This window comes from Pseudomonadales bacterium, from assembly GCA_041395665.1.
Taxonomy (GTDB): Bacteria; Pseudomonadota; Gammaproteobacteria; order Pseudomonadales; family UBA7239; genus UBA7239.
This window is the reverse complement of sequence record JAWLAB010000002.1, coordinates 169,267-225,599: the sequence shown is the minus strand read 5'-3', so window position 1 is coordinate 225,599 and position 56,333 is coordinate 169,267. Positions and strand designations below refer to the sequence as shown.

General features: G+C 50.1%; 55 protein-coding genes, 2 tRNA genes, 5 pseudogenes and 1 riboswitch (2 of these 63 only partly in view). Of the genes and pseudogenes, 42 read left to right on the top strand and 20 right to left on the bottom strand.

All coding sequences use genetic code 11. The annotated features are described in order from the left end of the window. From rlmE to R3E63_03600, 7 genes are all read left to right on the top strand, one after another. Window positions 1-657, top strand: the 3' portion of a protein-coding gene (gene rlmE / locus R3E63_03630; protein ID MEZ5539046.1) for a 23S rRNA (uridine(2552)-2'-O)-methyltransferase RlmE. The gene continues 6 nt to the left of window position 1, outside the view; the window shows 657 of its 663 coding nt (coding positions 7-663); its start codon lies beyond the left edge, outside the window; the stop codon is at window positions 655-657. Between the two features lie 64 nt (window positions 658-721). Continuing rightward, window positions 722-2,674 carry an ATP-dependent zinc metalloprotease FtsH gene (gene ftsH, locus R3E63_03625; GenBank protein MEZ5539045.1) on the top strand — a complete coding sequence of 651 codons (1,953 nt, stop codon included), beginning with the start codon at window positions 722-724 and terminating at the stop codon, window positions 2,672-2,674. 30 nt (window positions 2,675-2,704) lie between these two features. Continuing rightward, a complete protein-coding gene (folP, locus tag R3E63_03620; GenBank protein MEZ5539044.1) occupies window positions 2,705-3,550 on the top strand; it encodes a dihydropteroate synthase in 846 nt (281 codons plus the stop codon). Between the two features lie 17 nt (window positions 3,551-3,567). Next, window positions 3,568-4,911 carry a phosphoglucosamine mutase gene (glmM, locus tag R3E63_03615; GenBank protein ID MEZ5539043.1) on the top strand — a complete coding sequence of 448 codons (1,344 nt, stop codon included), beginning with the start codon at window positions 3,568-3,570 and terminating at the stop codon, window positions 4,909-4,911. Window positions 4,912-4,920: 9 nt separating this feature from the next. After that, window positions 4,921-5,700 carry a triose-phosphate isomerase gene (gene tpiA / locus R3E63_03610; protein ID MEZ5539042.1) on the top strand — a complete coding sequence of 260 codons (780 nt, stop codon included), beginning with the start codon at window positions 4,921-4,923 and terminating at the stop codon, window positions 5,698-5,700. Continuing rightward, complete coding sequence (gene secG / locus R3E63_03605) at window positions 5,688-6,101, top strand: preprotein translocase subunit SecG (protein MEZ5539041.1); 414 nt, start codon at window positions 5,688-5,690, stop codon at window positions 6,099-6,101. Before tpiA ends, secG begins: the two co-directional genes overlap by 13 nt. 6 nt (window positions 6,102-6,107) lie before the next feature. Then, window positions 6,108-6,192: transfer RNA gene (locus R3E63_03600), tRNA-Leu, on the top strand. Between the two features lie 103 nt (window positions 6,193-6,295). On the opposite strand, the gene R3E63_03595 is transcribed toward R3E63_03600, so the two are convergent. Beyond that, window positions 6,296-7,141, bottom strand: coding sequence for a methyltransferase domain-containing protein (locus tag R3E63_03595; protein MEZ5539040.1), 846 nt, complete (start codon window positions 7,139-7,141; stop codon window positions 6,296-6,298). 205 nt (window positions 7,142-7,346) lie between these two features. On the opposite strand from R3E63_03595, the pseudogene R3E63_03590 reads away from it, so the two are divergent. From R3E63_03590 to R3E63_03560, 7 genes and pseudogenes are all read left to right on the top strand, one after another. Beyond that, window positions 7,347-8,213 (top strand): annotated as a pseudogene (locus R3E63_03590) (pirin family protein). Between the two features lie 34 nt (window positions 8,214-8,247). Next, window positions 8,248-9,351 (top strand): SGNH/GDSL hydrolase family protein, encoded by a 1,104-nt coding sequence (locus R3E63_03585; GenBank protein ID MEZ5539039.1) that lies wholly within the window; start codon window positions 8,248-8,250, stop codon window positions 9,349-9,351. 218 nt (window positions 9,352-9,569) lie between these two features. Then, window positions 9,570-10,241 carry a thermostable hemolysin gene (locus R3E63_03580; GenBank protein ID MEZ5539038.1) on the top strand — a complete coding sequence of 224 codons (672 nt, stop codon included), beginning with the start codon at window positions 9,570-9,572 and terminating at the stop codon, window positions 10,239-10,241. Beyond that, window positions 10,216-10,506 (top strand): AMP-binding protein, encoded by a 291-nt coding sequence (locus R3E63_03575; GenBank protein ID MEZ5539037.1) that lies wholly within the window; start codon window positions 10,216-10,218, stop codon window positions 10,504-10,506. Before R3E63_03580 ends, R3E63_03575 begins: the two co-directional genes overlap by 26 nt. Window positions 10,507-10,614: 108 nt before the next feature. Continuing rightward, window positions 10,615-11,637, top strand: a complete 1,023-nt coding sequence (locus R3E63_03570) for an AMP-binding protein (GenBank protein ID MEZ5539036.1) — start codon at window positions 10,615-10,617, stop codon at window positions 11,635-11,637. Beyond that, complete coding sequence (locus tag R3E63_03565; protein MEZ5539035.1) at window positions 11,624-12,277, top strand: iron-containing redox enzyme family protein; 654 nt, start codon at window positions 11,624-11,626, stop codon at window positions 12,275-12,277. Before R3E63_03570 ends, R3E63_03565 begins: the two co-directional genes overlap by 14 nt. Window positions 12,278-12,291: 14 nt before the next feature. Then, on the top strand, window positions 12,292-13,095 hold the full coding sequence (locus R3E63_03560) for an SDR family oxidoreductase (protein MEZ5539034.1): 804 nt from the start codon (window positions 12,292-12,294) through the stop codon (window positions 13,093-13,095). Between the two features lies 1 nt (window position 13,096). Here the strand turns inward: R3E63_03560 and R3E63_03555 are convergent. The 5 genes from R3E63_03555 to mnmG form a co-directional block, all read right to left on the bottom strand. After that, window positions 13,097-13,173 (bottom strand) — tRNA-Arg (locus R3E63_03555). 60 nt (window positions 13,174-13,233) lie between these two features. After that, on the bottom strand, window positions 13,234-14,196 hold the full coding sequence (locus R3E63_03550; GenBank protein MEZ5539033.1) for a ParB/RepB/Spo0J family partition protein: 963 nt from the start codon (window positions 14,194-14,196) through the stop codon (window positions 13,234-13,236). Window positions 14,197-14,242: 46 nt separating this feature from the next. Further along, window positions 14,243-15,049: a ParA family protein gene (locus R3E63_03545; GenBank protein MEZ5539032.1), complete on the bottom strand. Its 807-nt coding sequence runs from the start codon at window positions 15,047-15,049 to the stop codon at window positions 14,243-14,245. Then, window positions 15,046-15,681, bottom strand: coding sequence for a 16S rRNA (guanine(527)-N(7))-methyltransferase RsmG (gene rsmG, locus R3E63_03540; GenBank protein ID MEZ5539031.1), 636 nt, complete (start codon window positions 15,679-15,681; stop codon window positions 15,046-15,048). The genes R3E63_03545 and rsmG overlap by 4 nt, the downstream gene beginning before the upstream one ends. Continuing rightward, complete coding sequence (gene mnmG, locus R3E63_03535) at window positions 15,662-17,566, bottom strand: tRNA uridine-5-carboxymethylaminomethyl(34) synthesis enzyme MnmG (protein ID MEZ5539030.1); 1,905 nt, start codon at window positions 17,564-17,566, stop codon at window positions 15,662-15,664. Before mnmG ends, rsmG begins: the two co-directional genes overlap by 20 nt. Before the next feature lie 255 nt (window positions 17,567-17,821). Between mnmG and R3E63_03530 the strand changes: the two genes are divergently transcribed. The 11 genes and pseudogenes from R3E63_03530 to glmS all read left to right on the top strand — a co-directional run bounded on the left by R3E63_03530 (window position 17,822) and on the right by glmS (window position 28,227). Beyond that, window positions 17,822-18,205, top strand: coding sequence for an ATP synthase subunit I (locus R3E63_03530; GenBank protein ID MEZ5539029.1), 384 nt, complete (start codon window positions 17,822-17,824; stop codon window positions 18,203-18,205). A 21-nt stretch (window positions 18,206-18,226) separates the two neighbouring features. Then, window positions 18,227-19,159, top strand: coding sequence for a F0F1 ATP synthase subunit A (atpB, locus tag R3E63_03525; protein ID MEZ5539028.1), 933 nt, complete (start codon window positions 18,227-18,229; stop codon window positions 19,157-19,159). 77 nt (window positions 19,160-19,236) lie between these two features. After that, window positions 19,237-19,488, top strand: a complete 252-nt coding sequence (gene atpE, locus R3E63_03520; GenBank protein MEZ5539027.1) for a F0F1 ATP synthase subunit C — start codon at window positions 19,237-19,239, stop codon at window positions 19,486-19,488. Window positions 19,489-19,558: 70 nt separating this feature from the next. Beyond that, complete coding sequence (locus tag R3E63_03515) at window positions 19,559-20,029, top strand: F0F1 ATP synthase subunit B (GenBank protein MEZ5539026.1); 471 nt, start codon at window positions 19,559-19,561, stop codon at window positions 20,027-20,029. Between the two features lie 3 nt (window positions 20,030-20,032). Next, the gene (locus tag R3E63_03510) at window positions 20,033-20,569 is read left to right on the top strand and encodes a F0F1 ATP synthase subunit delta (GenBank protein ID MEZ5539025.1); all 537 of its coding nucleotides are present in this window, start codon (window positions 20,033-20,035) and stop codon (window positions 20,567-20,569) included. An 82-nt stretch (window positions 20,570-20,651) separates the two neighbouring features. Beyond that, the gene (atpA, locus tag R3E63_03505; GenBank protein ID MEZ5539024.1) at window positions 20,652-22,196 is read left to right on the top strand and encodes a F0F1 ATP synthase subunit alpha; all 1,545 of its coding nucleotides are present in this window, start codon (window positions 20,652-20,654) and stop codon (window positions 22,194-22,196) included. A gap of 29 nt (window positions 22,197-22,225) precedes the next feature. Further along, window positions 22,226-23,086, top strand: coding sequence for a F0F1 ATP synthase subunit gamma (atpG, locus tag R3E63_03500; GenBank protein MEZ5539023.1), 861 nt, complete (start codon window positions 22,226-22,228; stop codon window positions 23,084-23,086). 38 nt (window positions 23,087-23,124) lie between these two features. Next, window positions 23,125-24,504, top strand: coding sequence for a F0F1 ATP synthase subunit beta (gene atpD / locus R3E63_03495; protein MEZ5539022.1), 1,380 nt, complete (start codon window positions 23,125-23,127; stop codon window positions 24,502-24,504). Window positions 24,505-24,522: 18 nt separating this feature from the next. After that, on the top strand, window positions 24,523-24,951 hold the full coding sequence (locus R3E63_03490; GenBank protein ID MEZ5539021.1) for a F0F1 ATP synthase subunit epsilon: 429 nt from the start codon (window positions 24,523-24,525) through the stop codon (window positions 24,949-24,951). A gap of 98 nt (window positions 24,952-25,049) precedes the next feature. After that, window positions 25,050-26,395 (top strand): annotated as a pseudogene (gene glmU, locus R3E63_03485) (bifunctional UDP-N-acetylglucosamine diphosphorylase/glucosamine-1-phosphate N-acetyltransferase GlmU). A 30-nt stretch (window positions 26,396-26,425) separates the two neighbouring features. Continuing rightward, window positions 26,426-28,227 (top strand): annotated as a pseudogene (gene glmS, locus R3E63_03480) (glutamine--fructose-6-phosphate transaminase (isomerizing)). 9 nt (window positions 28,228-28,236) lie between these two features. Here the strand turns inward: glmS and R3E63_03475 are convergent. From R3E63_03475 to R3E63_03425, 11 genes are all read right to left on the bottom strand, one after another. Then, a complete protein-coding gene (locus R3E63_03475; protein MEZ5539020.1) occupies window positions 28,237-28,596 on the bottom strand; it encodes a hypothetical protein in 360 nt (119 codons plus the stop codon). Window positions 28,597-28,656: 60 nt separating this feature from the next. Further along, a complete protein-coding gene (gene trmB / locus R3E63_03470; protein ID MEZ5539019.1) occupies window positions 28,657-29,361 on the bottom strand; it encodes a tRNA (guanosine(46)-N7)-methyltransferase TrmB in 705 nt (234 codons plus the stop codon). A gap of 32 nt (window positions 29,362-29,393) precedes the next feature. Next, a complete protein-coding gene (locus tag R3E63_03465) occupies window positions 29,394-30,185 on the bottom strand; it encodes a thiazole synthase (protein ID MEZ5539018.1) in 792 nt (263 codons plus the stop codon). A gap of 1 nt (window position 30,186) precedes the next feature. Next, window positions 30,187-30,387, bottom strand: coding sequence for a sulfur carrier protein ThiS (gene thiS / locus R3E63_03460; protein MEZ5539017.1), 201 nt, complete (start codon window positions 30,385-30,387; stop codon window positions 30,187-30,189). Window positions 30,388-30,392: 5 nt separating this feature from the next. Then, window positions 30,393-30,773 (bottom strand): DUF423 domain-containing protein, encoded by a 381-nt coding sequence (locus R3E63_03455; GenBank protein ID MEZ5539016.1) that lies wholly within the window; start codon window positions 30,771-30,773, stop codon window positions 30,393-30,395. 44 nt (window positions 30,774-30,817) lie between these two features. Further along, window positions 30,818-31,489, bottom strand: coding sequence for a 2'-5' RNA ligase family protein (locus R3E63_03450; protein MEZ5539015.1), 672 nt, complete (start codon window positions 31,487-31,489; stop codon window positions 30,818-30,820). 94 nt (window positions 31,490-31,583) lie between these two features. Beyond that, window positions 31,584-32,177, bottom strand: coding sequence for a hypothetical protein (locus R3E63_03445; protein ID MEZ5539014.1), 594 nt, complete (start codon window positions 32,175-32,177; stop codon window positions 31,584-31,586). 25 nt (window positions 32,178-32,202) lie between these two features. Then, complete coding sequence (locus R3E63_03440) at window positions 32,203-32,985, bottom strand: ABC transporter ATP-binding protein (protein ID MEZ5539013.1); 783 nt, start codon at window positions 32,983-32,985, stop codon at window positions 32,203-32,205. Between the two features lie 25 nt (window positions 32,986-33,010). Next, a complete protein-coding gene (locus R3E63_03435; GenBank protein MEZ5539012.1) occupies window positions 33,011-34,066 on the bottom strand; it encodes an iron ABC transporter permease in 1,056 nt (351 codons plus the stop codon). After that, window positions 34,063-35,073 (bottom strand): ABC transporter substrate-binding protein, encoded by a 1,011-nt coding sequence (locus R3E63_03430; GenBank protein ID MEZ5539011.1) that lies wholly within the window; start codon window positions 35,071-35,073, stop codon window positions 34,063-34,065. Before R3E63_03430 ends, R3E63_03435 begins: the two co-directional genes overlap by 4 nt. 2 nt (window positions 35,074-35,075) lie before the next feature. Beyond that, window positions 35,076-37,106, bottom strand: a complete 2,031-nt coding sequence (locus tag R3E63_03425; protein ID MEZ5539010.1) for a TonB-dependent receptor — start codon at window positions 37,104-37,106, stop codon at window positions 35,076-35,078. Window positions 37,107-37,293: 187 nt separating this feature from the next. Then, window positions 37,294-37,534: riboswitch (cobalamin riboswitch) on the bottom strand. 80 nt (window positions 37,535-37,614) lie between these two features. Between R3E63_03425 and R3E63_03420 the strand changes: the two genes are divergently transcribed. The 13 genes and pseudogenes from R3E63_03420 (at window position 37,615) to R3E63_03360 (ending at window position 51,509) form a co-directional block, all read left to right on the top strand. Continuing rightward, window positions 37,615-38,790 carry an acyl-CoA dehydrogenase family protein gene (locus R3E63_03420; protein MEZ5539009.1) on the top strand — a complete coding sequence of 392 codons (1,176 nt, stop codon included), beginning with the start codon at window positions 37,615-37,617 and terminating at the stop codon, window positions 38,788-38,790. A gap of 13 nt (window positions 38,791-38,803) precedes the next feature. After that, entirely contained in the window at window positions 38,804-39,685 is an 882-nt protein-coding gene (locus R3E63_03415) for an SDR family NAD(P)-dependent oxidoreductase (protein ID MEZ5539008.1), read from the top strand. A 4-nt stretch (window positions 39,686-39,689) separates the two neighbouring features. Beyond that, window positions 39,690-41,141: a zinc ribbon domain-containing protein gene (locus tag R3E63_03410; GenBank protein ID MEZ5539007.1), complete on the top strand. Its 1,452-nt coding sequence runs from the start codon at window positions 39,690-39,692 to the stop codon at window positions 41,139-41,141. Then, entirely contained in the window at window positions 41,138-42,301 is a 1,164-nt protein-coding gene (locus tag R3E63_03405) for an acetyl-CoA acetyltransferase (GenBank protein MEZ5539006.1), read from the top strand. The genes R3E63_03410 and R3E63_03405 overlap by 4 nt, the downstream gene beginning before the upstream one ends. A gap of 19 nt (window positions 42,302-42,320) precedes the next feature. Continuing rightward, window positions 42,321-42,866 carry a hypothetical protein gene (locus R3E63_03400; GenBank protein ID MEZ5539005.1) on the top strand — a complete coding sequence of 182 codons (546 nt, stop codon included), beginning with the start codon at window positions 42,321-42,323 and terminating at the stop codon, window positions 42,864-42,866. Between the two features lie 71 nt (window positions 42,867-42,937). Then, complete coding sequence (locus tag R3E63_03395; GenBank protein MEZ5539004.1) at window positions 42,938-43,753, top strand: enoyl-CoA hydratase-related protein; 816 nt, start codon at window positions 42,938-42,940, stop codon at window positions 43,751-43,753. A gap of 8 nt (window positions 43,754-43,761) precedes the next feature. Beyond that, window positions 43,762-44,106, top strand: coding sequence for a divalent-cation tolerance protein CutA (cutA, locus tag R3E63_03390; GenBank protein ID MEZ5539003.1), 345 nt, complete (start codon window positions 43,762-43,764; stop codon window positions 44,104-44,106). Window positions 44,107-44,115: 9 nt separating this feature from the next. Further along, entirely contained in the window at window positions 44,116-45,267 is a 1,152-nt protein-coding gene (locus R3E63_03385) for an FAD-dependent oxidoreductase (protein MEZ5539002.1), read from the top strand. 107 nt (window positions 45,268-45,374) lie between these two features. Then, window positions 45,375-47,543, top strand: a pseudogene (locus R3E63_03380) (Tex family protein). A 248-nt stretch (window positions 47,544-47,791) separates the two neighbouring features. Next, entirely contained in the window at window positions 47,792-48,808 is a 1,017-nt protein-coding gene (locus R3E63_03375) for a hypothetical protein (GenBank protein MEZ5539001.1), read from the top strand. A gap of 81 nt (window positions 48,809-48,889) precedes the next feature. Beyond that, window positions 48,890-50,794, top strand: a pseudogene (gene parE / locus R3E63_03370) (DNA topoisomerase IV subunit B). 5 nt (window positions 50,795-50,799) lie between these two features. Continuing rightward, a complete protein-coding gene (locus R3E63_03365) occupies window positions 50,800-51,327 on the top strand; it encodes a zeta toxin family protein (GenBank protein ID MEZ5539000.1) in 528 nt (175 codons plus the stop codon). Beyond that, a complete protein-coding gene (locus tag R3E63_03360) occupies window positions 51,324-51,509 on the top strand; it encodes a hypothetical protein (protein MEZ5538999.1) in 186 nt (61 codons plus the stop codon). Before R3E63_03365 ends, R3E63_03360 begins: the two co-directional genes overlap by 4 nt. 97 nt (window positions 51,510-51,606) lie before the next feature. Here R3E63_03360 and R3E63_03355 read toward each other — a convergent pair whose 3' ends face one another. The 3 genes from R3E63_03355 to R3E63_03345 all read right to left on the bottom strand — a co-directional run bounded on the left by R3E63_03355 (window position 51,607) and on the right by R3E63_03345 (window position 52,900). After that, window positions 51,607-51,987 (bottom strand): hypothetical protein, encoded by a 381-nt coding sequence (locus R3E63_03355; GenBank protein MEZ5538998.1) that lies wholly within the window; start codon window positions 51,985-51,987, stop codon window positions 51,607-51,609. A gap of 41 nt (window positions 51,988-52,028) precedes the next feature. After that, a complete protein-coding gene (locus R3E63_03350) occupies window positions 52,029-52,451 on the bottom strand; it encodes a hypothetical protein (GenBank protein ID MEZ5538997.1) in 423 nt (140 codons plus the stop codon). 131 nt (window positions 52,452-52,582) lie between these two features. Beyond that, window positions 52,583-52,900, bottom strand: coding sequence for a hypothetical protein (locus R3E63_03345; GenBank protein ID MEZ5538996.1), 318 nt, complete (start codon window positions 52,898-52,900; stop codon window positions 52,583-52,585). A gap of 107 nt (window positions 52,901-53,007) precedes the next feature. Here R3E63_03345 and R3E63_03340 point away from each other — a divergent pair, with 107 nt between their 5' ends. The 4 genes from R3E63_03340 to parC all read left to right on the top strand — a co-directional run. Next, window positions 53,008-53,379, top strand: coding sequence for a helix-turn-helix domain-containing protein (locus tag R3E63_03340; protein MEZ5538995.1), 372 nt, complete (start codon window positions 53,008-53,010; stop codon window positions 53,377-53,379). Between the two features lie 45 nt (window positions 53,380-53,424). Further along, a complete protein-coding gene (locus R3E63_03335; GenBank protein MEZ5538994.1) occupies window positions 53,425-54,486 on the top strand; it encodes a GSU2403 family nucleotidyltransferase fold protein in 1,062 nt (353 codons plus the stop codon). Between the two features lie 76 nt (window positions 54,487-54,562). Beyond that, window positions 54,563-54,826, top strand: a complete 264-nt coding sequence (locus R3E63_03330; protein MEZ5538993.1) for an AbrB/MazE/SpoVT family DNA-binding domain-containing protein — start codon at window positions 54,563-54,565, stop codon at window positions 54,824-54,826. Window positions 54,827-54,899: 73 nt separating this feature from the next. After that, on the top strand, window positions 54,900-56,333 hold the 5' portion of the coding sequence (gene parC / locus R3E63_03325; protein MEZ5538992.1) for a DNA topoisomerase IV subunit A. The gene runs 819 nt beyond the window's last position; only the first 1,434 of its 2,253 coding nucleotides appear in the window; the start codon lies at window positions 54,900-54,902; its stop codon lies beyond the right edge, outside the window.

Below are 56,333 nucleotides of genomic sequence, written 5' to 3'. Positions count from 1 at the left end.
TCCGATACCTCGGCTGGCAAACCGCCCGCCAAAAAATCCACGCGCTCGCGCAGCAGCGGCCGCTGGTTGAAAGAACATTTCGACGATCCGTATGTCAAAGAGGCACAAAAGCTCGGCTACCGTTCGCGTGCCAGTTTTAAGTTGTTAGAAATTCAGGAAAAAGACCGTTTGATTCGCACAGGCATGACGGTAGTCGATCTCGGCTCTGCGCCGGGCGGATGGTCGCAAGTGGCGGTGGATTTGGTGGGGCATCAGGGGCGTGTGGTCGCCAGTGATATTTTGCCGATGGATACGCTGGCCGGTGTCGAGTTTATCTGCGGTGATTTCACCGAGGAGAGCGTGCTAGCGGAGATTCTCGCGGTGCTGGGCGAACGCAAGGCGGATCTTGTGATTTCCGATATGGCCCCCAACATGAGCGGTATGGCGGGTGTCGATCAGCCGCGTGCCATGTATTTGGTGGAGTTGGCGGCGGAAATGGCCGCGCAAGTGTTGAAGCCGGGTGGCGCGTTTCTCACCAAGGTATTCCACGGCGAAGGTTTTGATGAATTGTTGAAGCAGTTAAAAACGCGTTTCAACAAAGTGAGTACGCGCAAGCCACAGGCATCGCGTGCGCGCTCACGAGAAACTTATCTGTTGGCACAAGGCTTTAAGGGCTGATTGCCGATAAATATTTGCAGTAACTTTGCAGTAATTAAAGAAAGAAGATTGAGAGGGCTGTATTTTGAACGACACAATCAAGACGCTACTGATTTGGGGTGCCATCGTTTTTGTGCTGATGTCTGCCTTTCGCAACCTCACGCCGGCGCAACCGACCGCCGCGCTGGAATACTCCAGCTTTATTCAAGAAGTGCAGCAACAGCGCGTTGCTTCTGTGGTGATCGACGGCTTAAAAATCAATGGCGAAATGAAAGATGGTTCCGCTTTTCAAACCGTGCGCCCCAATGTGCTCGATCAACATTTAATGGATGATCTGTTAAGCAACAATGTCAAAGTGGAAGGTCGCGAGCCAGAGCAGCCAGGATTCTTGCAACAATTATTTTTTGCCGTGTTGCCGGTATTGTTGATCATCGGCGTATTCATGTTTTTCACGCGCCAAATGCAGGGCGGCATGGGTGGCAAAGGCGGTCCTTTGAGTTTTGGTAAAAGCAAAGCGCGTTTGTTGTCGGAAGATCAAATCAAAACCACTTTTGCGGATGTTGCCGGTGTCGATGAGGCGAAAGAAGATGTCAGTGAATTAGTAGAGTTTTTACGCGATCCTTCGCGCTTTCAAAAACTGGGTGGAAAAATTCCGCGCGGTGTATTGATGGCGGGCCCGCCAGGCACGGGTAAAACTTTATTGGCTAAAGCGATTGCTGGCGAAGCAAAAGTACCGTTCTTTTCTATTTCTGGTTCTGATTTCGTGGAGATGTTTGTCGGTGTCGGCGCATCGCGTGTGCGCGATATGTTTGAGCAAGCGAAAAAACAAGCGCCGTGTATCGTGTTTATCGACGAGATCGACGCAGTGGGTCGTCATCGCGGCGGCGGTCACGGTGGTGGCAACGATGAACGCGAACAAACACTGAACCAATTGCTGGTTGAAATGGATGGTTTTGAAGGCAGTGAAGGTGTCATTGTGATCGCCGCCACTAACCGCCCTGATGTATTGGATCGCGCATTATTGCGCCCCGGTCGTTTTGATCGTCAAGTACATGTCGGTCTGCCGGATGTGCGTGGTCGTGAACAAATTTTGAAAGTGCATATGCGCAAAGTGCCTTTGGATGAAGCGGTAGATGCTTCGGTACTGGCGCGCGGCACGCCCGGTTTTTCTGGCGCGGATCTGGCTAACTTAGTGAATGAAGCTGCGCTGTTTGCTGCGCGCGCTAATCGTCGCTTGGTGACGACAGAAGAGTTTGAAAAAGCGCGCGATAAAATCATGATGGGTGCAGAGCGCAAATCCATGGTGATGTCGGAAAAAGAAAAAACCATGACGGCGTATCACGAAGCGGGTCACGCTATCGTCGGTTATTTAATGCCGGAGCACGACCCGATTCACAAAGTCACGATTATTCCGCGCGGCCGTGCATTGGGTATTACTTGGTTTTTGCCGGAAGCCGATCGCATCAGCACCAGTAAACGCAAACTGCTCAGTGATATCGCCACTGCTTACGGCGGTCGTATCGCGGAAGAAATGATTTACGGCGCAGACGGTGTTTCTACGGGTGCGTACAGCGATATTCAAATGGCAACCAGTGTGGCGCGCTCCATGGTGGTGAATTATGGCTTGTCAGAAAAATTGGGTGCGTTGGATTATGATGCACGCGACGGCGAAGGTTTCCGCGAGAAAAATATTTCTGCGCGCACTGCCGAACTGATCGATACTGAAATCAAAAATATTTTGGACGCCTGTTACGCGCAAGCAACAGAAATTTTGCAAACGAATGCAGATATTTTGGAGTCGATGAAAAATGCACTGATCGAATACGAAACTATCGACAGTGAGCAGGTGGAGGACTTGATGGCGCGTCGTGCAGTGCGCCCACCGCGCGATTGGCACAACAGTGCCAGCAACGATACTTCTGGTGGTAGCGGTCAAGCGGAAGTGGTGGCAGAAGCGACAACACCAAACAGTGATGTGCCCAGCAACACGCCTCCTAATAATGTCACGCCAATAGGTGGGCCGGCGGGCGAGCATTAATCGCCCGCTGCGCGTTTCTTTTTTTCACCCATGAAGATGCAATGCGGCAACAGAGCGCTGGATTTATCCAGCCCTGTTGTGATGGGGATTCTCAATATCACGCCCGATTCTTTTTCTGATGGCGGCGTTTTTTTTCAGCAAAATAAAAAGCAGATCGATCATTGCTTGCGCGCAGCAGAAAAAATGTTGGCGGATGGCGCGCGCATTATTGATGTGGGTGGTGAATCCACTAAGCCAGGGGCGCAGCCTGTTTCCACGCAAGAAGAACTGGATCGCGTATTGCCAGTAGTGGAAGCGATTGCTGGGCGAGTGGATATCGTGATTTCAGTCGACACCAGTAACCCAGAAGTGATGCAAGAAACGGCTGCACGCGGCGCGGGTATGATCAACGATGTGCGCGCTCTGCAGCGCGAAGGTGCATTGCAAGCAGCAGCAAAAACAGGTTTGCCTGTGTGTTTGATGCACATGCAGGGCGATCCGCGCACTATGCAAGAGAATCCGCAATACGGCGATGTGGTAAAAGAAGTTCGCGAGAGTTTGCTGGCGCGAGTGGCTGTGTGTGAGCGTGCGGGTATCGCACCGCACAATATTTTGCTCGACCCCGGTTTTGGTTTTGGCAAAACACTGGAACACAATCTTGTGTTGCTCAAACATCTGGACACGCTGACGCGATTGCCTTATCCGCTATTGGTGGGGCTGTCGCGCAAATCCATAGCCGGTAAACTGACGGGAAAAGCAATTGATGAACGCCTGCCTGCATCATTGGCGCTGGCGCAATCGGCATTGGATCGTGGTGCAAAAATTTTGCGTGTGCACGATGTGGCGGCAACGGTGGATATGTTAAAAGTATGGCGCGCTGTGCAAGCGCAGCCTTAAAAAATTAGGACGATAAAATGACAAAACAATTTTTTGGTACGGATGGTATTCGTGGTCGCGTGGGGGAATATCCCATCACACCAGATTTTATGTTGCGTTTGGGTTGGGCTGCAGGAAAAGTATTTGCGCGCCATGCAGAAGATAATCGCAAATTAATTTTGATCGGCAAAGACACGCGTATTTCTGGTTATATGTTTGAATCGGCATTAGAAGCGGGCTTAATCAGTGCAGGTGTTAATGTCGGTTTGTTGGGGCCGATGCCGACACCGGCGATTGCCTATCTTACGCGTACTTTTAACGCGCAAGCAGGTATTGTAATCAGTGCGTCACACAATCCACACGGCGATAACGGTATCAAGTTTTTTTCTGCAGATGGCAGAAAGCTGCCTGATGAAATCGAGTTGGAAATTGAAGCGCAATTAGAAGAAGCCATGCAGATTGTTGATCCGATGCTGCTCGGCAAAGCACGCCGTATTACGGATGCTGCAGGTCGTTATATTGAATTTTGTAAAAGCACTACACCGTTTGATTTTCATTTGCGCGGACAGCGCATTGTGGTGGATTGTGCTAACGGAGCAACTTATCACATCGCACCCAATGTGTTGCGTGAATTGGGCGCCGATGTCATCGAGTTGGCGGCAAAACCTGATGGATTAAACATCAATCAAAATTGTGGTTCTACGCATCCCGATGAACTGCAACGCGCTGTATTAGAACAAAACGCAGATCTTGGCATTGCGTTTGATGGTGATGGCGATCGTTTGTTATTCGTTGATCATCACGGCGAAGTGGTGGATGGCGATGAGTTGCTGTTCATTATTGCCTGCGATCAGTTTGAGCGCGGAAAATGCAAAGGTGTTGTCGGCACTTTGATGAGTAATTTTGGTTTTGAGTTGGCGTTGCAACAGCGCGGTATTCCGTTTGCGCGTGCAAAAGTTGGCGATCGTTATGTGATCGAGATGATGCAACAAAATGGTTGGGATCTCGGCGGTGAGAACTCAGGCCATATCGTTTGTAATCATGTCACCACAACGGGCGATGGAATTGTTTCAGCTTTACAGGTGTTGATGGCTTTACAGCGCGGTGGAAAAAAATTAGCCGAAGCAAAAAAAGCAATGCACAAATTCCCACAAGTGATGATCAATGTGCGCACTTGTCAAAAGTTTGATTTAGATGCTTTCCCCGTTATTGGTGAAGCAATTCAAAAAACAGAAACGCAATTGGCGGGGCAGGGGCGTGTGCTGTTGCGTCCTTCTGGAACAGAGCCTGTTGTGCGCGTGATGGTGGAAGGTGCAAATGCTGAAGTGGTTAAACCGCTCGCGATTGAATTAGCTGCTGTTGTTGAAGCAGCGCTTGCCTGAGGATTTTTTATGACACACCCATCGCGTCGTCCGTTAGTAATTGGTAATTGGAAAATGCACGGCACTCAAGCGTCATCAGTGGAGCTATTGCAGGCTATCCAACAAAGTACGCAATCTGCCACGCACACCAATGTAGCTGTGTGTGTTCCTTTCCCTTATTTGCAACTGTGTCGTGAGCAATTAGCCAATGGTCGTATCCAGTGGGGGGCGCAAAACTTGAGTGAGCACGCGCAGGGTGCGTACACCGGTGAAGTGTCTGCCACTATGTTGGCCGATTGGGGTTGTCGTTTCGTGTTAGTGGGTCACTCCGAGCGTCGCGCTTTGTATGGTGAGATGGATGACCATGTGGTTGCCAAAATTCGTCAAGCGCTCAGTGCTGGGATTACTCCCGTGTTGTGTGTGGGGGAGACCTTGGCTGAGCGCGAGCGCGGTGCGACAGAAATAGTGGTGTCTCGTCAGTTAAATGCGGCACTCGACCATTTGCAGCCAGCAGAGTTAGAGCAATTAGTCGTTGCGTATGAACCTGTGTGGGCTATCGGCACAGGACGCACTGCAACACCGGAGCAGGCACAGGCTGTTCATGCGCATATTCGTGCGCGCTGGGCGGAAAAGTTGCCAAGCCATGCGGACAAACTGCTCGTGCTTTACGGGGGCAGCGTGAAAGCGGATAATGCGCGACCTCTTTTTGCCCAGCCCGATGTCGATGGTGGCTTGGTGGGCGGCGCAGCACTCGACCCTGATCAGTTTTGCGCCATCATTAACGCAGCGGAACAAGCATGGAACCACTAATCATTGCATTACATATTTTGGTGAGCATCGCCATCGTCGCCCTCATTTTGCTACAACAGGGTAAAGGCGCAGAAGTTGGTGCTTCTTTCGGCAGCGGCGGTTCGCAAACACTGTTTGGTAGCACGGGCAGCGGTAATTTTCTTAGCCACACTACTGCTATTTTGGTGGTGATTTTTTTCGTCACTAGCTTTGGTTTGTCTATGTTGGCGAAAAATAAAGCCGGTGCGGGTTCGAGCGACGAAGGTATACCTTCAGCTGCTGCGATAGAGGAACACAGCCAAGCGAATGAGCAAAAGAAAGCTGAAGTGCCTGCGGCTGAAGCAGTTGCACCGGCCGGTGATGCGCCAGCTGCACCAGAAGCTCCTGCTCAAGACGCGCCAGCCGCGCCTAAGGAGAAGTAAGTTTTAGCCCAGGTGGTGAAATTGGTATACACGCTACCTTGAGGTGGTAGTGGCGCAAGTCGTGCCGGTTCGAGTCCGGCCCTGGGCACCAATTCAATGTTTTAGACAATCCAAGGAAGTCTCTAAGCCCGCAATTTTGCGGGCTTTTTTGTATCAAAAAATATAGTTAATAAGCAGATCAAAAATTATAAGGCTCAATGCTTATAAAAATTTTGCCGTGACTCATTACCTTGCTTTGTAATTGGTAATGTAAGTGGCGTAGATGTGTTGTCTGGTGACAGCGTGGTATCCAAAGCAATATCAGATTCTTTTTTTCCTGCCAAAACATAGTAATACAACGGCGTGCCATCAATGGATAAGCGATGTCGATACCGCTCCAAATGGTGAACTTCCAAGATATCTTTAAGCAGAAGTTGTTTTATCAGTTTTGAAAAACCAGAATCATCACTTTCTTGCATGAATGTTTCTTTTACATTAAAGACAATCCATCCTCCTTGCTTAACCAAATTGTAAGCATTGATAAACGCTTCAGTAGGGATATCGCCAAATCCAAGTGCTGCAACACACGACAAGCAGTCAACTTGCCATGTCAATAGTTCATCTTTTAAGTAAGCGTCTTGTTTGCACAAATCGGCAACATAGTAAGCGTCGTATATTCCGGGTCTATCTCTGAAGCAGGCTTCTTGTGCATTGGCGTTAATATCTATCCCAATTAAACGAGAAACCCCCATCTTGAAAAGACGTTCCCCAACCATGCCGTTGCCGGCACCTAGATCTAGGACTCGCAACTCGCTCATTTCTAGGTTATTTTGTTTTAGTACTTTGGCCAGAATTTCGCTTACCTTGTCGGGTGATGAGCATTTTAGTCGATCGTAAAATAGTTGTTCATAAAGCCCTGGGCGTTTATATAGTTCGCCATAATCGTGAAAGCGTAAATTTACGATTTGATTGTTTTCTTCAAGTAAAAACTGTACTTCATCCTGCCCAACTTTATGTGATTCTGTTACAGGGAAACGAATGTTGTAACGATGTTTTCTCATAATGCCTCCTAGCTTTTATGAATATATACACTTCAAGTTGATTCGTAAATAATTGGCAATAATGCAGATTGCTTGTGCTACGTATGCCAACTATTGGAGTATCTTTTACTAAACTTTCTGCGGCATGTCAAAAAATGTGTTGCAGTCATAATGTTTCTTAGAAAGCCAAGAGGTGTTTTTTATGAATTCAGCGAAGCACATGGAGTTGAAAAAAATAGCAGCAATTTATGATGCACCGGCGCAACATTGGGTGGGCGATGGTTTTCCTGTGCGCTCACTGTTTTCCTACAACACTTTTGGTGCGGAAATCAGCCCGTTTTTATTGTTGGATCGCGCAGGGCCTATGGATTTTTCTCCTACTAGTGCGCGCCGTGGTGTGGGGCAGCATCCGCATCGCGGTTTTGAAACAGTGACGATTGTTTATCACGGTGAAGTGGCGCATCGCGATTCCACCGGAGAAGGCGGTGTGATTGGTGCGGGTGATGTGCAGTGGATGACAGCAGCCGGTGGCATATTGCATGAGGAATATCACAGCGAAGTTTTTGCACGCACAGGTGGCCTGTTCAATATGGTGCAGTTGTGGGTGAACTTGCCAGCGGCAGACAAAATGAAAAAGCCGTGTTATCAAGCTATTACCAGTGCCGACATTCCTGTAGCAGCGTTACCTAATAATGCTGGTGTGTTGCGCGTTATTGCCGGAGACTATGAAAATTTGCGTGGTCCCGCACACACTTTTTCACCGCTGCAAGTTTGGGACATCAATTTGCAAGCGGGCGCAGAAGTCACACTGCCCGCGCAAGTGGGTTGGAATACAGTGTGGGAGGTTTAGCAAGGTGTGGTAATTATCGACGGGAAAACGTTGCGCGGCGAAGCACAGGTGGCCGTGCTGGATAAGGTCGGTAATAGCGTGCAAATCACCGTAGAATCCACTGCGCGCTTGTTGTGGTTGAGTGGAGAGCCGATCAAGGAATCGGTGGTCGGTTACGGCCCATTTGTGATGAATACCCGTGAAGAAATTGAACAAGCAATTACCGATTTTAACAGCGGCCATTTTGGCAAAATTCCCCATTGATAAACTTCCTGAATATTTTATAGAGTCCTATCACATGCGTTCATTTTTTTCCTGGATGACGAGAGTTGTTAGCAACATTATTGCCGTGTTCATTGGGTTGGTCTTGGCGTTGTTGCTTGCCGAGTTGTTGGTGCGAACTTTTGCGCCGCACCCTGATTATGGCGGCGGTATTCGACCTGCTTTTTATAGCAATCTGTTTGAGTATGACGATCTGTTGGGATGGAAAGGTGTAAAAAATCTATCAACGCCGTATTACAGTAAGGATTTTCATGTCACGGTTAAGCACGATGCAGAAGGGTATCGCAACATATATCCATCTTATGTCGAAGGTAAGAAAAATTATTTGTTGATTGGTGACTCTTATGCTTGGGGTTGGGGTGTCGAAGATGATGAGACCGCTGCCGCTGTTTTTACAAGAAAAAATCCAGAGAAAAATCTCTACAGTTTAGGAATAGCGGGTTACGGCACTGATCAAGAGTGGCTTAGCCTGCAGCAGTTTTTAGAGAGGCATCCCAAGCACCATTATCAAGGTGTTATCCTTGAGTTTTATTTCAACGATTTTGACGATAACGCCGCAACAGAACGGTATGCTTATCAAAAACCCGTGTTTGTTGATTCTGAAAATGGTTTGCAGTTGACGAATGTGCCTGTGCCATACAAAGCTGTGGAGCAGGGCATCCCTGTGACAGAAATTCCAGAGCCTAATGATTGGTCTAGTCAAGTACAGTTCCTGAATTTTATTGCACATAGTATTCCGCCAATCATTGCGTTAATTAACAGACATGGCCAGCCGGAAGTGTTGCCTGTGCTACAGCAAAGCATGAAAGCTAAGCTGATATTGTCTGCAAAACTGTTGGCAGAAATTCGTCGGTACTGCGAAGAGCGCGGTCTGTTTTTTCATGCGGTTATTTTGCAGACACAAGATACGCAAGGTGAAAATCTAGTAGCGATACGCGCTTTAGCAGATGAGTTAGGTAAACGTGGTGTGGCACACTCTGTTTTTAAAAGTCGCTACTTCCCCAGTACAGATCTTTGGTTAGACGCACACTTCACGCCCTACGGCCAGTCTTTGCTGGCCGACCATATTGCAGACATTACGGAGTCGGCTGAGAATAAAAATTCCAATATAAATCGATAGTGTCTAGATAAAAACCATCAAAGTCTGTCTATAAAAATCTATCAAGATAGGCGCGTTCGCTGCCGAAAATAATTATCTGTTTTCTTCAACTAGTCACCAATTGTCTGTTGCTGTTGAGTTTTATTCTCAATTAGGTGAAAGCGGTCACGTTCACATTTTTTTCACTGCACGAGAAGAATACTTAACGCATAGAAGTTAATAAGTGAGAGGTGGATCTTATGGGATCTGCACTGCGATTGGAGCGCAGAGGGCTAGCGGTTGATGCTCTCCCTGCGGTGGTGATAGCAGGCGCGCTGGGTGCTGAACGTTCGGCGATGGAACATTTTGTCGCCAGCGAATTTTTACAGCACTATGGTGCAAATGTAACGGTATTTATGCCGTGGTTGCTGGGGCTGTCTCAGGGCGCGGAGTTGATGGGGGTGGCGGGTTTGCGCCCTGCGGGCAGTGAAGCGTTGTTTGTCGAACATTATTTGGATAGCCCGATTGAGTTAGAAATTGCGCAGCATTCTGGTGTGCCAACACTGCGAGAAAAGGTGTTGGAGATCGGCAATTTGGCAGGGCAAGTGCCCGGCGTGACGCGCGCATTGTTTCCGTTGCTGACTGAGCTAATTTACAAACGTGGCTATGTGTGGAGTGTGTGCAACACCACATCGGCGGTGAGAAATACACTGTCGCGCTTGGATATTCCTTTTCTGCCTTTGGTGCGCGCAATGCCAGAGCGTTTAGGTGCTGCGCGCTTTGCTTGGGGCAGTTATTACACGCAAGAGACTGTCGTGATTGCTATTTCTCTGGTTGCCGCGCATGCGGCGCTGTTGCGTCGTCCAATGTTGGCGGCTGCTTGTGTACAAGCGCTGGCAGGTGTGTATGACAATTTGCCGGCAGTGGCTTGAGCCGCGCGGTGAGCAGGCTGCGCTGGTAAATGCCTTGCAGGAAGGCAGCGGCGCTGTGGCTTTGTGCGCTGAAAATAGCGTAGCGTGGTTAAGCGCGGATTTTTCTTGCCAAGAAAGTGGGCGCGTTTGTGTGCCGCTGCCACATTTTTTTACGCCGTCACAAATGCAATGGGCGTTTGAGAGTGCGGGAGTTGGCACGCTGCTGACAGATCAGCCCGATGCACCACTGTGGCGGCAATGCGGGTTTACGGTTTGTGCCGCCTGAGTCGACCGTGGGTTTGTGTCGTCTTGAGCGTCGTGCGCCTGTTGTGGCATTGCCGCAAGGAACGGCAAAAATTACGTTTACATCGGGTTCAACAGGGCAGCCTAGGGCGTGTGTTTGTCACAACAAGCGCAAGAAACTGTTGCGCAATCCATTGCAGGAGTATTGTTGGAGCTGGGCGTGCAGCGGCATTTGTGTGTGCTGCCGCTGCCGGTATTGTTGGAAAATATTGCCGGTGCTTATGCGGCAACGGCAGCAGAAATTGAGTGTGTGATTCCTCCGCTGTCTGTCGTCGGTTGGCGCGGTTCTAGTGAATGGGATGCGGCAGCCTTTTTGCGATATGCGGTTGAGCAACGCGCAGAAAGCTGCATCATTCTGCCGCAAATGTTGAAAGCTTTATTGCCGTTGCTGGCGCAGTACGATCTCAGTTTTTTTAAATTGATCGCCGTGGGTGGCGCGCGTGTTGCATCGGATTTATTGCGCGCTGCGCGCCAGCGAGGGCTGCCTGTGTACGAGGGTTACGGTTTGTCGGAGTGCGGTTCCGTAGTGTGTTTTAATCAACCTAAAGCAGATAAGTTGGATACAGTGGGTAAACCTTTGGCGCATGCGGCAGTGCGCGTGAATGATATGGGTGAATTGGAAGTGGCGGGTAGCCATTTTTTAGGCTATCTCAATCAAGCGGAAACGCAGAGCAGCGCTTGGTTGCCTACGGGTGATCTCGCTAGTATCGACAGCGATGGTTTTGTATCCATTGTTGGTCGCCGCAAAAATCTTATTGTCAGTAGCTATGGTAGAAATATCAGCCCTGAATGGGTGGAAAGTGAATTGTTAAGCCGAGAAGGTATTTTGCAGGCAGCGGTTTTTGGTGAGGCGAAACCATTTTTAGTCGCCGTAATGTATGCGCCGAATTTATCTGATGTAGCTTTGCAGCAAGCAGTTGATCAAACAAATCTGGCTTTGCCGGATTACGCGCAAGTTAAAAAACTATTGCGCACCCCAACAGCCTTTTCATCAAATAATGGTTTGGCGACGAGCAACGGAAGAAATAAGCGCGATGATATTGCGCTGCATTTCAAAACAGGTATTGACAGTTTTTATGCATCCACTGAGGGCATGGTGTATGAGTGCCACTAATTTTTATTTGCGCCTACAGCAAGAAACGGTGCTGGAGAGAGAGTATCTGCTCAGTTCGCCGCTCATTACTGCGGCATTGCAAGGTGAAATTACGCGTGAGGAATATGTCGCGTTTCTTGGGCAGGCGTATCACCATGTGAAGCACACGCTGCCCTTGTTGATGGCGGTGGGCGCTAAGTTGCCAGAGAGTAAGGAATGGTTGCGCGAAAAAATGGCGCATTACATCGAAGAAGAAGTGGGGCATCAAGAATGGATATTGAACGATATAACACAGTGCGGTGGTGATGCTGAAGTTGTGCGCCATGCTGTGCCGTCGCTACCCGTAGAGTTGATGATTGGTTTTATCTGGGATTTTGTGTCGCGGCGCAATCCTGTGGGTTTTTTGGGGATGGTTTTTGTGCTGGAGGGAACCAGCGTGAATGTAGCTACCCAAGCGGCAGATAAAATTCGGCTGGCGTTGCAACTTCCAAAACAAGCATTTAGCTATTTGTATTCTCACGGTTCCTTGGATGTTGAGCATATCGATTTTTTTGAAAGTGTCGTGAATAAAATTGATGACCAGAAAGATCAAGACGACATTGTTCATGTGGCAAAAATTATTTTTCGACTGTACGCCGACATGTTTCGCGCCATTAAATAAAGAGAGTGTTTTGTGTGAAAGCCTTACAAGGAAAAACAATTTTAGTTACAGGCGCTAGCGGTGGCATTGGTGGCTGTATTGCGGAAGAATTGGCGCGCAATGGCGCTAATGTTTTGCTAGTGGGGCGCGATGAAGTATCACTGGACAGTGTGCGAGCGCGCATTGTGGCTAATGGCGGTCATGCACAAGTAGTGGCAGCAGATTTATTGGTGCCGGAAGATAGACAGCGCATCATACAAATGTGTTTATCTCTGCCCAACGGTTTGTACGGGTTGATCAATAACGCCGGCATTAACCATTTTGCTTGGCTGGAAGATCAAACAGAAACTATGTTGCACGCACAAATACATTTGAACTTGGTAGCTCCCATTTTATTGACACGCGCACTATTGCCGGTGCTGAGTAAAGACACTAATGCGCGTATTTTGAACATAGGCTCTACCTTTGGCAGCATTGGCTACCCAGGTTATACCGCCTACTGTGCCAGCAAATTTGGTCTGCGTGGCTTTAGTGAAGCCCTGCGGCGTGAGCTGGCGCAGTCGGATATTCGTGTTTTGTATTTTGCACCGCGCGCCACTCGCACGGCGTTGAATTCGGATCCTGTTGTGGCGATGAATAATGCGCTGGGCAACGCTATGGATGCGCCAGAAATTGTCGCTAAAAAAGTGGTGGCCTTGTTTATCAAAGGCGCACCCAGCCAATATTTTTTTGGTTGGCCAGAGTCTTTATTTGTGCGCATCAATGCGCTGTTGCCGCGCGTGGTTGATCAGGCGTTAGGGAAGCAGTTGGCGATTATTAGAAAACATGCGGGGCGTTAGATGGCCCGCCCGAAGGGATTCGAACCCCAGACCTCTGCCTCCGGAGGGCAGCGCTCTATCCAGCTGAGCTACGGGCGGAAAGGCGGCAATTGTAGGGGCAATATGCCGCGATAGCTAACGCAAAAAATCAAAAAACATTCAGCGTATATGCGCGAGGATGCCGTCCAATTCATCCAAGCTGTTGTAGCGCAAAACCAATTTGCCGCTGCCTTTGCTGTTGTGTAGCACTTGCACCGGCACGCCAATTTTTTCAGACAGATCGGTTTGTAAACGACGAATGTCAGGATCAACAGCGGCAGTTTCTGGTGTTTTATTTTTTTCGTCGGCGGGCTTTTGTTGCAGGTTGCGCACCAGTGCTTCGGTCTGACGCACAGACAAGCCTTTATCGACCACATTTTTTGCCGCTGTGTGTTGTGCGTTGTTGTCCAGGCTTAGCAGCGCGCGCGCGTGGCCCATTTCTAAATCGCCGCGCTCTAACATGCGACGCACTTCGTCGGTCAAGGACATCAAACGCAATAAGTTGGTGACGGTGACGCGCGATTTGCCCACCGCATCAGCTACTTCTTGATGTGTTAATTCAAATTGATCTTTCAGGCGTTGCAGTGCAACGGCTTCTTCAATCGGATTTAAGTTTTCGCGTTGAATGTTTTCGATCAACGCCATCGCAATCGCGGCATCGTCACCGACATCGCGAATAACCGCAGGAATGGCATCTAAACCAGCCAGTTGCGTGGCGCGCCAGCGGCGTTCACCGGCGATGATTTCGTAGCGCACGCTGGGTTTTTCTGCGTTGCTGGTTGGGCGCACAACGATGGGCTGCATCACGCCCTGTGCTTTGATGGAGTTGGCAAGCTCGCTTAACGCCTCTTGATCCATTTCGCGGCGCGGTTGGTATTTGCCGCGCTGTAACCACTCCACCGGTAGTTTGACTAACTGACCGTCGCGCAGCGTATTTTTGTCTTCAACAGAAACAATAGGTGCTGCAGCAATCGCTGCCGCGATAGCTTCCGTTGTTGTGGGTTCTTCGATATGTGCTTTCTTTAACGCGCCGCCGAGCAGTGCGTCTAACCCTTTGCCCAATTTTTTCTTTTTTGCGTTCATGTTTTTTGTCGATTAATTTCAGTATTCAGGAAGAGGTAAAAAACGATTAAGCCGTGGCAGTAGCAACTTCTGGCACATTGCTGGTTGCGCCGTGTCGCCGCAAAATTTCACCAGTCAATGCCAAATAAGCCAACGCGCCTTTGGATTGACGATCGTAATGCAGTACAGGTAAGCCGTAGCTCGGCGCTTCCGCGAGTTTGATGTTGCGCGGGATCACGCTGCGATACAGCTTGTCGCCAAAATATTCCGCGAGTTGGTTGGAAACTTCCGTGGTCAAGCTGATGCGCGGGTCGTACATGGTGCGCAAAATGCCTTCCACTTCTAAGTGTGGATTGACGGCCGATTTAATTTGTTCGATCGAGGACAACAAATCCGACAAACCTTCCAGCGCGTAATACTCGCACTGCATAGTGATCAAAACACTGTCGGCGGCGGCGAGTGCGTTGACGGTCAAAATGTTCAACGCGGGTGGGCAGTCGATCAAAATGTAATCGTAATCGCTGCGCACTTTTTTGAGCTGATGTTTCAGGCGCTGTTCCTTCATCATCAGGCTGAGCATTTCGACTTTTGCCGCCGTCAAATCGCTGTTGGCAGGCAGAAGATCGCAGCCGGATGTTTCACTTTTTTGGATCGCGTTTTTAATATCAAAACTGTCATCGACCAACACATCGTGCGCGCTGTATTTCAGCTCGTGTTTGTCGATGCCCAAGCCCATGGTGGCATTGCCCTGCGGGTCGAGATCCACCAGCAGCACGCGGCGTTTGGTGGCAGCCAGCGACGCGGCGAGGTTCACAGAAGTGGTGGTCTTGCCGACCCCGCCTTTCTGATTGGCAATGGCAATAATTTTGCTCACGTTGTGGCTATTCCGTCAGAGAGTTCGCAGCGGATCAGGTGTCTTTCCGCATTGCAATTCGGCACCTGCAAGCGCAGGCAGGCGCTCACCTTAAAGGGTTTTGGCAGGGCGCTCAACTCGGCGGAATCGAGCTGCGCCTTCATCGCCCAGAAGCAGCCGCCCGCTGCCAGCAAGTGCTGGCTGGACTGCACGAAATCGGCGAGCGAGGCGTAGGCGCGGGATAGGATGCCATCAAACGGCAGCTCGCTCTGGTACTCCTCCACCCGCGACTGCACCACGCTGAAATTCTGCAAGCCCAGCTCGATGCGCGCCTGATCCATAAAGCGCGTCTTTTTGCCGTTGCTGTCCAAGGCCGTGAGTTGGCGCTCTGGCCACAAGATCGCCAGCGGGATAGAGGGAATGCCGGCACCGGCACCGACATCCAAGAGCCGCGTGCTGTGCATGTGTTTGGCGACAGCGAGGCTGTCCAGTAAGTGACGGCTCACCATCTCGCGCGGCTCGCGCACGGCCGTCAAGTTATAGGCCTGATTCCACTTGGCGAGCAGTTGCACATAGGCCAGCCACTGCGCACGCTGTTCGGCGCTGGCGCTGATTTCCAGCGCCGCCAGCCCCTTATCCAGCAAGGCTTGCATCGTCACGCGGGGCAGCAGAGGTGGATTTTTTCTTCAGATTGATGAGTAGCAGGGAAATCGCAGCGGGAGTGACGCCCGGCACGCGCGAAGCTTGGCCGATGGTGGCGGGCTGCGCTTGCGTGAGTTTGTGGGTGACTTCGTGCGACAGCCCTTTGACGGCGCTGTAGTCAAAACCTGTGGGAATGGCGACGGCCTCGGAGCGTTGTAGGCGCTCAATGTCCTCCTGCTGACGGTCGATGTAGCCCGCGTATTTGGCACTGATTTCCACCTGCTCGGCCACTTGCTCGTCCTGCACGGCTGCGCCTTTTAACGCGGCGATGTCGGCATAGCCAAACTCGGGGCGTTTCAGCAAATCCATCAAGCTGGCTTCGCGTAAAAGTGGGCTGCTGAGGCGGCCGACCAAGCTGTCAGCGGCAGGCGTGTTGGGGTGGATATAGGTGGTGCGTAAGCGTTCGCTCTCGCCGGCGATACCGTCTTGCTTGGCACAGAAGCGCGCCCAGCGTGCATCGTCCACCAAGCCCAGCTCGCGCCCTTTGGCGGTGAGGCGCAGATCGGCGTTGTCTTCGCGCAGCAGCAGGCGGTACTCGGCGCGGCTGGTGAACATGCGGTAGGGCTCGCGTGTGCCGAGGGTGATTAAGTCGTCGATCATCACGCCGATGTAGGCTTCGTCGCGGCGCGGATACCAACTCGGCTTGCCCTGCGCTTTCAAGCCGGCGTTGATACCGGCCAGCAAGCCCTGCGCGGCCGCCTCTTCGTAGCCGGTGGTGCCGTTGATCTGACCGGCAAAAAACAGGCCTTGGATAGGTTTGGTTTCCAAGGTGTGCTGCAAGTCGCGCGGATCAAAAAAGTCGTATTCGATGGCGTAGCCGGGACGGGTGATGTGCGCGTTTTCCATGCCGCGTATCGAGCGCACCAGAGCCAGTTGCACATCAAACGGCAGCGAGGTGGAAATGCCGTTGGGGTACAGCTCGTGCGTGGTCAGCCCTTCCGGTTCGATAAACACTTGATGCGACAGTTTGTCGGCAAAGCGGTGAATTTTGTCTTCAATCGATGGGCAGTAGCGCGGACCTATGCCTTCAATCACACCGGTGTACATGGGCGAGCGATCCAGCGCGCCGCGAATAATCTCGTGCGTGCGCTCGTTGGTGTGGGTGATGTAGCAGTTCACCTGTTGCGGGTGTTCGCTCACCGAACCCATGAAGGACATTACTGGCAGCGGTGTATCGCCAGGTTGCGGCTGCACGGCGCTGAAATCGACGGAGCGTGCGTCGATGCGCGGCGGCGTGCCGGTTTTCAGGCGATCAACGCGCAGCGGCAGTTCGCGCAATCTTGCGGCGAGTGCAATGGAGGGTGGATCACCCGCGCGACCGCCGGAATGGTTATCCAAACCGATGTGAATTTTGCCGCCAAGAAAAGTGCCCGTGCTCAACACGACACAGGGCGCAAAAAAGCGAATGCCAGTTTGCGTCACCACACCGGTTACGGCATCGTTTTGCACGATCAAATCATCCACAGCCTGCTGGAAAATCTGCAAATTAGGCTGATTTTCTAGGATTGAACGAATCGCCGCTTTGTACAGCACGCGATCGGCTTGCGCGCGGGTGGCGCGTACTGCAGGGCCTTTGCGCGAATTGAGGATGCGAAATTGGATGCCTGCTTGGTCAGTGGCGCGCGCCATCGCGCCGCCCAATGCATCGACTTCCTTCACCAAGTGGCTTTTGCCGATGCCGCCGATGGCAGGATTGCAGGACATCTGCCCCAGCGTTTCGATGTTGTGCGTGAGCAGTAGGGTGCGACAGCCCATGCGTGCCGCAGCGAGGCAGGCTTCAGTGCCAGCGTGACCGCCGCCGATGACGATCACATCAAAGTGTTCTGGGTAGTCCATGATCGTATTTGTGCAGGTTATGCAGAGGGCGGTCAGTATAGTGACTGGTGATTTTTCGAGCAATTTTAATGCGACAGTGAATTGGTGTGAGGCGCATCACAGTATGGTGGTGTGAGTGGTTAGTGTCGGCGTAAAAAGAATGCGTTTATGGCATATTCCATCTTGCCGATAAATGTCCTGCCTAATATAATGCGCGCCGCTTTGGAGGTTGCTGGTTACAGCGCCACGGAGAGGCGAGTTCCATGGAGGTGCGTGGTGAACAAAGCGCAACATACCGGCATTCCTCGCCCCCCCGTTTATCGTATTACCCTAGTTCAAGTTGCTGTATTGGCTGTATTGACCGCGATTTTGTGGCCCATTTGGCCGGCGGGAGCTGCAGCATTGTTTTGGGGTGGTATGGTTGAAGCGCTGCCGAGGTTGTATTTCGGTATTTATGCCTTCCGCTTTGTTGGTGCACGGCAGGCGCGGCAGGTCATGGCTTCGTTTCGGCGAGGTCAGGTAGGAAAGTTTGTGTTAGTGGCAGTGTTATTCGGTGGCTTGTTTGCATTGAACAAGTCAGTTGCGCCAGCGGCAGTGTTTGGAGGCTATGTGGCCTCATGGTTGCTGGGTATGATTTTGAGCGCACGGTGGCTCAGGTAACGAACGGGTAGATGGCGTTTTATGTCTGAACAAGCAGCGGCAGCGGCAGTGGCAGGACAGGGCGAAGAAGGCTTGACTATCGTCGGCTATATTCAGCACCACTTGCAAAATCTGTGTTTTGGTCGATTTCCCGATGGCTCTTGGGGATTGGCGCACACCAGTCAAGAAGCGAAAGAGATGGGCTTCTGGGCATTCCATTTGGATTCTTTGGGCTGGTCGTTTGTTTTAGGTGCGCTGTTTTGCTGGGGCTTTGCTGCAGCAGTCAAAAATATTCAGCGCGATACACCTCGCGGTTGGCAAAGCTTTGTTGAGTGGGTAATTGAGTTCATCGATAACAATGTCAAAAGTACCTTTTACTTCCACAATCCGGTGATTGCGCCACTGGCGTTGACCGTATTTATGTGGATATTTTTGATGAACTTTATGGACTTGTTGCCGATTGATTTATTGCCGAAGGCAGCTGCATTGGCTGCGGGCAATGATCACTTCTTCTTTAAAATTGTGCCAACCACGGATCCCAATATTACTTTGGGTATGAGTTTCGCTGTTTTCTTCTTGATGATTTTTTATAGCATCCAGAAAAAAGGCTTGATTGGTTTTATCAAAGAGCTGACCTTCCATCCGTTCCACCCGTCTTTTCATGGTGTGGGGCTGTTGTTTGCTCCTTTATTAATCGTAATAAATTTTGCGCTGGAAACAGTTTCACTGATTTCTAAGCCGATTTCTTTGGGTTTGCGATTGTTTGGAAACATGTACGCTGGTGAAATGATTTTCATCTTGATTGCAACATTGTTTGGCGCTGGATTGTTTTTTGGTCTGTTTGCGGGTGTGCTGCAATGGGCTTGGGCAGTATTTCATATTCTTATCATTACGCTGCAAGCGTTTGTGTTCATGGTGTTGACCATCGTTTATATGGCGATGGCGCACGAAGTGCCAGACGAACAGCATCCTTGATGAGAATATGAGTTTTTCATTAATCTTTTTTTAACCAACAAGTCGGTTTTTACCGCAAAACACTGAGGAGATAGATCATGGGTATGGCTCTTATTGCTGCTGCGCTGTTGATTGGTTTTGGCGCATTGGGTACAGCGATTGGCTTCGCAATTTTGGGTGGCAAATTGCTGGAAGGTTCAGCGCGTCAACCAGAAATTGCACCAATGCTGCAAGGTAAAATGTTCTTGATCGCTGGTCTGTTGGATGCGGTGCCAATGATCGGTGTAGGTATCGCGATGTATGTGTTGTTCGTTATCTTCCCAGCGTTGCAAGCTGCTAACGTAGCTTGATTAAGCGTATCTACGCTTTAGTCAAGATTCGTTTTGTTTCAGTGATATCCATTTTTCGAGAGGTGTTGGCGTGAATATCAACGCTACCATGATAGGTCAGATGATCTTCTTCTTTCTGTTCGTGGCTTTCTGCGCGAAATTCGTGTGGCCAGCCATTATTGGCGTCATGGCTGAACGGGAAAAGCGTATTGCAGACGGTCTCGAAAATGCTGATAAGGCGAATCGTGATCTGGAGCTGGCCAAGCAGGAAGCTGCGCAAAAATTGCGTCAGGCAAAAGATGATGCTGCAGCAATTATTGAGCAAGCAAATAAGCGCGCTACTCAGATGGTTGAAGAAGCTAAAGATCAAGCGCGTGAAGAAGGCGAGAGATTGAAGCAGGCCGCGCAAGCCGAAATCGACAGAGAGAAAAACCGCGCGCGCGAAGAGTTGCGCAAGCAGGTTGCTGCGCTGGTGTTGACGGGTGCAGAGCGTGTGTTGGAATCATCCATTGATGCCAGCAAGCACGCCGGTATGCTCGATAAGTTGGCTGCGGAGCTGTAACAGATGGCTGAGCGCGCAACACTGGCTAGGCCGTATGCAAAAGCAGTTTTCGAGGTTGCCCTCGGTGAGAATGCTTTGGTTGATTGGCAGGCAATGCTGAATACTGCGGCTGCTGTTGTGCAAACAGAAAAGCTGCAGGATAAGTTGTCTGTGCCTACATCAACTGTTGAGCAGCAGGCCGCCTTGGTGCGCGATGTTTGTGGCGATACTTTGAATGCAAAAGCAGGCAACTTCATCCATGTGTTGGCTGCCAATAAGCGATTGGGCTTGTTGCCAGATATCGCGGTGCAGTTTGCCGAGTTGAAAGCGCAAAAAGAAAAAGTGGTTGGCGTTGAAGTGGTTTCTGCCTTTCCGTTGGAAGCAAAAGCCACTGAAGCCTTGTCTGCTGCGTTATCAAAAAAATGGCAGTGCAATGTTTCATTGCAAACCAGTGTTGATGCTGCTCTGTTGGGTGGCGTTGTGATTAAAGCAGAAGATGTGGTGATTGATGCATCCGTTCGCGGTCGAATCGCGAAATTGGCTGATGCATTGATTGCATAAAAATTGGTAATACAAAGATTTTCATAGTGAACATTACTGGAAGCGCAGTCAGACGCGACTTCTAAAACGAGGACTGGCAAACATGCAGCAACTGAATCCTTCAGAAATCAGTGAAGTCATCAAGAGCAGAATTGAAAAGCTCGATGTTTCTACGCAAGCGCGCAACGAAGGCACAATCGTTTCTGTGTCTGACGGTATTGTGCGTATTCACGGTCTCGCTGATGTTATGTACGGTGAAATGATTGAGTTCACCGGCGGCGTATTTGGCATGGCGCTGAACTTGGAGCGCGATTCCGTTGGTGCGGTGGTATTGGGTGACTATCAGAAGTTGGCTGAAGGCCAAACTTGCCACACCACAGGCCGTATTCTTGAAGTGCCAGTTGGTCCTGAATTGGAAGGTCGTGTGGTTGATGCTCTCGGTAATCCTATCGATGGCAAAGGCGCTATCAACGCTAAACAATTGGATCCGATTGAGAAAGTAGCGCCGGGTGTAATCGCGCGTAAATCGGTCGATCAGCCAGTGCAAACAGGCTATAAAGCGGTTGACGCGATGGTGCCAATCGGTCGCGGTCAGCGTGAGTTGATCATCGGTGACCGTCAGGTGGGTAAAACAGCGTTTGCTGTCGATGCCATCATCAACCAAAAAGGCACAGGCATTAAGTGTATTTATGTGGCGATCGGTCAGAAGCAATCGACCGTTGCTAACGTGGTAAGAAAGCTGGAAGAACATGGCGCAATGGCGCACACCACCGTGGTGGTGGCGGGTGCATCGGATCCTGCTGCAATGTTGTTCTTGGCGCCATTTGCTGGCTGCTCTATGGGTGAGTACTACCGTGATCGCGGTCAGGACGCGCTGATTATTTATGACGATTTGACTAAACAAGCTTGGGCTTATCGTCAAATTTCTTTGCTGCTGCGCCGTCCTCCAGGTCGTGAAGCATATCCTGGTGATGTGTTCTATTTGCACTCGCGTTTGTTGGAGCGCGCTGCGCGCGTCAACGAAGAATATGTTGAGAAATTCACCAACGGTGCGGTGAAAGGAAAAACCGGTTCTTTGACTGCTCTGCCAGTTATTGAAACACAGGCGGGTGATGTATCTGCTTTCGTTCCTACTAATGTAATTTCGATTACTGACGGTCAGATCTTCTTGGAAAGCTCGCTGTTTAATGCAGGTATTCGTCCAGCCATGAACGCAGGTATTTCGGTATCGCGTGTTGGTGGTGCTGCACAAACTAAAATTGTGAAAAAACTCGGTGGCGGCGTGCGTTTGGCGCTCGCTCAGTATCGTGAATTGCAAGCGTTTGCTCAGTTCGCTTCAGATTTGGATGAAGCAACACGCGCGCAGTTGCAACACGGTCAGCGTGTAACTGAATTGATGAAGCAGAAGCAGTATGCGCCTTTGTCTGTGGCTGAAATGGGTGTGTTGCTGTACGCAGTAGATAACAAATTCTTGGACGATGTTGCTGTCAATAAAATCGGCAGCTTTGAAGCGTCTCTGTTGTCTTATTTGCACGCTGAACACGGCGCATTGTTGGCGAAAATCAACGAAGCGGGTGATTACAACGCTGATATCGAAGCGGGTATTCGCGCAGCGCTCGAAAAATTCAAAGCGACACAAACTTGGTAAGCCCCACTCGACGCTAAGGTAGAGAACTTATGTCAGGCGCCAAAGAGGTACGCACCCAGATTGCCAGCGTGAAAAGTACGCAAAAAATCACCAAGGCAATGGAAAAGGTGGCGTTCAGTAAAATGCGTAAAGCGCAGGAGCGTATGGCTCACGGTAAGCCGTACGCTGCGCGCATTCGCAGCGTGATTGGTCACATTGCCAATGCCACGCCAGAGTACAAACACCGTTATATGAGCGCGCGCGCAGTGAAGCGCGTGGGTTACATCGTTGTATCAACAGATCGCGGCTTGTGCGGCGGTTTGAACACCAATGAATTTAAGTTGATCGTAAAATCCATGAAAGAGTGGAGTGATCAAGGTGTTGCTGTTGATATCTGCGCGGTCGGTAGCAAGGCTCAAGCATTTTTCCGCAGCTTTGGTGGCAATGTTGTCGCTTCCGTGCGCGATTTAGGTGATGACGCTTCTATCGTTGATTTGCTGGGTAGCGTCAAAGTGATGCTCGATGCATTCGATGACGAAAAAATTGACCGTTTGTTTGTGGTGTATAACCAATTTGTCAACACGATGACGCAGCAACCTGTTGCTGAGCAGTTGTTGCCGCTGCCTGCTGATGAAACACTGACGCGCGCGCATAACTGGGATTATCTCTACGAGCCGGATGCACAAACGCTGCTGGATGGCTTGCTGACGCGCTATGTAGAGTCGCAAGTTTTCCAAGGTTTTGTGGAAAACAAAGCTTGTGAAATGGCTGCAAGAATGGTGGCGATGAAAAACGCAACCGAAAATGCGGGTCAAATGATTGATGACTTGCAGTTGTTGTATAACAAAGCGCGCCAAGCGGCAATCACGCAAGAGTTGTCAGAAATTGTTAGTGGCGCAGCAGCAGTTTAATCGTATCAATATTACGAAATTTTGAAGAGGATCCAGAAATGAGTAGCGGTCGCATAGTACAAATCATCGGCGCGGTAATTGATGTTGAATTCCCACGCGATGCAGTGCCTCGCGTATACGACGCGTTGAAAGTAGACGGCAAAGGTCTGACGCTGGAAGTACAACAACAGTTGGGCGATGGCGTAGTACGCGCAATCGCCATGGGTTCTTCCGAAGGTATCAGCCGTGGTCTGCCTGTTTCTAACACTGGTGCAGCGGTTTCTGTGCCAGTCGGCAAAGAAACACTGGGTCGCATCATGGATGTACTCGGTGAGCCTATCGATGAAAAAGGGCCTATCGGCGAGCAAGAGCGTTGGGCAATTCACCGTAAAGCGCCAAGCTACGATGAACAAGCGGCTAGCAACGAATTGTTGGAAACCGGTATCAAAGTTATCGACCTCGTCGCTCCTTTTGCAAAAGGCGGTAAGGTTGGTCTGTTCGGTGGTGCGGGCGTAGGTAAAACGGTCAACATGATGGAGTTGATCCGTAACATCGCCATCGAGCACAGCGGCTACTCGGTATTTGCCGGCGTTGGTGAGCGTACTCGTGAAGGTAATGACTTCTATCACGAAATGACCGATTCCAATGTAATCGACAAAGTATCGCTGGTTTACGGTCAGATGAACGAGCCGCCAGGCAACCGTTTGCGTGTAGCCTTGACCGGTTTGACCATGGCTGAAAAATTCCGTGACGAAGGCCGCGATGTACTGTTCTTCGTTGACAACATCTACCGTTACACACTGGCTGGTACCGAAGTGTCGGCGCTGTTGGGTCGTATGCCTTCGGCAGTAGGTTATCAGCCAACGCTGGCTGAAGAGATGGGCGTACTGCAAGAGCGCATCACTTCTACTAAAACGGGCTCTATCACTTCTATCCAAGCGGTGTATGTACCTGCGGATGACTTGACCGACCCATCACCAGCAACCACTTTCTCGCACTTGGATGCTACCGTCGTACTGAGCCGTGATATCGCCGCGAAAGGTATCTACCCAGCGATTGACCCACTTGACTCAACTAGCCGTCAGCTGGATCCATTGGTGATCGGCCAAGAGCACTACGATGTGGCGCGTGGTGTGCAGACTATTCTGCAACGCTATAAAGAACTGAAAGACATCATCGCTATTTTGGGTATGGATGAATTGTCAGAAGAAGACAAACAAGCGGTAAGCCGCGCGCGTAAAATCGAGCGTTTCATGTCGCAGCCTTTCTTCGTGGCAGAAGTATTTACTGGTTCGCCAGGCAAATATGTGTCACTGAAAGACACCATCGCTGGCTTCAAAGGCATTTTGTCAGGTGAGTATGACCATCTGCCTGAGCAGGCGTTCTACATGGTCGGTTCTATCGACGAAGCCATTGAAAAGGCGAAAACCCTTAAGTAATTGCCATCGGAAACGATCATGGTTATGACAGTACATTGCGACATCGTCAGTGCAGAAAAAGCTGTTTTTTCTGGCTTAATCGAGCAAGTGGTTGCCAGCGGTTCTTTGGGTGATCTTGGTGTTCAGTACGGCCACGCACCGCTGCTGACTGCTTTGAGCCCGGGTCCGGTGCGCGTGCGCAAGCAAGGTGGCGATGAGGAAATTTATTATGTTTCCGGTGGCTATCTGGAAGTGCAGCCCAACATCGTGACTATCTTGGCAGATGTTGCAGTGCGGGCTGATGATGTCGATGAAGCCGCAGCAGAGACGGCGCGCCAACAGGCTGCACAAGTATTTACCAACCAATCCGCTGAATTGGATTATTCGCGCGCCGCTATCCAATTGGCCGAAGCGGCAGCGCAGTTACGCACACTGCAACAATTGCGTAAAAAACTCGGCAAGAGTTAATTTTTTCGGTAAAAAGTGAAAGAAAAGGGCGGCGGAAGTCGCCTTTTTTATGGTTTAATGCTGAAAAATTTCGCTAACGATGACAGGGTACTTACGCTATGTCACTGGATATTGTCATCCTCGCAGCAGGGCAGGGAACACGCATGAATTCCGCGCTGCCTAAAGTGCTGCATCCCATTGCGGGCAAGCCCATGCTGCAACATGTGATTGATGCCACGCACGCTTTTGATGATGCCAAAGTGCATGTTGTGATTGGTCACGGCGCAGAGCAAGTACGCAAAGCTATTCAAGGTGACATTCATTGGGTTGAGCAAACGCAGCAATTGGGTACGGGACACGCTGTATTGCAAGCGCTACCTAAATTGCGCAAAGGTGCCACGGTGTTGGTGTTGTACGGTGATGTGCCTTTGGTGAATCCCGCAACGCTGAAGCAAATGGTGTTAGCAGTGGCGGAACGCAGCATGGCATTGTTGACTGTCGAGTTAGAAAATCCATCCGGCTATGGGCGCATTATTCGCAATCAACAAAATTGCGTAGAAAAAATTGTCGAGCAAAAAGATGCCGATGAAGAACAACTGCGTATTCGTGAAGTCAACACTGGCATCATGGCGGCGTCCGCTAGTGATTTCTCACGATGGTTGCCAGCATTAGATAACAAGAATGCGCAAAACGAATTTTACTTGACCGACATTATTGCTATGGCGAATCAAGAAGGCGTTACGATCAATACACATGCAGCACAAAGTGAAGCAGAAGTATTGGGCGTTAATGATCGTCACCAGCAAGCGCGACTCGAACGCATTTATCAAGATAAACAAGCGCGTACTTTGATGGCGCGAGGCGTTACCCTGATGGATCCGCATCGCTTTGATTGTCGCGGTGAATTGCATGTGGGTCGCGATGTGGTGATCGACATCAATGTTGTTTTTCACGGTGTGGTTGAGTTGGGCGACAATGTAGTCATTGAACCTAATTGCGTGATTAGTGACGCTAAAATTGGCAGTGGTTCAAGAATTAAAACGAACTCCGTGATTGAAAATGCGGTGATTGGTGAACAGGTAGATGTGGGACCGTTTGCGCGTTTACGCCCCGGTACCGTATTAAAAAATAACGCGCGTATCGGTAATTTTGTCGAAACAAAAAATGCAGTGTTTGGTGAAGGTAGTAAAGCCAATCACTTGGCTTATGTCGGTGATAGTGAGATCGGCTCGCAGTGCAACATTGGTGCAGGCACGATTACTTGCAATTACGATGGCGTGAATAAACAAAAACCATTGCGGGTGATCATGTTTTTGTCGGGTCTAACAGTATTGGTTGCGCCGTTGACGATTGAATCAGGCGGTTTTGTTGGTGCAGGTCTGACAGTACAAAAACAGTACCCAAAGATACGCTAATTGCTGCTCGTAGTCAGCAGCGCAATATTGCTGGTGGTAACGCCGAGTAAGAAAAAAGATTGATTGAGGTTGTTTGAATTATGTGCGGTATCGTCGGTGCGATTGCAGAACGAAACATCACGGATATTTTAGCAGAAGGCTTGGCAAACGGCTGGAGTATCGCGGTACATGATTCAGCAGGCGTTGCCAAAAGCAGAAAACGGCACGATTCGCGCCTGCAAACGCGTCGGTAAAGTGGTTAATGCAAGAAGGTTTGCGCTAAAGATCCAATTGCTGGTGTGTTAGGTATTGCGCACACGCGTTGGGCAACACATGGCAGCTGGTGAAGCTTACCGCATCCATTTTTTTCGGCGATCATGGTTTCAGCGGTGGTGCATAACGGCATCATCGAAAAACCATCAACAATTGCGTGAGCAATTATCAGCAAAAGGCTATCAATTTCTCAGTCAGACCGACACAGAAACCATCGTGTATTTGATTGACGACTGTTGGAAAGCGGGCGGCGATTTGTTGTCTGCCGTACGTGCCGATTTCTGCATCAAAGGCGCTGGCGGCATCGCCGCGCGTGAGCCTAACAAAATGATTGCTGCGCGCGAAGGCAGTCCACTCGTGATTGGGGTGGGCTACGGTGAGAATCCTTTGTCGCTTCTGGATTTCGCTGTTGCGCACGATTACGGATCAATTTATTTATTTGGCGGAAGGTGATGTTGCAGTAGTGACACCCAATGCGATCGATGCGGGACCGCGAAGGTCATCATCAAACGCGCAAAATTGAACAAGTAGATGAAACACATGACAGCGCGGATAAAGGCGCGTATCGCCACTTTATGCTCAAAGAAATTTTTGAGCAGCCGACAGTTTTGAACAAACTTTGCAGGGGCGTATTGCAAAAGATCATTTGGTGCAGAAGAATGTTTGCGCGGAAGCGCGCGAAAAATTGAATGCGCGAAAGGATACAAATTGTCGCTTGTGGCACCAGTTATCACGCCGGTATGGTGGCGCGTTATTGATCGAGCAATATGCAGGACTGCCCTGCCAAGTGGAAGTGGCGAGTGAGTTTCGTTATCGCCAGCGCAAACCATTGCCAGATACTTTGTTCGTGGCGATTTCAGGTCGGGTGAAACGGCGGACACTTTGGCGGCACTGAAAAATTTGGATCGCAATTCCTATATTGGCAGTTTGGTGGTGTGCAATGTGGCCAACAGCGCCTTGGTGCGCGAAAGTGATTTCTCCTTGATGACTTTGGCGGGAACCGAAATTGGCGTTGCATCAACCAAAGCGTTCACCAGCCAATTGGTTGCATTGCAATTACTCACTTTGGCGTTAGCACGTCGGAACCAAGCCAACCCCGAGCAAGAAAAAGCGTGGGTGGAAGCGCTGCATCAGCTACCCGCTTTGTGTCGTGAAGTATTAAAGCTAGAAAGCAGCATTAAGAAAGTAGCGAAAATTTTTGATGAGCGTCAGAGTGCATTATTTTTAGGACGAGGCGAACAGTTGCCTGTAGCAATGGAAGGCGCATTGAAGCTGAAAGAAATTCTTTACATACACGCGGATATATCCAGCGGGTGAATTGAAGCACGGGCCTTTTGGCTTGGTGGATAAAAATATGCCTGTGGTTGCTTTGCTGCCAGACAATGCTCTGACTGACAAAATGATGTCGAACTTGGAAGAAGGTGCGGCGTGGTGGACAATTGATTGCTGCGCGAACAAAATCATGTGATGATGAAACCGATTTTGCTGTATTCGTCTGCCAGAAATGCCAGCCAACTTAGTGCCTATTTTTGTATATCTCTTGCAGTTGCTGGCTTACCATGTTGCTGTTATGCGCGGCACCGATGTCGATCAGCCGCGCAATTTAGCAAAAAGTGTAACGGTGGAATAACGGATATTGTCAGCGTCTATCGCCTGCGGTGTAGTTCACATTGAACGCTCGTTCTTGAATGAGCTGGAGTATTTCCGCACGATCAGAGGCGACTAAAGAAGGGTGGGATGCGGCTTCTGGATGCTCGACAAAAAACTTTTCCAGTGACATCAGTTCGCGGTAAACATCCTCTGGAAAACCTTGACGACCTTCACGGCCTTTTTCGACCATCATCAGTGAGCCGATGTAGTTAAAAAAAGCAGGGAATCCCCATAACTTTTTTACCTTTTCATATACATGAGGTAGTTTTTTGAGGGCTTCACAGCTTTCTAGTAGTGCTAATCCATCCGCATGAGTGGTAGGTTTTAGTACGGGGATACCGTCAGTCATAGTGGAAGCCTTTAGTGTTTGCTGCTGGGGGGAAGTCTAGCACGCTTTATTTTCAGCGCATCAGACTACTTTTTGAAACAGTAAATCGTTGACCTTGTGTCCTAGGCGCTCTCCGCGTCGCTCAAATTTGGTTTCTGGCCGATAGTCAGGGCGCGCGCTGTACTGCCCAACACCTGCAATATTCTGCAGTGATGGTTGTGCAGATGCTACTTCGAGCATCACTTCGGCATAAGGTTCCCAATCGGTTGCCATGTGAAGTGTGCCGCCTATTTTTAATTTCTGCGTCACGAGTGCAATAAATTCAGGCTGCACAATGCGGCGTTTGTGGTGGCGGCTTTTGTGCCATGGGTCTGGGAAATACAGTTGCACGCGCGCTAGGCTGTTGTCGGCGATACAGTCGTGCAAAACATCCAGCGCATCCGCACAAAACAGACGCAAGTTTTGCACATTGCGTTTGCGCGCCTCACTCATTAATCGACCGACACCCGGCACATGCACTTCGATACCGATAAAATTTTGCGCAGGATTTTTCTCTGCCATTTCTAACAGGGAATCGCCCATACCGAAACCGATTTCCAAAACGCATGCAGCGGCAGGGTTAGGAAATGCGTTGTCGAGTGCTTGTGCTCCGCGTGTTAAATCCAAACCAAATGCGAGCCAATCTTCTGCGATAGCTTTTTCTTGTGCCGGTGTAATGCGCCCGCTGCGAATGACATAAGAGCGAATATCTTTACGATTGAATTGTGGTTGTAACGCGCGTGTCATGTTGTATAGAGATTGTGCAGAAACAAATAGATTTAGCGATGAATCAAACCATCGAGTGGTGAGGATGCGCTGGCGTACAGCTTGCGCGGCATGCGTCCGGCGAGAAACGCTTCGCGCCCCGCTTCCACGGCTTTTTTCATTGCGCTCGCCATTAACACCGGATTTTGTGCGTGAGCAATGGCGCTGTTCATCAACACGCCATCACAGCCGAGTTCCATGGCAATCGCGGCATCAGAAGCTGTGCCGACACCGGCATCGACGATGATGGGCACGGTCGCGTTTTCCAAAATCATCATCAGGTTGTAAGGGTTGCGAATACCGAGGCCGGAGCCAATCGGCGCGCCCAGCGGCATCACCGCGCAGCAGCCGATTTCTTCCAAGCGTTTGGCGACCAACGGATCATCGCTGGTGTAGACCATGACATCAAAACCATCGGCGACCAATTGTTCAGCGGCGATCAGCGTTTCGGTGACATTGGGGAACAGGGTTTTTTGATCACCCAAAACTTCGAGTTTGACGAGCTTGTGCCCATCCAATAATTCGCGCGCCAGCTTGCAAGTGCGCACGGCTTCGGCAGCGGTGTAGCAACCGGCCGTGTTGGGGAGGATGGTGTAGCGCGAGGGCGGCACGACATCCAGCAAATTAGGTTCGTTAGGGTTCTGACCGATGTTAGTGCGGCGCACGGCGACGGTAATCATCTCCGCACCAGAGGCCTCGGTAGCCGCCGCTGTTTCAGCCAAGTCTTTGTATTTGCCGCTGCCGACGATCAAACGCGAGGAATAAGTTTTGCCCGCGATAACGAGGGGTTTGTCGAGTGTAGTCATGTCAGCCTCCGCCGATGGCATGCACGATCTCCACGCGATCACCGTCGTGTAAGACAGTCTCGGCGTGCGCGCTGCGCGGCACGATAGTTTCATTGAGTTCGATGGCGATGCGTTTGCCGGTCAGCCCTAATTGTTCGATCAAAGCGGAAACCGTGGCGGCATCGGCAATCACGGTATTGTCACCGTTGAGGATAATCTGCACGCGATTCAACCTTTCAAGCTGGCGTAGGCCAAACAGCCCCACGCAATGAGCCACAGCGTGCCACCGATGGGTGTGATTGCGCCCAGCCAACGCACATTGCTCAGGCAGAGCGCGTAGAGGCTGCCGCTAAACAGGATAATACCGGAGGCAAACAGCCAACCACTCACCGAGAGCGCGCGCGAGGAAAAGCCTTGTGCCAACAAAATACCCACACCAAACAGCGCGAGCGTGTGCCAAAACTGGTATTGCACGGCGGTGTGCCAAATAGCGAGCAAATCAGCGGGCAGTCGATTCTTCAAACCATGTGCACCGAAGGCACCGAGGGCGACGGCGAGAAAGCCGCTGATGGAAGCGAGACCAATAAAGAGTGAGGGAGGAAAATTCATGTGAAATCCGAACATTGCGTGATGCGTACATTGTATCAGCTTGCCTAACCCAGCAAGGGAAACACGCCAATGCGTTGCCACACTTGGTTAGTGTCTCGTCGGCCTACAACGACGGTGTCAGCAAGAAAACTTTTTTCTGTCACGGCGCGCATGTCGTGATCCAGCATGGCGGTTGCTGCCTCGGGAGATAAACCCTGCGCTAGTGTGAGGTGCGGGTAGTAAGTTTTGATTTCTTGTTCGACACTGAGATGCGGTGTGACGCAGCCTACCGCAGCCACTTTCTTTACCAGTGCTTGTTGCAGTTGTTGAAATGCTGGCGATAAATCAACGCGCACATGCACGACGCTACCGTGAGTGGGGGAATCAAAACGCCCCACTTGTTTCAATGCCACTTTTAGAGGTGGCTGTTGTGAACAAAGTTGCTGCGTAGCTTGTAACAATACGGATTCTTGTATGATCGGATTGTCCAACAAGGTAAAAGGCTGCTTCAGTGTAATGTGTGGAAAAGTTTTATCACTGTGTGCAGGATCAAACTGTTCTCGTATGGCTGCGCACACCGCCGAAAGTTCTGGCGGTGGCACTAACGCCATGGCGTAGAGGGTGGAGGACATCGCTTTATTTTCTAAACTAAAGACACCTGATGGTAACAGAGCTCCAGTAAAGAGTAGTGATGCTTTGTGCAGCATTTTGCGACGAGAGATGTTTATGTTAACCATTGTCGATCACGCTGTTTTTTATTTAATGTGAAGTTGCATTGCTAGCGTACGATGCCAAGTAGTTGCAGCTATTTTAGGTTGAGCATAATACGCATCAGTCATGACGAAAACCTTTGCCAGCGCGATCAATATCTTCCGGCGCGATATTGAGATAAGTTTTGCGCAAGTAATCCCACAGCGCCAAGTTTTCAAATTGCGGCTCTTTCAATATTTTTTGCTCCACACTTAAAAAAGGGCTGGGGAGAAAGACGGTCATTTGTTGTTCACCGGCGCCGTTAAACATACGAAAGCCCCAGCTGGTTGGAATGCCGTTTTCATTCAAGCGGCGATACAGTTCGGCGCGTGCTGTGCGGCGATGTTTTGCCAATTCCGGCAGGCATGGGCTGCGTTTCGTTCCCTTGTGTTCGCCGATACACATATGAAAATGCCAGTGGCCAAAATCGATGGTTAGATAACCATCCAGCATGCCAATTTTTTCTGGCGCATTGGGCGCGCGACATTCAAAAATTCCGCCCTGTACAGCGGGCCCAAATAAAATTTTGTCCCAGTGATCCTTGAACATATCGGTCAGCGCAGACAATAAGGTGTCGCTGTCTGTCGGGAAATCAAAAATTTCCAGCGTGCCGTTGCCCGGTTCGACAACAATGGTGGATTTTTTGGTTGGCAAAGTATCAATAGTTGCTTGCATGGTGAGTCCTCGTGTGGGTGGTTTTTTAGATGAGTGATTGCAGCGGTGTGATCATTAATCCATTTGTGTGGCGCGCAACTTCAATTGCGGTCTCGACTGAAAAATATTGGCGCAGACGATGTTGTGTGAGTGTCTCAATAGGACTGCCGTTGGCAACTAACTTGCCTTGGTTGAGCATCAATATGCGGTTGCAAAATCGGGATGCCATGTTGAGATCATGAATGGCTGCAATAACAAGATGGCCTTGGTCGGCCAACTTTTTGGCAGCGGCGAGTACATCAAGTTGATGGCAAACATCGAGGCTAGCTGTTGCCTCGTCCAGCAAAATAATGGGCGTTTGTTGCGCGAGTGCGCGCGCAATCATCACGCGCTGCCTTTCGCCACCAGAGAGTGCTGTGACTGGGCGCTCGGCAAGCGCATCCACGGCCAGCGTTTGCATGGCTGCTTGCACAATGCTCATGTCGTGTTGGGTTATTGGCGTAAAGCGCCGCAAGTAAGGGTGCCTTCCCATCGTCACCAATTCGCGCACAGAAAATGGGTAGCTAATTCCCGTTTCTTGCGGCACTAAGGTGATCTGTCTGGCGAGCGCGCGGCGTGAGTATTGTGAGGTGGGTTTTCCTCGAATCCACACGCTGCCGGCGCTGGGGGTGAGCAATCCCATGAGCAGACGCAACAGCGTGGTTTTGCCGGTGCCATTGGCGCCAATGAGTCCAACAAACTCACCGGCGTGCAGGGCGCAATCTATCCCTGTCAGGATGCTGCGCGTGTCGGTGCGGAATTCAAGCTGCTTTACCGTTAACAATCCCATGATGCCTCTCTTCTTATTTCTGCAATTACAAAAACAGTTGGCGACGGCCGCGATACAACAGCCATAAAAAGAATGGGGCGCCCATGGCTGCCGTAAAAATGCCTACGGGGATGTCATTGCCGTCCCAGCCAACGCGCAAAACCCAATCAGCCCCTGCCAGCATCAGCGCGCCACCTAGGGCGGATAGAGGAATAAGGTGGCGGTGATGGGGGCCGGTTGCCAAACGCACAATGTGCGGCACGACCAGACCGACGAAGCCAACACCACCGGCAACGGAAACAGAGCCGGCGATAAGCAGGGAGACCATTGCCAGCAGAATCAAGCGAGTTTTGGTGATGTTGACGCCCACGGCAGCGGCTTGGGTTTCGCCGGCGAGGAGGATGTCGAGTTCGCGGCAGTGCGCCAATGTCACGAGCAGGCCGATTGTCAGCAGCGGCGCAATCAGAGCTACATGGTGCCAAGTGCGGCGATCCAAGCCTCCCATATTCCAATACACGATGGATTTGCCCACTTCCCACTTTTCTAGTGCCAGAGCTTGCACCAGCGAGCTGGCGGCGACATTCAATGAGCCAACGGCAATGCCTGCCAGCAGTAAAGTGGCAACAGGTGCTTGCCCGCGCTCACTGGCAATGCTGTACACCAGTAGCAAGCTCAGGGTGGCACCGATAAAGGCCAAAATCGGCAGCGCCCAGATGGTCGTCGTGGTCAAGCCCAGATAGATCGCTAATACACCGCCCAGCGATGCGCCCGAAGAAACGCCCAAGGTGTCGGACGATGCCAGCGGGTTGCGAAATAAGCCTTGCAGCACGGCGCCACTGGTTGCCAACGCAGCGCCAACGAAAACGGCAACCAGCACACGCGGCAGGCGCACCTGCCAGATGATGGTGTCTTGCCAGCTAATCGCCTCGGTAATAGGCAGGCCATCGATGCGATCAAGGAGGCGCGCGATGCCTGCCAGCAAAGAGGAAACCGTATCGCGCCATGTGATATCGGCAGGACCAACCGTAATCCCGCTGAGTACGATGGCTAATAGCGCCATCCCCATTGCAATAAAACACAGTTTAGAACGGGTGCTATTCATAGCCATTTCGCCACTTCTTCAGCGTCGCTGCTGCGTGCCGCGACATGGTTGGGGTGAAGCAGATGCGCAATGGTTTCAACGCCGATCACGCGAAAAGGGGAGCATGTTGTTGCAATAGCCGCATTCACGACATAAACCCGCCCCTGTTTTACAGCGGGGACGCTGCGCCAAGCGGGGTCTTGCAACATGGCATTAACAGCAGTGGGATCACCGTTGGTGGTTCCCCAAATATCCAACAGGATGACTTCCGGTTGCAGGGCAATGGCTAGCTCTTGCGAAATAAGTGAAGAACCTTTTAGACCTGTCTCACGGATGACATTGAAGCCGCCAGCGAGCGTGACAGTCTCATCGGTCAAGGTGCCTATGCCGGCAGCAGAGCCGCTGGGGCTGTAATACAGAACGCGCGGTTTGGGTTGGTCTTTGATGGCATTCGCCACGACATCTAAACGCTGCTGCATCCGCGCTAAAACTTCCGCGCCGCGTTCTTCCTCTCCAATAGCGCTCGCCAAAGTCATGGTGTTGCGTTTGATATCGGCAAAGCTGGTGAACTCTGGTATCCGCAATACGGGGACATTGGTTGATAGCAGTAAACGCACGGTGGCAGCATCGCTATAGGCAGCGACGACAACCATGTCAGGCGCAGTGGCTAACAGAACTTCTGTATCTGCTTCGCTGCGCACAACATCCGTGGAATAAAAATGAGCGACATTGGAAATGCCAGGATCGTCAGCAATATCGGTGACGGCAACAAGACGGTTTTTGGCGCGCAAAATCGCAAAAATTTCATCCGCAGCGAGAATGCCAGAAGCAATACGCGCTGGCGCTTGTTGCAGCACTTGTTCATGCCCTAGTGGATTGTGCAGGCGCTTAGGAAAAGCACCTGCAGCAACCGTGCTGTTGAGCGGAGCGATAGGCGACAGTAGGCGTGCATCCAGCGATAGGTGTGACAACAGCCACACCCCTAACGCTATCGCAAAGCCTGCTGCGATTTTGTAGTGAATCATCATGGTTAGAAGAATCGGTATTCCACACCGATAACGCCGTAGCGCCCCGGCTGTTTGTAGCCGATTTCTTCCGTCACATCTTGGTTGAATAAGTTTTCAACGCGCCCGTACACCGAGATAGCGTCTGTTGCGTGGTAGCGCGCAGAAATATCTGTGCGTACGAAGCTATCTGTCTCAAGATCCGCAGCCCAGCGCAAACGCGGCCCTGTGTAATAAATACCGAGATCTGTTTCCAGTTTTCCTTTTTTATAGCGAAGCCCTGCATTGGCTGTGTTGCGGGCAATCTGTACCGTGCGTTTGTAGTCTGCCCCTTCCTTCTTGATGTGTGAATCGGTGTAGGTGTAGTTGCCGTATAGCGTCCAGTCATTGGTTAGTGCGTAGCTGCCATTCAATTCGGCGCCGCTGGTTCTCTGTTTGTCACCATTGGCATATTTGCCAAAGCCCCAAGGCGCTGCTGGGTTGGGGATGCTGTAGTCAAAGATAATTACATCGTCCAGTTGTGTCTGCCACGCAGTGATATCCCACGCTAACTTTTCATCCAATAACTTCTGTCGAAAGCCAATCTCTGTAGTTTTTCCACTCTCCGGCGTCAACGCATCCGAGCCGTAACTTTGGTCGAATAGCTGTGACAAAGTTGGCGCTTTATAGCTGGTGCCGTAGTTGGCAAAAATGCCAGTGCCCGGCGTAAAGTTCCAAGCAGCACCGATATTTCCTGTTGTCTGGCTACCCCACGAATCGTAGTTGTCGTTGCGCAGTCCAACGGATAGCACGAGATGGTCATTTACCAGCGTGTGATCCGCGTTTATATAAAGAGAATTTGTACTGTCATCCATAGAAGGAGAGTTTCCCCAACGACCCCACGAACGATAGTTTTGTGTCACGCGTTCAAAACCGAACAGCGCATTGGTTTTTTCGCCGCTGTATTTCAGCGTGTAATCAAGCTGGCGGTTGAGGTTGCGTGCATTGGCTGCTTGCGCACTTCCCGAATCGTATATGGGAACCACTGCACCTTTGTTATAAAAATTAAAATAATCAACAGTGAAGTTGTTATAGGGGGCCAGCATGTATCCAAGCAAACCATTATCGAGATCGAGGTTCTGGTCGTTTTCCTCCATTTGCCCCAGTTTTAAGGTGTGGCTGAGTTTGTCAGTGATGTGGTGTGTTGCCCACACACTGCTGATGGTTTGTTGTAGAGCCCGCGTACTGTCTGGGTCGGGCAGTTGCAGTGAGTAGTAGCGATCCCATGAATTCACAGGGCCAGCTTCCAGTAATTCTGCGTACTGAAATTTGTTGTCTGTGCGCCAGTAACTGCCGCCCACTTCAAACTGATCGGTGCTATACGACACTTTGGCCTGAATAGAATTGTCTTTGTAATACTCGTCGTCGATGACGCCGTTGCTGTCTGTTTTCGACACATTCAACGAGTAGGAAAGATTGCCGTCACCGACATCGTGGTTGTTATTCAGCGAGAGTTTCGTTTTTCTCCAGTCCAGCGATCCGACTTCCGTTGCAATGCGCGCATCAGGTTTGCTGCCGCTTTTGGTGGTGATGGAAATAACACCAGCGGTGCTGTTTGATCCATACAGCGAGGCCTGTGGTCCACGCAACACCTCAATGCGTTCGATGGAGTTTGGATCAATTTGGCCAATTAGATTCCCGAAGTCGCCAGAACCTGCGTGATTAACTTTTACGCCATCGATTACCAACAGAATATTGCCTGCTGAAAATCCGCGCATTTTTGTGTAATTAAATTGCCCAGGTCCGCCGGCTTGCTTGAATTGAATCCCAGCGGTTTCTCGCAAAATTTCTGTTGTATCTGTGTAATTTTTTTGTTGAATGTCTTGGCTGGTGATGACGGTAGTTGATTGCGTCAGCCTGTCCTCATCTTTATCGAGTTTGGTGGCATTCACCACCAGCGTCCCGAGCTCGGTAGAGGGTGTGGTCTCGGTTTCGGTGGCAAAGGTTGATGCGCTGGAAAATGCGCCAAGAATAACGAGCGCGCGCGCGCCCACGAATAAAACACTATGCTTTTTCATTGGAAAAACCCTGTGCAAATTTCGATCGCAGCACCCCAGCGCATTGATCAAACACAGCACAGCATCACAAGGTCGATGAATACACGACACGACTAAACACCATTGCAATGATGCTTGGCGGGTTAGTGAGAAACATCAGAAGTTCATCGGCATGCCAATAAACCAGGAACAAATCCGACCCCGGATTCTGTACCAATCCATTTCAGGCCGGTCTCCGGACTCGCGAGTGAGTGCGTCTATGCACTCCAATGGGCACCTTCCCATGTTGTTGGTCTTGCGACCTGAAACACAGTGGTTATTGCCGATCTCTACTCGCTTACCGTTGCGGGGGCAGTGCCGGAATAGTCTTCCCGTAGGGTTGACGCACCGGCTTCCCGTTTCACCTCTGGAACGAATGTCCCATTGGCACCTGAAAGCGCGAGCAGGGTATGGAAAACTTTTTGAGAATGCAAGTAGCCTGCGCCACATGCGTAGTGGGCAAGTGATAGCGTGGTGGACGAGTGGTAGAATGCGTGCCCTTTCTTTCCGTTTCATTCAGTCGTTAGAGGAGTCCGTTGTGGATCTCGATTTCAGCGAAGAGCAGGTCATGTTGCGCGATACCGCGCGCGGTATTTGTGAAGAATTGTCACCGTCGGCTGTCGTGCGGGCGATGGAGCAGGACGAGGCCGGTTACTCCGCGCCTTTCTGGCAACAACTGGCCGAGTTGGGCATCACCAGTCTCGGCATTCCTGAAGCACACGGCGGCATGGCGTGGGGCGCGTTGGAAATGGCGATTGTGTACGAAGAGTTCGGTCGCTCACTCGCGCCTAGCCCGCATTGGGCGAGCTGTGTGTTGTCAGCGAAATTGCTGGAACTGGCTGGCACGGCACAGCAACAAGAAAACTTTTTATCTGGCATTGCCAGCGGTGACACCATCATCGTGCCTGCACATTTGGAGCCAAAAAATGGCTTTGGTGCAGAAGGTGTGCAAATGCGCGCCACAAAACAAGGTGAAAACTATGTGTTGAACGGCACAAAATTGTTAGTGCCGTTTGCGTCATCTGCGGCGCGTTTGTTGGTGTTGGCGCGCACGGGTGAAGGTGTGCAGGATGTCGCCGGTTTCTTGGTCGATCCAAAATCTGCTGGCGTTACTTTAACGCGCGAACGCAATCACGCCGATGACGCATTGTTCCAAGTCGATTTCAATAATGTTGCCGTCAATACTGCTGATGTGTTGCACACAGCAGGCTTTTGGGCAGCGTGGGAAAACGCAATGACGCGTTCGATTGTTGCACTGGCAGCGCGTTCGATCGGTGCAGCGGAAGCGATTCATGCGATGACGGTGGATTACGCCAAACAGCGCGTGCAATTTGGTAAACCGATAGGTTCGTTCCAAGCGATTGCGCATTATTTGGCAGATTTGATCGTCAAAATCGAAGGCGCAAAAGTGTTGGTGTATCAATCCGCGTGGGCGATTGATAACAACAAACCGTTCGAAAAAATTGCATTGCAAGCCAAACTGCAGGCTTGCAATGTGTTGCGCGATGCGTCAGCCATCGGCGTGCAAGTGCACGGCGGTTTTGGTTTTACATCAGAAGGTGATCCGCAGTTGTATTTTCGTCGCGCCAAACATTGGCAGTTGACCAACTGGGATAGCGCCTTTTTAGAAAAACGCATCGCTGCATTGATTCTCGACGCAGCGTGATGAGGAAAACACGATGAAATTATTGGAAGGAAAAGCAGCAATCGTTACCGGCAGTGGTCGTGGTGTTGGTCGCGGGCATTGTTTACATTTGGCTAAAAATGGCGCGAAAGTTGTCGTCAATGACATCCTGTTAGAAGAAGCGCAAAAAGTAGCCGATGAAATCAAAGCGGCGGGCGGTGAAGCGATTGCCAGTAACGCAGATATTGGCTCGCGCGCCGGTTGTGAATCGCTGATACAACAGTGCGTCGATGCGTTTGGCGGCATTGATATTGCGATCAACAATGCGGGCATCGTGCGCGACAAAACCATGCTCAAATTGGAAGACGCCGACTTTGATTTGGTGTGGCGCATTCATGTCATGGGTACATTCTGGATCGCACAAGCGGCGGCGAAAAAAATGATCGAGCAGGGTCGCGGTGGCTCCATCATCAACACCACTTCCGGTGCGCATTTTGGCAGCTTTGGTCAAACCAATTATTCCGCTGCAAAAGGTGCAATCGCTTCCATGACTTATACATGGGCGATGGAATTGGCAAAGCATGGCATTCGCGTCAATGCGATTGGCCCACTGGCGACCACGCATATGTCAGCAACTTTTTCTGATGCCGACAAAATGCCGTTTTTCCCACCTGAAAATAACGGCCCGATTGTTTGCTGGTTGTGCAGCGATGAAGCGGATTATGTTTCCGGACAAATTTTCGGCACCGGCGGTGATCGCATTTCTCACATGGTGCAACCGCATTACGGCAAAACTTTGATCAAGCCGGGAGGTTGGGAAATCGACGATATTCGTCAACATTTCAAACAGCACATACCGCCAGAGTTTGGCGCGTTTGGTATGTTGGGCAAACCGTATCCATTTCATGCAGGCGTGAAACCGCCGGTGAAGGAGTAAAAAAATGGCAGGCATCATTTCTCACGGCGCGTACATTCCTCGCATGCGTTTGCCTTTATCCGTTATCGCAGGCAAAGCGCCGAAAGACGGCGGTCCCGAAAAAGCTGTTGCATGGATGGATGAAGACAGTGTGACGATGGCAGTCGCTGCGGCACAAAATTGTTTGCAAGGTTTTGATCGCGCGCGTGTGGATGCGGTGTTGTTTGCCACCACCACTTACGCGTTTGCAGAAAAACAAGGCGCAGCGATTATTGCCAAAGCATTAAATTTGAAAGGCGATGTGCGCACAGCCGATATTTCACACAGTACGCGCGCAGGAACGATTGCGTTGCAATCGGCGATTGATGCCGTGAAAGCGGGCAGCGCGCAGCGCGTGCTAGTGATTGCCGCTGATTGCCGCATGGGTGCACCCAGCTCCGGTTTTGAAGCCAATACCGGCGATGCTGCTGCTGCATTTTTAGTGGGCGCAGAAGGCGCGATTGCAACACTGGATTGCGCTTGCGCGCACACCACCGAAATCATCGATATCTGGCGCAAACAGGGCGACCGTTTTGTGCACGGTTGGGAAGATCGTTTCGTCAATGTACACGGTTATATCGAAAATACTGTGGCAGCGATTCAAGGTTTGGTGGCAAAAAGCGGTGTTGCTTTATCATCAATTAATAAAGCCGTTTTGTATGCACCTGAAGCGCGCTCACTCGGTGAGATGAGCAAAGCGGCAGGTGTAGCAAAAGAACAAATTCAAGAGCCTTTGTTTGGCAAAGTGGGTAATGCTGGTGCGGCGTTTGCGCCACTGTTGTTGATTGCTGCGCTTGAACAAGCAAAAGCTGGTGAAAAAATTCTCGTTGCCAATTACGGTGATGGTGCCGATGCGCTGCTGCTTTCTGTGACAGGTTCGCGTGCGAAAGCAGAAGGATATCGCAGCGTGAGTGATTTATTGTCGCGTCGCAAAGTGGTCGATGCTTACGGTAAATACATGAAAGCGCGCGGCTTAACGATCACGGAATACCCAGAAGTGGATGATCAAGGCATTTCAGCGACCGTACATTTCCGCGAGCGCGATGAAGATTTGTCGCTGGAAGGACAACAGTGTACGCATTGCGGTACACATCAATTTCCGAAAGGTCGTGTGTGTGTGCGCTGCCACAGCAAAGATCTGTGGACACCCGCTTGCTACAGCGATTTAACGGGCAGTGTTGTGACTTATACCTTGGATGCGTTTTTCCCTTCGCCAGAGCCGCCAACTGCGGTGGGTATTATCGAAGTGAAAAATACCGATGGCTCTGCGGGGGCGCGCATTCATATGCAAATTTGCGAAACTTCTGCTAAAGATATTGCGGTGGATTTGCCAGTGGAATTTACTTTCCGTTGCATACACCGCGTGGGTCAACGCCCCAATTATTTTTGGAAATGCACGCCGATTGTTTCTGTCTCTGTTGAAGGAGTTGCCGCATGAGTATTAAAGACAAAGTGGCAATCGTCGGTGTCGGCTGCTGTAAGTTCGGTGAGAATTGGGATAAGTCCGAAGAAGACATGATTGTCGACGCGGCTTACGAAGCGTATGCCGATGCAGGAATTACAGAACCCGCAAAACAAATTGATGCAATTTATTGCGGTTCTTTGTACACAAAAAATGGCCCCGTCGAAGTCAGTGAAGCGCTTAAGTTGTACAAACCACTCACCGCAGTTTCCAATTATTGTGCAACCGGCACGGAAGCATTTCGCGCGGGTGTGATGGCGATTGCTGCGGGTGTTTACGACACAGTATTGGTGGTGGGTTATGACAAACCGAAAGATCGCGGTGTGTCGGGTCCTAGCGTCAATATCAAAGGCGTACGCGATTTGCCAGCCACTCCTGCGGGTTGGTTTGCCATGTGCGCTGCACCATATTTCAAAAAGTTTGGTGCAGGCCGTGAAGATTTAGCAAAAATTGCGGTGAAAAATCACTACAACGGCACGCTGTCACCGAAATCTTTTTTGAAAAAAGTGATCACCGAAGAAGATGCACTGAATGGTCGCATGATTTCTTGGCCTTTTGGTTTGTACGACTGCGCGGCGCAATCAGACGGTGCGGCGGTTGCTGTTATTACCAAAGCCTCGCTGGCAAAAAATTTCCGCGATGATCCGGTGTATGTGAAAGCCGTAGCCAGCGGCTCGGCGGCAAATCCGCACACCGATCCTGACCACGATTTTTTGCGTTGGAAACCGACAGAAAATGCGGCGGCAGAAGCGTACAAAATCGCTGGCATCAGCAATCCGTTCAAAGAAATTCATATCGCACAGGTGCACGATTGCTTCACGCTCACTGAGCTGTTGGCGTATGAAGATTTAGGATTTATTCCAAAAGGTTCGGCGAAAGAACACATCGCCAACGGCACCTTCACTTTGAAAGGTGAATTACCCGTTAACACCGATGGTGGTTTGAAAACTTTTGGTCATCCAACGGGCGCAACCGGCGTGCGTATGATTGTGGAGAATGTGTTGCAGTTGCAGGGGCGTGCCGATAAACGCCAGTTGTCACTGCATAACGGCAAACAACCGACGATGGCACTGACACACAATATCGGTGGCTTCCCAACGGGTTGTGCCGTTAGCATCATTGGTATTGATAAGTAAGCGCAGCGAGGTGATCGCCATGAACGCAAGGATGGGTAAAGCTCTGCTAGCTCTGTTTGTAATGGGGCTGGCGGGCTGTGCTGCGACACCAGAGACCAAAGAGCGCGCTGCGCCAGAACCTATGTCTTTGACACTCAACGAACAAGATGTGCAATACATGTGCGCGTCGCCTGTTTATTTGAGCGATGTGACAAAAAGTTTTGTTCTGCCCTTGGGTAGCAATGACCGCACGGTAGCGATGGGCGATTTATTGAACCAAGCCGTACAAAAAATGTTTTGGAAAGAAACCAAAGCAGGTAACGCAGTAGCACCCGTCGTGACAGCAGGATTTGATGGTGGCACCGGTGCTTATCGCGATAGCACGCTGTATGTGCGTATCAGTTTGCAGTTTCAGATTTTCAAACCGACCGGCCAATCGTATATGGATGTTGCTGTCGGTGAATCCTCTTCTAAAACAGCACCGGATTCTAGCGATGGCGCAGTGGTCAATGCTGCGCTGCAACAGGCGCTGGGGCGATTGGCAGGCGTGTTAAGCAGTGCGGGGATTTGCCGTCCCATGCACTAAAAGGGAATGCGTTAAAAGAATGTGCTAAAAAATCATTAAACAGTATGGGCAAAAAATAAAAAGGTTTTGTTATGAATTTTGAAACACTCACTTATACCGTTAGCGATGGTGTTGCTGTTATTTCTTTGAATCGCCCGCAGCAGCGCAACGCGGTGAACTCGGTGATGAGTCGCGAATTGCCGCAAGTGTGGCAACACTTCAATCAAGATAAATCGGCTGTGGTGGCAATTCTCACCGGTGCTGGCGATAAAGCACTGTGCACGGGCGCAGATTTAGCGGATCTGCCAGAAACGGATGGTGAAGTGGACGACCAAGGTCGCAAATTTGGTACGCTGGCTTCCATCAAATGGACATCGTTGCAAAATCGTATTTGGAAGCCAGTCATTTGTGCCGTGAATGGCATGGTAGTGGGCGGTGGTCTGCATTTTGTGGCGGATTCTGACATCGTAATTGCTGCTGATTCGGCAACATTTTTTGATACGCATGTAAAAGTGGGCTTGGTTGCTGGTTTAGAGCCGGTGAGTTTAGTGCGCAAAATGCCGTTTGATGCGGTGATGCGCATGGCATTAACGGGCGGCAATGAGCGCATGAGTGCTCAGCGCGCGTATGAATTGGGCATGATCAGCGAAGTGGTACCTGCGACAGAGTTGATGCAACGCGCACACGCTTTAGCCGATTTAATCAAAACCAATTCGCCGGTTGCGTTAGCGCGCACAAAAAAAGCGGTGTGGGAAGCGAAAGAAATGGGTTTGCATGCAGGCTTGGAGAATGCGTGGCAATACATCATGGCACAGAACACGCATCCTGATATTGCCGAAGGTGGCAAAGCATTTATGGAGCGCAGAAATCCGCAGTGGCAGCCGTATGCGGGTGAGTGCGACGATTGACCAGTGCGATGACTATTGCCGTGGATTCGTCGTTTTGCGTTGTGCTGACAACAACTTCCAGCCGCGCAGAAGCAGAACAGTTAGCGAAATTATTGGTGGAACAAAAGTTGGCGGCGTGTGTGCAGTTGCTGCCCATCGACAGTATTTACACTTGGGAAAATACGGTAAAACAGGATTCAGAAGTGTTGATGCTAATCAAAACTTCAAAAGCAAGTTTTGTCAGCATTGAAATGTTGATTCAACAACATCACAGTTATCAGGTGCCTGAAATTATTCAGTTGCCGATTGAGCAAGGTTCTAGCGCGTATTTGCAATGGCTTGCAGATGCCGTGAGTAAAAAAACATTAACTTGAGGTGAAAAAATGTCAGACCCTATCATCATCATCGGCACTGGTTTATCCGGCTATACCTTGGGCAAAGAATTTCGTCGTTACGACAAAGAAACGCCTTTGTTGTTTGTTACTACGGACGATGGCCGCAATTATTCTAAGCCTATGTTGTCGACAGGATTTGCCAAGAAAAAATCTGCCGATGAGTTAGCGGTGGCTGATGCCGGTGCGATGGCAGAGCAGTTGCACGCATCGATTCGTACATTTGCCAAAGTGACAGCGATTGATCCAGCGAATCACGAAATCAGTATTGGTGATGAAAAATTGCGTTACAGTAAATTGGTGATTGCTTGGGGTGCAGAATGTATTCGTGCGCCGCTGCAAGGTGACGGGCAAGATCTCGTTTATTCGGTGAATGATTTGTTGGATTACGCCGAGTTTCGCAAAGTGGTTGCCGATAAGAAAAAAGTGTTAATTATTGGTGCAGGTTTGATTGGCAGCGAATACGCCAATGATTTGGCTGCTGGCGGCTATGAGGTGGAAGCGGTAGATCCATTGTCGGGTCCGTTGGGTTCGTTGTTGCCGCCAAAGGCTTCGGCTGCCGTGCAAAACGCGTTGGAGCGCGATTGCAATGTGCGTTATCACTTCGGCACCGTGGTTGAAACAATCAATAAAAAAGACGCGGGCATTGTAGCGACGCTGGCGGATGGTTCAAAAGTCGAAGCGGATATTGTGTTGTCGGCGGTCGGTATGCGTCCGCGCATTGGTTTGGCGCGTCAGTCGGGCATTGCAGTCAATCGCGGTATCACTGTTAATCGATATTTAGAAACTTCTGTGCCGGATGTGTATGCGATGGGCGACTGCGCAGAAGTGGAAGGTCATGTGCGTTTTTATGTGCTGCCGTTGATGGCTTGCGCGCGCACGCTGGCAAAAACTTTGTCAGGTGAGCGCACAGCTGTGGTGTATGGGCCAATGCCTGTTGGTGTCAAAGTGACTGTGTGTCCGATTCAATTGTCGCCACCATTGCACGGTGCGGTGGGTGAATGGCAGGAAGAAGTGGATGGCGATAATGTGCGTTCATTGTTCCGCAGTCCAGAAGGTAATTTGTTGGGCTTTGCTTTGACCGGAAAATGCACCGAGCAAAAAACAGAATTGGCAAAAGAGTTGCCGCATATTCTTGGTTAAGTAACTACGCGGTAAACATAAGGCAGTAAACACAAGGCAGGCTTGCAAACAAGTCTGCCTTTTTTATTGCGCCTTGCAGATAATGTGTGCAGTTTGTTGGAGTTGTTATGAATAGTATTGATCAATATATCGCGCAAAAAATTGCTAAAGAATTGTCGGTGCAGGCAGCGCAAGTGGTTGCTGCGGTGCAGTTGTTGGATGAGGGCGCGACGGTGCCTTTTATTGCGCGTTATCGCAAAGAAGTGACAGGTGCATTGGATGATACGCAACTGCGTACCTTAGAAGATCGTCTAGCCTATTTGCGTGAATTGGAAGACCGCAGAAAATCTGTCATTGCCAGTATTACAGAGCAAGGCAAACTAACGCCAGAATTGGAAAAAGATATTCTGGCAGCGGAAACAAAAAATCTATTGGAAGATTTATACCTGCCATACAAACCTAAACGCAGAACCAAGGCGCAGATTGCGCGCGAGGCAGGCTTAGAACCGCTGGCATACGCGTTATTGGAAAACCCACAATTAACGCCATTGGAAGAAGCGAATAAATATTTGAACGCTGATCACGCGGTGAATGACGCACAGGCGGCACTGGATGGTGCAAAACAAATCTTGATGGAGCAATTCAGCGAAGATGCGAAGTTAGTCGGCGAATTGCGTGAACTATTGACAGAAAGCGGTTTAGTAAAATCGCAAGTGGTGGATGGCAAGCAGAATGAAGGTGAAAAGTTTCGCGATTATTTTGATTTCAGTGAAAAAATTTCCGTGATGCCGTCGCATCGTGCGTTGGCAGTATTTCGCGGTCGCAAAGAAGGCATATTGAATGCTTCCTTGGTGTTGCCCGAAGAATTGACCACGCCAGATCATATCTGCGAAAGAAGAATCGCCGCGCGTTTTGCTATTAAAAACGAAGGACGCGCAGCCGATGCGTGGTTGGCGGAAGTCGTGCGCTGGACTTGGCGCATCAAGTTGCTGACGCATTTAGAAACTGATTTGCTTGGGCAATTGCGTGAGCGCGCTGAAGAAGAAGCTATTCGTGTTTTTGCCAGCAATCTCAAAGATTTGTTATTGGCGGCGCCGGCAGGGCAAAAAGTGACGCTGGGTTTAGATCCAGGGTTGCGTACGGGCGTAAAGGTCGCGCTGGTGGATAACACGGGCAAAGTATTGCAACACGGCGCCATGTTTCCGCATCCACCGCAAAACAAATTGGCGGAGGCAGAGAAAATTCTGTTTGCGCTGTGTAAACAATACAGCGTTGATTTGATCAGCATTGGTAATGGTACAGCCTCGCGTGAAACAGAAAGATTTGTTGCGGATGTGTTGAAAAAACACGCCGAGCTCATGGCAAAAAAAGTGGTGGTGAGTGAAGCGGGTGCTTCTGTGTATTCGGCGTCGGAGTTGGCAGCGAAAGAGTTTCCGGATTTGGATGTCACGATTCGTGGTGCGGTATCCATTGCGCGCCGTTTGCAAGATCCTCTAGCGGAACTAGTAAAAATTGAACCGAAGTCGATAGGTGTTGGTCAGTATCAGCACGATGTCAACCAAGTGCAGTTGGCAAAAACGCTGGATGCTGTAGTGGAAGATTGTGTAAACAGCGTTGGTGTGGATGTAAACACGGCATCGGTGGCCTTGCTCAAACGCGTATCGGGGCTTAATCAAACATTGGCGAGTAATATCGTCGAGTTTCGCGATAAAAATGGCGCATTCCGTAATCGCGAAGCTTTAAAAGCGGTGCCGCGCATGGGTGATAAAACTTTTGAGCAGGCGGCAGGCTTTTTACGAATTAACGATGGTGAAAATCCTTTGGATAAATCAGCGGTGCATCCAGAGTCTTACAGTGTTGTGCAGCGTATCGCGGAAAAAAATCAACGCACTGTGGATAGCTTGATTGGTGATAGCACTTTCTTGCGTACAGTTCAGGCAAAAGATTACGCGTGTGAACAGTTTGGTTTGTTAACTGTGCAAGATATTATTCGCGAGCTGGATAAACCGGGTCGCGATCCGCGTCCAGAATTCAAAACAGCCAGTTTTCGCGACGGTGTTGAAAAAATTTCTGATCTGCAAATTGGTATGGTGCTGGAAGGCGTTGTTACCAATGTGGCAAATTTTGGTGCGTTTGTGGATGTTGGTGTGCATCAAGATGGTTTAGTGCATATTTCTGCCATCACGAATCGTTTTATTAAAGATCCACGCGAAGCGGTGAAAACAGGTGATATTGTCAAAGTGAAAGTATTAGAAGTGGATGCTGCGCGCAAACGCATTGCGTTGACGATGCGATTGGATGATGAAACTTCTGCAAAAATGGATAGCGCAAAAATGCCCAAAGTAGATCGCAAAACCAGTGAGCGCTACCTCGGCGGTGGGCAGCCAAAACCAGCTGAATCAGGGACGATGGGCGATCTTCTACGCAAAGCCATGGAGAAGCAAGGTGGTCGTTAAAATATATATTTTTCTAACCACCTTGTAGGGTTGCCACTCACACTGCTAGTGTAATTGCGCGTATTAATTTCATGCTCCAGGAGGGCAATATGCGCGCATTGATTAGCACTTTGATGACAGTTTTTATTTTGGCCGGTTGCTCTAGTTATGAGCAGGATTACCGTCAGGTGGATCATTATTCGGGCAGTCGATACAGCGGTAGTGATTACCGAGGTAACGATAGCTATTACAGCGCCGACAGCGGTGTTTATAGCGGCAGCAGCACCACGGTTTATGCGAGCACGAATTACAGCTACTACTACCCGTTTGGTAATGTCTCCTATCCTCGAGACCGCATTTGGATTATCGGCTCTTACGGCAGCTGTAATTACTACAGCTACCGCGGCTACTGTTACCGCTATCGCAATGATTACGACCGTGTAATTGTTTGGGATCGCAAACACGGTTATGACGACCACTGGTATCGCAATCGCCAAGATTGGTGTCGCCGTAATGATTGTTACCGCGATCATGTTGTGCGAGATGGCAAAGGTCGCCCCATCGTTCCGCCACGCGTAGAGCGTGATGGAATGCAAAGAGCGCCACAGCACCCTCGCCAGCAGTATCCTAATTACCAAAATCACAATCGCTCTCCGAGCGTAGATCGTCGCGGCACTGATTCGCGCCGCGACTACGATCGTGATCGAGATAACCGCCGTGGCGATTACAACCGCAACCATGATGACAACCGAGATCGTGACTACAACCGTAACCATGATGATAGTCGCCGTGATGACAGTCGTGATCGCAGCAGCGCTCGTTCGTGGGATGCGCGCCAACCTGTCGAAAGAGGGAGCTCGCAGCCTGTGATCCGCAATACGCGCAGCGGTTGGCAGCAGGATCAGAGCAGTTCGTCGAGTCAGCAGCCTGTGATCCGCAATACACGCAGTGGTTGGCAGCAGGATCGAAGCAGTTCGTCGAACCAGCAGCCGGCGCAGCGCGGAATGCCCTCTGCTTCGAATAGTGGCGACTCGGCGCGTGCCAGCCGTAGCCGTGGACAAGAGAGTAGACAAGGCTCGTGGGGCGGGCGTAGCAGCGACGCTACGCCTAGTGAAGAACAGCAATAAGTAAATACTGTAAAAAAACACAGCACAAGCTGGAACAGCTCAGGATTCCCCGTAGAATAGTCAACTTCTACGGGGGGTCTCATGAGTTCAGCACCATCTAGTTATAACGCCGACGCCATTGAAGTTTTGACGGGTCTGGATCCGGTGCGTAAGCGCCCTGGAATGTACACCGATACCACGCGCCCCAATCACCTTGCCCAAGAAATTATCGACAACTCGGTCGATGAAGCCCTCGCAGGTCATGCCAAACAAATCGATGTAATCCTGCACAAAGACGGCTCGCTGTCTTGCGCCGACGACGGTCGCGGCATGCCTGTGGATTTACATCCTGAGCAGAAAAAGCCAGGCGTGGAAGTCATCCTCACTACGCTGCACGCGGGCGGCAAGTTCTCCAACAAAAACTACCAGTTTTCCGGCGGCTTGCACGGCGTCGGTGTGTCGGTGGTGAATGCGCTCTCGACCGATTTGGAAGTGTTGATCAAGCGCGATGGCCAGAAATACCGTATGACATTTAAAGACGGCAATCGCGCCAGCGAATTGGAAGTGATCGACAGCGTACCGAAGAAACAAACCGGTACGGCGGTGCGTTTTTATCCCGACGCGCAGTATTTCGATTCCGTGAATTTTTCCGTGCCGCGCCTGCGCCATGTGCTGCGCGCGAAAGCAGTGTTGTGCCCTGGTTTGCGCGTGACTTTTCTGGAAGAAAAAACCGGCGAGCGCGATGAGTGGTATTACGAAGATGGTTTGAAAGATTATCTCGCCTCGGCGTGCGTGGGTTGGGAATTATTGCCAGCGGAACCGTTTGTCGGCAGCTTCACAGGCACAACAGAAGCGGTGGATTGGGCGGTGTTGTGGTTGCCGGAGGGTGGAGAATTGTTGGCAGAATCTTATGTCAATTTAATTCCTACGCCGCAGGGCGGCACAATACGTCAACGGCTTGCGCACCGGCTTGCTCGAAGCGCTGCGCGAGTTCTGTGAATTCCGCAATTTATTGCCGCGCGGTATTAAGTTGGCACCGGAAGATTTGTGGGAACGCTGTGCGTATGTGTTGTCCTCCAAATTGGCCGATCCGCAATTTTCTGGTCAAACCAAAGAGCGTTTGTCTGCGCGAAGCGGCGGCGTTTGTGTCTGGCGTGGCAAAAGATTCTTTTAGTTTGTGGTTGAACCAACACATCGAAGATGCGGGAAAACTCGCGCAGTTTTGCATCAGCAATGCTGGCAAGCGTTTGCGCGCGGGTAAAAAAATTGAGCGTAAAAAAATTACTTCTGGCCCTGCGTTGCCCGGGAAATTAGCGGATTGTTCTGGCAGTGATGTCACGCGCGGCGAGTTGTTTTTGGTGGAAGGGGATTCGGCGGGCGGTTCAGCAAAACAAGCGCGCGATCGTGAGTATCAAGCCAGGTTGTCATCGCGCCGCTGCGTGGAAAAATTTTGAATGCGTGGGAAGCGTGGATGTGAATGAAGTGCTGGGCAGCGCGGAAATTCACGATATTTCTGTGGCTGTCGGTGTTGATCCGGGTTCAGAAGATGTGAGCGGTTTGCGCTATCACAAAATTTGCATTTTGGCCGATGCCGACTCCGACGGCGCGCACATCGCCACGCTGCTGTGTGCGTTATTCCTGCGCCATTTCCGCCCGCTGGTAAAAGCCGGCCATGTGTTCGTCGCTATGCCCCCACTGTATCGCATCGACATTGGCAAAGAAGTGTTTTACGCGCTCGACGAAGGTGAAAAGCAGGGCGTGCTGGATCGCATTGCCGCCGAAAACAAACGCGGCAAACCCAATGTGCAGCGCTTTAAAGGTTTGGGTGAAATGAACCCCATGCAATTGCGCGAAACGGTGATGAATCCCGACACGCGCCGCTTGGTGCAACTCACCGTCGATGCTGCGGATAACGCCGATGAAATGATGGATATGTTGCTGGCAAAAAAACGCGCGAGTGATCGCAAAGAGTGGTTAGAGAGCAAAGGTAATTTGGCGGAAGTGTAAGACCGATGACAGATGCTTCGAAAAAGAAAGTAGTGATTATTGCTGGTCCTAATGGGGCTGGAAAAACCACTTTTGCACGCGAATTTTTACCGAATGAAGCGCATTGCCCAATATTTATTAATGCAGATTTGATTGCAGCAGGGCTTTCGCCATTTGCACCAGAGTTAGCAGTTGTTCAAGCTGCGCGATTGATGATTGAGGCAATTGCGGAACAAGAAAAGAAGGGCAATAGCTTTGCTTTAGAAACTACTCTGAGCGGTAAGCGTTACTTGAATGCAATTCCACGCTGGCAGCGTGCTGGCTATGATGTTCAGTTAATTTTTTTAGAGCTGCCAAGTGTAGATGTGGCTATTCGTCGGGTTGCTGCTCGTGTGGCGCAAGGCGGTCATCATATTCCTGAAGATGTTATTAGGCGTCGTTTTGATTCGGGTCTGCACAACTTTCATCAGGGCTATAAGTCTCTGGTGGATATTTGGTTACATTACGATAACAGTGGCAATATACCTAAATTAATTGATTGGAGTGAGCGATGAATAGCAAGCCCAAGTCTCTGAATGAAGCGCGACATGAAGATGCTAAGCATATTGATGTGGCCTTGCGCCGGGCGGCAGATAAAGCGCGTGAATTAGCGCATCAAACAAAAACACCTTTAGTAACTGTGCGTGATGGTCAAGTGTTTAGCGAAATTCCATCTAGTGAAAAAACGTGCCAGTGATCGCAAAGAGTGGTTAGAGAGCAAAGGTAATTTGGCGGAGATTGGCTAAAAAATAAAGCAGCCGAAGCTGCTTTATTTAGTTGCCGATAACAAGCGTTTATTTGCAGCGATAGTATTTTCCATTGCCAAATGCAACGATACTTTTATTGCTGGAGGTGGTAATTGTTTTTTTATCAGGAGATAGAGTCAGGGTTACCTTTACGGTTTCACTCTCATCTGGCCCGCCACAAGAAAAACTTCCAGTAAAAGATAGCTCAGATTGAGAAAGTGCTTTCTCTAGCCCACAGCCTTCTTCAAATCCAGAAATTCCTTCGGCTCCTATATCAAACCCATTATCTGAGTAATCGTACATGATGGGCTCCCTCCCGCATGTTGCTTTATTTCCTTCGTATAGCCCGTGAAATTGGACTGGGATTTTGTTTTGCGCAAATGCGGTACATGAAAAAACTAGAGTGCTGATGAAGAGTATTTCTTTCATTATGAATCCTTATCTATGCATGCAGTAATTTTTTGATGAGCTCATGTTGCCTCTTTGTTTTTTGGCGAACCAGCAATCAATCGAATAAGTACAGCCACTACAAATGCTGCTATATGTAGCCCAATAAATATGGCATATAAGCTGGGCTTGTCTCCTGCTGCCGCTGCCGATGTGACAGCAGTAGCAGCATTGGGGTCGACTCCATTTAGTCCGGCTTGTAAGGCAGTGGCCGAAGCGGTTATGGCTGGCGCGGCCTTAACTGCTGCGCCGGCAACTACAAGGCTGGGAGAAAGAAATGCCGTATTTAGTATGTTTATTCCAAAAGTAATTCCAGATAGTGTGGGTTCCCATCTGAATGAAATCATCGCAAGTAGACTACAAAAAATAGCAATGTACGGCCCTCCTACAGGGATCAGCATGGCAATGGATGCAAAAATCAGTGCAATTATAGAAATAGCTTTCATTTTGATGTTCTCAGTGTGTTTTTGTGATGGAAAGTTATAGTTTGGATTTTTCGTTTTCTTGTTGATTTTTTTGTTGTTTTTCGATAATTGCTCCTATTTTAGAGATTGACTGGGTGTTATTTTTTATTTTGTTATAGCCATTCTTGACGAATTTTATTTGCTGCTAAGCTCGTCATCATTGGTCGTTCGTATTCACCAGACTGTGAAACTCTGGATCGCATGTCTTCCATGATTGTCTTAGGGCTGCGTTTCTGCGGGTCTAGTTGAGCAAGTTCTTCTTTATAAATCTGCTCTAATTGATAGTAAGAGGTGACTTGATCGCATAGCTGCCCGATATGCTTTTTAGCTCTCTTCCAGCGGTGGTCAACTCTGGCAGCCATGTAAGTAAGTAGACCGCCAATCATCGTTCCAGCTAGAGCAAATATCCCAGTTAGTATTGTGTCGGACATATTCTGCTTCTTATCATCTTCTTTAAATTGTGTCTTAAAGGCATAATTAAATCAAATATGCCAATATGTAACTGCCAACTAGGCAAAGCCCGCCACAAAATGCCCAGATGGACATTGGGTACGCTATTCACATCATTCGCAAACAAAAAGGGTTGACTCAAGAAACTCTGGCGGCGGCTATTGATGCGGATGCTGGTTACTTGTCGCGTATAGAAAATGGAAATCGACAGCCTTCACTTGATTTACTGATTCGGTTATCTGATGCACTGCAAGCACCGTTATCTTCCATTTTTGCCGTTGCTGAGGGCGGTGGAGTTGGTGTCGAAATACCCGACGGGCTGGATGTGGATGAAGTGGCAGAAACACAAAAGGAAATTTTGTTGTTACGCCGCTATTTTCGTGCGTTGCCGTCTGACAGGCGATTGATAGCGCTGGAAATTCTCAAAGTGATGGGCAAGCCGCCTGCGCTTGTTGGGTAAAATAAAGTATATTTATTACCCAACATTGTGTGCATGGGTACCTATATGCGAAAGCAGCCATTTAGTTTCAAACGCTTCGACCAAATGACAAAAGACCAGTTTGCTGCTGCTATGGAGCTGGGTTTTGCGCAGGAGCGGGTTGACCCTTTGCCGCCAGGTCATATTTCTCTGGAAAATAAGGAGCGCGGTGGCAGTTACGCCAAGTGGCGGCGGCAGGGAGGGAATGGCAAGCCGCTTACGCCGATCTATCTTGGTATTGAAGGCGGCGAGGTTCACCAGCAGGCGCAGGCGCAGATTGAGGATTTGCAGCGTATTGAGAGAGCTGCAAAGCACCTGCGTAAGTTGGGGCTCGCGGCAGAAGATAATGATGCAGCAATAGTGTTGGCAGCCCTAGCCAATGCGAGTTACTTCCAAGCAGGTGGTGTACTGGTGGGTACGCGAGCTTTTCGTTGTCTCTCCAACCACCTTGGTTACGCGATGAAACCAGTCGTTGCCACGCAGGATTTGGATGTTGCACAGCCGGCTAGCATTAGGCTTGCTGTTCCCTTACTCGAAGAAGGGCTGCATGGTCTGCTGCAAAGCACTGGTTTGAAATTTATAGAAGTTCCTGCGTTGGGGCATGCGACGCCTAGTTCTTCTTGGCGTGTAGTTGGAAGGGAAATCAAGCTGGATCTTCTGGTTGCTGCTAGCCGTCAGCACATGCCGTACCAGACTGTTGCCATTCCGGGGTTGGCAGCACACGCTATCGCGTTGGAGTATTTGGACTATTTACTAGTAGACACTATTGATGCCGTTGCCATCGGTAAATCGCAATTAGTGCCGGTACGTGTGCCGTCGCCCGCGCGGTTTTGCTGGCACAAGCTGGCTATTTCACAGCTGCGCCCTGCCACTTTTTCAGCAAAATCAGATAAAGACATGCTGCAAGCCGCTTGCCTGTTAACCGTGTTAGGCGAGGACGATTTGGATGTTCTGCTGGAGGCAAAAAATGCTGCACCTCCAGCTATGTTAAAGCTAGTAAAAAAGGCTTGGCCTGCTTTTATTCGTTTGTTTGGTGTGTCGCATCCTGCATGGTTGGATGTAGTTACGGCAACGATTCTGGCGGATTGATGCTTATTAGCAATATATGTGCATAGTTAGATGACGGTATCATTTCTGTTATACGGCATATCAAAGGAGAAGTGGCATGTATGCGGTTAAAGTGTCACAGGGTGGCAGGGTTGTCATACCGGCTGACCTGCGAGAGAAGCTCCATATCAATCTGGGTGATGAGCTGATTTGCGAGGAGCGGGATAGTGAGTTGGTGCTAGCCAGTAAATTGGTTTGCCTTCGGTACGCGCAGTCGCACTTTCAAGCTGCGTTGCCAGAAGGGGGTGGAGAAGAGGTTTCGCTGGCTAATGAGCTCATGCTTGATCGAAAGAAAGAAGCAGCTCAGGAGAGCAAACGCTGATGCCTGAGGCGGTGGACTGCTGTGTGCTTGATGCGTCTGTATTCATGAAAGAAAATATGTAGAGAAATACTGAATGACACAAGAATTGAATTTTTTTGGCGATATTGAACAGCGACCGCTCGCACATTTTACCGAGCAGGCGTATTTGAATTATTCCATGTATGTCATTCTTGACCGCGCGCTGCCGCACATCGGTGATGGTTTGAAACCTGTGCAGCGCCGCATTGTGTATGCGATGAGCGAATTGGGATTAAAAGCCGGCGCGAAATACAAAAAGTCGGCGCGCACCGTCGGTGATGTGATTGGTAAGTTTCATCCGCACGGTGACAGTGCAGCGTATGAAGCGATGGTGTTGATGGCGCAGCCATTTTCTTTTCGATACCCGCTGGTGGATGGTCAAGGCAACTGGGGTTCGCCGGATGATCCAAAATCTTTTGCAGCGATGCGTTACACAGAATCGAAACTCACGGCGTTTTCCGATTTATTGTTGAGTGAATTGGAACAGGGCACGGTAGATTGGACGCCCAATTTTGACGGCACTTTGGAAGAGCCTACGGTGTTGCCGGCGAAAGTGCCGGCGCTGTTATTGAACGGCACAACAGGTATTGCGGTGGGTATGGCCACCGATGTGCCGCCGCACAATTTGCGCGAAGTAATCGCCGCAACGGTACATTTGTTGGATAACCCAAGCGCGAGCATTGCAGAATTGTGCGCGCATTTACCTGCACCTGATTTTCCCACCGAAGCGGAAATTATCACGCCAGTGCAGGATTTGATGGCGATGTATGCCACCGGTCGCGGCACACTAAAAATGCGCGCGGTGTGGAAAAAAGAAGATGGCGATATCGTCATTACAGCGCTGCCGCATCAAGTGTCTGGCAACAAAGTGATCGAGCAAATCGCCGCGCAGATACAGGCGAAAAAACTGCCGATGGTGGAAGATTTGCGTGACGAATCCGATCACGAAAATCCAACGCGTATCGTGATTATTCCGCGTTCAAATCGCATTGATGTTGAAGCATTGATGAATCATTTATTTGCGACGACAGATCTGGAAAAAAACTATCGCGTCAATATGAATGTGATTGGTTTGGATGGTCGACCTGCGGTGAAAAACTTACAGCAGGTATTGAGTGAATGGTTGGTGTTCCGCCAAGAAACCGTACGCCGTCGTTTGCAATACCGTTTGGATAAAGTCGAACAGCGTTTGCATTTGTTGGAAGGCTTGCTGATTGCTTTCCTCAATCTCGATGAAGTCATTCACATCATTCGCACCGAAGAAGAACCGAAAGCGGTGCTGATGGCGCGTTTTGGTTTAACGGAAGCGCAGACAGATTACATACTCGATACCAAGTTGCGTCAGTTGGCACGTTTGGAAGAAATGAAAATTCGCGGCGAGCAGGATGCACTCGCCAAAGAGCGCGCGGAGCTGAAAGCGCTGTTGGAATCACCGCGCAAGCTGAAAAACTTATTGCGCAAAGAATTGCAGGAAGTGGCACTGCAACAC

What these genes read in the sequence shown, in the direction of transcription:
- R3E63_03550 (MEZ5539033.1), bottom strand. Translation starts at nt 14,196, where the DNA reads ATGAACGCAAAAAAGAAAAAATTGGGCAAAGGGTTAGACGCACTGCTC.
- folP (MEZ5539044.1), top strand. Translation starts at nt 2,705, where the DNA reads ATGAAGATGCAATGCGGCAACAGAGCGCTGGATTTATCCAGCCCTGTT.
- glmM (MEZ5539043.1), top strand. Translation starts at nt 3,568, where the DNA reads ATGACAAAACAATTTTTTGGTACGGATGGTATTCGTGGTCGCGTGGGG.
- R3E63_03440 (MEZ5539013.1), bottom strand. Translation starts at nt 32,985, where the DNA reads ATGGGATTGTTAACGGTAAAGCAGCTTGAATTCCGCACCGACACGCGC.
- R3E63_03415 (MEZ5539008.1), top strand. Translation starts at nt 38,804, where the DNA reads ATGAAATTATTGGAAGGAAAAGCAGCAATCGTTACCGGCAGTGGTCGT.
- R3E63_03425 (MEZ5539010.1), bottom strand. Translation starts at nt 37,106, where the DNA reads ATGAAAAAGCATAGTGTTTTATTCGTGGGCGCGCGCGCGCTCGTTATT.
- R3E63_03585 (MEZ5539039.1), top strand. Translation starts at nt 8,248, where the DNA reads ATGCGTTCATTTTTTTCCTGGATGACGAGAGTTGTTAGCAACATTATT.
- R3E63_03355 (MEZ5538998.1), bottom strand. Translation starts at nt 51,987, where the DNA reads ATGAAAGAAATACTCTTCATCAGCACTCTAGTTTTTTCATGTACCGCA.
- atpE (MEZ5539027.1), top strand. Translation starts at nt 19,237, where the DNA reads ATGGGTATGGCTCTTATTGCTGCTGCGCTGTTGATTGGTTTTGGCGCA.
- R3E63_03450 (MEZ5539015.1), bottom strand. Translation starts at nt 31,489, where the DNA reads ATGGTTAACATAAACATCTCTCGTCGCAAAATGCTGCACAAAGCATCA.
- tpiA (MEZ5539042.1), top strand. Translation starts at nt 4,921, where the DNA reads ATGACACACCCATCGCGTCGTCCGTTAGTAATTGGTAATTGGAAAATG.
- R3E63_03445 (MEZ5539014.1), bottom strand. Translation starts at nt 32,177, where the DNA reads ATGCAAGCAACTATTGATACTTTGCCAACCAAAAAATCCACCATTGTT.
- R3E63_03375 (MEZ5539001.1), top strand. Translation starts at nt 47,792, where the DNA reads ATGCGCGCATTGATTAGCACTTTGATGACAGTTTTTATTTTGGCCGGT.
- R3E63_03430 (MEZ5539011.1), bottom strand. Translation starts at nt 35,073, where the DNA reads ATGATGATTCACTACAAAATCGCAGCAGGCTTTGCGATAGCGTTAGGG.
- R3E63_03400 (MEZ5539005.1), top strand. Translation starts at nt 42,321, where the DNA reads ATGAACGCAAGGATGGGTAAAGCTCTGCTAGCTCTGTTTGTAATGGGG.
- R3E63_03510 (MEZ5539025.1), top strand. Translation starts at nt 20,033, where the DNA reads ATGGCTGAGCGCGCAACACTGGCTAGGCCGTATGCAAAAGCAGTTTTC.
- R3E63_03405 (MEZ5539006.1), top strand. Translation starts at nt 41,138, where the DNA reads ATGAGTATTAAAGACAAAGTGGCAATCGTCGGTGTCGGCTGCTGTAAG.
- R3E63_03395 (MEZ5539004.1), top strand. Translation starts at nt 42,938, where the DNA reads ATGAATTTTGAAACACTCACTTATACCGTTAGCGATGGTGTTGCTGTT.
- R3E63_03340 (MEZ5538995.1), top strand. Translation starts at nt 53,008, where the DNA reads ATGGACATTGGGTACGCTATTCACATCATTCGCAAACAAAAAGGGTTG.
- R3E63_03350 (MEZ5538997.1), bottom strand. Translation starts at nt 52,451, where the DNA reads ATGAAAGCTATTTCTATAATTGCACTGATTTTTGCATCCATTGCCATG.
- atpA (MEZ5539024.1), top strand. Translation starts at nt 20,652, where the DNA reads ATGCAGCAACTGAATCCTTCAGAAATCAGTGAAGTCATCAAGAGCAGA.
- R3E63_03435 (MEZ5539012.1), bottom strand. Translation starts at nt 34,066, where the DNA reads ATGAATAGCACCCGTTCTAAACTGTGTTTTATTGCAATGGGGATGGCG.
- R3E63_03580 (MEZ5539038.1), top strand. Translation starts at nt 9,570, where the DNA reads ATGGGATCTGCACTGCGATTGGAGCGCAGAGGGCTAGCGGTTGATGCT.
- secG (MEZ5539041.1), top strand. Translation starts at nt 5,688, where the DNA reads ATGGAACCACTAATCATTGCATTACATATTTTGGTGAGCATCGCCATC.
- R3E63_03330 (MEZ5538993.1), top strand. Translation starts at nt 54,563, where the DNA reads ATGTATGCGGTTAAAGTGTCACAGGGTGGCAGGGTTGTCATACCGGCT.
- R3E63_03490 (MEZ5539021.1), top strand. Translation starts at nt 24,523, where the DNA reads ATGGTTATGACAGTACATTGCGACATCGTCAGTGCAGAAAAAGCTGTT.
- R3E63_03385 (MEZ5539002.1), top strand. Translation starts at nt 44,116, where the DNA reads ATGTCAGACCCTATCATCATCATCGGCACTGGTTTATCCGGCTATACC.
- R3E63_03345 (MEZ5538996.1), bottom strand. Translation starts at nt 52,900, where the DNA reads ATGTCCGACACAATACTAACTGGGATATTTGCTCTAGCTGGAACGATG.
- atpB (MEZ5539028.1), top strand. Translation starts at nt 18,227, where the DNA reads ATGTCTGAACAAGCAGCGGCAGCGGCAGTGGCAGGACAGGGCGAAGAA.
- atpG (MEZ5539023.1), top strand. Translation starts at nt 22,226, where the DNA reads ATGTCAGGCGCCAAAGAGGTACGCACCCAGATTGCCAGCGTGAAAAGT.
- R3E63_03565 (MEZ5539035.1), top strand. Translation starts at nt 11,624, where the DNA reads ATGAGTGCCACTAATTTTTATTTGCGCCTACAGCAAGAAACGGTGCTG.
- R3E63_03360 (MEZ5538999.1), top strand. Translation starts at nt 51,324, where the DNA reads ATGAATAGCAAGCCCAAGTCTCTGAATGAAGCGCGACATGAAGATGCT.
- R3E63_03365 (MEZ5539000.1), top strand. Translation starts at nt 50,800, where the DNA reads ATGACAGATGCTTCGAAAAAGAAAGTAGTGATTATTGCTGGTCCTAAT.
- R3E63_03410 (MEZ5539007.1), top strand. Translation starts at nt 39,690, where the DNA reads ATGGCAGGCATCATTTCTCACGGCGCGTACATTCCTCGCATGCGTTTG.
- R3E63_03465 (MEZ5539018.1), bottom strand. Translation starts at nt 30,185, where the DNA reads ATGACTACACTCGACAAACCCCTCGTTATCGCGGGCAAAACTTATTCC.
- R3E63_03455 (MEZ5539016.1), bottom strand. Translation starts at nt 30,773, where the DNA reads ATGAATTTTCCTCCCTCACTCTTTATTGGTCTCGCTTCCATCAGCGGC.
- R3E63_03575 (MEZ5539037.1), top strand. Translation starts at nt 10,216, where the DNA reads ATGACAATTTGCCGGCAGTGGCTTGAGCCGCGCGGTGAGCAGGCTGCG.
- cutA (MEZ5539003.1), top strand. Translation starts at nt 43,762, where the DNA reads ATGACTATTGCCGTGGATTCGTCGTTTTGCGTTGTGCTGACAACAACT.
- rsmG (MEZ5539031.1), bottom strand. Translation starts at nt 15,681, where the DNA reads ATGCAAGCCTTGCTGGATAAGGGGCTGGCGGCGCTGGAAATCAGCGCC.
- R3E63_03335 (MEZ5538994.1), top strand. Translation starts at nt 53,425, where the DNA reads ATGCGAAAGCAGCCATTTAGTTTCAAACGCTTCGACCAAATGACAAAA.
- trmB (MEZ5539019.1), bottom strand. Translation starts at nt 29,361, where the DNA reads ATGACACGCGCGTTACAACCACAATTCAATCGTAAAGATATTCGCTCT.
- mnmG (MEZ5539030.1), bottom strand. Translation starts at nt 17,566, where the DNA reads ATGGACTACCCAGAACACTTTGATGTGATCGTCATCGGCGGCGGTCAC.
- R3E63_03420 (MEZ5539009.1), top strand. Translation starts at nt 37,615, where the DNA reads ATGCGTGCCCTTTCTTTCCGTTTCATTCAGTCGTTAGAGGAGTCCGTT.
- R3E63_03475 (MEZ5539020.1), bottom strand. Translation starts at nt 28,596, where the DNA reads ATGACTGACGGTATCCCCGTACTAAAACCTACCACTCATGCGGATGGA.
- R3E63_03595 (MEZ5539040.1), bottom strand. Translation starts at nt 7,141, where the DNA reads ATGAGAAAACATCGTTACAACATTCGTTTCCCTGTAACAGAATCACAT.
- atpD (MEZ5539022.1), top strand. Translation starts at nt 23,125, where the DNA reads ATGAGTAGCGGTCGCATAGTACAAATCATCGGCGCGGTAATTGATGTT.